Annotated in this window: 49 protein-coding genes and 1 tRNA gene (1 of these 50 cut by a window edge); 33 read left to right on the top strand and 17 right to left on the bottom strand. The window is 73.5% G+C overall.

From position 1 onward, the window contains the following. Positions 1–128 precede the first annotated feature (128 nt). Both ACFTWP_RS14725 and ACFTWP_RS14720 read left to right on the top strand, forming a co-directional pair. Positions 129–995 carry a helix-turn-helix domain-containing protein gene (locus tag ACFTWP_RS14725; RefSeq protein WP_380264883.1) on the top strand — a complete coding sequence of 289 codons (867 nt, stop codon included), beginning with the start codon at positions 129–131 and terminating at the stop codon, positions 993–995. 67 nt (positions 996–1,062) lie between these two features. Beyond that, on the top strand, positions 1,063–2,520 hold the full coding sequence (locus ACFTWP_RS14720; RefSeq protein ID WP_380264882.1) for an aldehyde dehydrogenase family protein: 1,458 nt from the start codon (positions 1,063–1,065) through the stop codon (positions 2,518–2,520). A 51-nt stretch (positions 2,521–2,571) separates the two neighbouring features. On the opposite strand, the gene ACFTWP_RS14715 is transcribed toward ACFTWP_RS14720, so the two are convergent. Continuing rightward, complete coding sequence (locus ACFTWP_RS14715; protein ID WP_380264881.1) at positions 2,572–3,552, bottom strand: ArsR/SmtB family transcription factor; 981 nt, start codon at positions 3,550–3,552, stop codon at positions 2,572–2,574. Between the two features lie 71 nt (positions 3,553–3,623). Between ACFTWP_RS14715 and ACFTWP_RS14710 the strand changes: the two genes are divergently transcribed. Next, positions 3,624–4,913, top strand: coding sequence for an MFS transporter (locus ACFTWP_RS14710; RefSeq protein WP_380264880.1), 1,290 nt, complete (start codon positions 3,624–3,626; stop codon positions 4,911–4,913). Positions 4,914–5,084: 171 nt separating this feature from the next. After that, positions 5,085–5,348, top strand: a complete 264-nt coding sequence (locus ACFTWP_RS14705) for a hypothetical protein (protein WP_380264879.1) — start codon at positions 5,085–5,087, stop codon at positions 5,346–5,348. Positions 5,349–5,362: 14 nt separating this feature from the next. On the opposite strand, the gene ACFTWP_RS14700 is transcribed toward ACFTWP_RS14705, so the two are convergent. From ACFTWP_RS14700 to ACFTWP_RS14690, 3 genes are all read right to left on the bottom strand, one after another. Continuing rightward, a complete protein-coding gene (locus ACFTWP_RS14700) occupies positions 5,363–6,358 on the bottom strand; it encodes an aminoglycoside phosphotransferase family protein (RefSeq protein WP_380264878.1) in 996 nt (331 codons plus the stop codon). A gap of 186 nt (positions 6,359–6,544) precedes the next feature. After that, positions 6,545–8,371 carry a bifunctional metallophosphatase/5'-nucleotidase gene (locus ACFTWP_RS14695; protein ID WP_380264877.1) on the bottom strand — a complete coding sequence of 609 codons (1,827 nt, stop codon included), beginning with the start codon at positions 8,369–8,371 and terminating at the stop codon, positions 6,545–6,547. Positions 8,372–8,593: 222 nt separating this feature from the next. Continuing rightward, positions 8,594–9,289, bottom strand: a complete 696-nt coding sequence (locus ACFTWP_RS14690; protein WP_380264876.1) for a LuxR C-terminal-related transcriptional regulator — start codon at positions 9,287–9,289, stop codon at positions 8,594–8,596. A 566-nt stretch (positions 9,290–9,855) separates the two neighbouring features. Here ACFTWP_RS14690 and ACFTWP_RS14685 point away from each other — a divergent pair. Further along, positions 9,856–12,927 (top strand): AAA family ATPase, encoded by a 3,072-nt coding sequence (locus tag ACFTWP_RS14685; protein WP_380264875.1) that lies wholly within the window; start codon positions 9,856–9,858, stop codon positions 12,925–12,927. A 633-nt stretch (positions 12,928–13,560) separates the two neighbouring features. On the opposite strand, the gene ACFTWP_RS14680 is transcribed toward ACFTWP_RS14685, so the two are convergent. Genes ACFTWP_RS14680 through ACFTWP_RS14670 form a run of 3 tightly spaced genes read right to left on the bottom strand, consistent with a single transcriptional unit; the run spans position 13,561 to position 17,040 of the window. After that, positions 13,561–14,328, bottom strand: a complete 768-nt coding sequence (locus ACFTWP_RS14680) for a hypothetical protein (protein WP_380264874.1) — start codon at positions 14,326–14,328, stop codon at positions 13,561–13,563. After that, the gene (locus tag ACFTWP_RS14675; protein ID WP_380264873.1) at positions 14,315–15,943 is read right to left on the bottom strand and encodes a VWA domain-containing protein; all 1,629 of its coding nucleotides are present in this window, start codon (positions 15,941–15,943) and stop codon (positions 14,315–14,317) included. Before ACFTWP_RS14675 ends, ACFTWP_RS14680 begins: the two co-directional genes overlap by 14 nt. A 14-nt stretch (positions 15,944–15,957) precedes the next feature. Next, the gene (locus ACFTWP_RS14670; protein ID WP_380264872.1) at positions 15,958–17,040 is read right to left on the bottom strand and encodes a substrate-binding domain-containing protein; all 1,083 of its coding nucleotides are present in this window, start codon (positions 17,038–17,040) and stop codon (positions 15,958–15,960) included. A gap of 273 nt (positions 17,041–17,313) precedes the next feature. On the opposite strand from ACFTWP_RS14670, the gene pyk reads away from it, so the two are divergent. Beyond that, entirely contained in the window at positions 17,314–18,741 is a 1,428-nt protein-coding gene (gene pyk / locus ACFTWP_RS14665; protein ID WP_380264871.1) for a pyruvate kinase, read from the top strand. Between the two features lie 72 nt (positions 18,742–18,813). On the opposite strand, the gene ACFTWP_RS14660 is transcribed toward pyk, so the two are convergent. After that, complete coding sequence (locus ACFTWP_RS14660) at positions 18,814–19,536, bottom strand: transcriptional regulator (protein WP_380264870.1); 723 nt, start codon at positions 19,534–19,536, stop codon at positions 18,814–18,816. Positions 19,537–19,705: 169 nt separating this feature from the next. Next, positions 19,706–19,779 (bottom strand) — tRNA-Leu (locus ACFTWP_RS14655). 68 nt (positions 19,780–19,847) lie between these two features. Between ACFTWP_RS14655 and ACFTWP_RS14650 the strand changes: the two genes are divergently transcribed. Next, positions 19,848–20,537 (top strand): ANTAR domain-containing response regulator, encoded by a 690-nt coding sequence (locus ACFTWP_RS14650; protein WP_380264869.1) that lies wholly within the window; start codon positions 19,848–19,850, stop codon positions 20,535–20,537. 93 nt (positions 20,538–20,630) lie between these two features. On the opposite strand, the gene ACFTWP_RS14645 is transcribed toward ACFTWP_RS14650, so the two are convergent. From ACFTWP_RS14645 to ACFTWP_RS14620, 6 genes are all read right to left on the bottom strand, one after another. Next, positions 20,631–21,347 (bottom strand): ABC transporter ATP-binding protein, encoded by a 717-nt coding sequence (locus ACFTWP_RS14645; RefSeq protein WP_380264868.1) that lies wholly within the window; start codon positions 21,345–21,347, stop codon positions 20,631–20,633. Then, entirely contained in the window at positions 21,344–22,174 is an 831-nt protein-coding gene (locus ACFTWP_RS14640) for an ABC transporter ATP-binding protein (RefSeq protein WP_380264974.1), read from the bottom strand. The genes ACFTWP_RS14645 and ACFTWP_RS14640 overlap by 4 nt, the downstream gene beginning before the upstream one ends. An 8-nt stretch (positions 22,175–22,182) precedes the next feature. Next, positions 22,183–24,000 (bottom strand): branched-chain amino acid ABC transporter permease, encoded by a 1,818-nt coding sequence (locus tag ACFTWP_RS14635; protein ID WP_380264867.1) that lies wholly within the window; start codon positions 23,998–24,000, stop codon positions 22,183–22,185. A gap of 5 nt (positions 24,001–24,005) precedes the next feature. Further along, the gene (locus ACFTWP_RS14630) at positions 24,006–24,935 is read right to left on the bottom strand and encodes a branched-chain amino acid ABC transporter permease (RefSeq protein ID WP_380264866.1); all 930 of its coding nucleotides are present in this window, start codon (positions 24,933–24,935) and stop codon (positions 24,006–24,008) included. Positions 24,936–25,047: 112 nt separating this feature from the next. Beyond that, the gene (locus tag ACFTWP_RS14625) at positions 25,048–26,277 is read right to left on the bottom strand and encodes a branched-chain amino acid ABC transporter substrate-binding protein (RefSeq protein ID WP_380264865.1); all 1,230 of its coding nucleotides are present in this window, start codon (positions 26,275–26,277) and stop codon (positions 25,048–25,050) included. A 1,127-nt stretch (positions 26,278–27,404) separates the two neighbouring features. Beyond that, complete coding sequence (locus ACFTWP_RS14620) at positions 27,405–27,872, bottom strand: PaaI family thioesterase (RefSeq protein WP_380251181.1); 468 nt, start codon at positions 27,870–27,872, stop codon at positions 27,405–27,407. Positions 27,873–28,127: 255 nt separating this feature from the next. On the opposite strand from ACFTWP_RS14620, the gene polA reads away from it, so the two are divergent. From polA to ACFTWP_RS14490, 26 genes are all read left to right on the top strand, one after another. Next, a complete protein-coding gene (gene polA / locus ACFTWP_RS14615) occupies positions 28,128–30,815 on the top strand; it encodes a DNA polymerase I (RefSeq protein WP_380264973.1) in 2,688 nt (895 codons plus the stop codon). 267 nt (positions 30,816–31,082) lie between these two features. After that, positions 31,083–31,670: a DinB family protein gene (locus ACFTWP_RS14610; protein ID WP_380264864.1), complete on the top strand. Its 588-nt coding sequence runs from the start codon at positions 31,083–31,085 to the stop codon at positions 31,668–31,670. A 727-nt stretch (positions 31,671–32,397) separates the two neighbouring features. Further along, on the top strand, positions 32,398–33,351 hold the full coding sequence (locus ACFTWP_RS14605; RefSeq protein ID WP_380264863.1) for a streptomycin biosynthesis protein: 954 nt from the start codon (positions 32,398–32,400) through the stop codon (positions 33,349–33,351). Continuing rightward, positions 33,344–34,204, top strand: a complete 861-nt coding sequence (locus ACFTWP_RS14600; RefSeq protein ID WP_380264862.1) for a thioesterase II family protein — start codon at positions 33,344–33,346, stop codon at positions 34,202–34,204. The genes ACFTWP_RS14605 and ACFTWP_RS14600 overlap by 8 nt, the downstream gene beginning before the upstream one ends. A gap of 338 nt (positions 34,205–34,542) precedes the next feature. Further along, positions 34,543–35,739 (top strand): pyruvate dehydrogenase (acetyl-transferring) E1 component subunit alpha, encoded by a 1,197-nt coding sequence (gene pdhA, locus ACFTWP_RS14595; protein ID WP_380264972.1) that lies wholly within the window; start codon positions 34,543–34,545, stop codon positions 35,737–35,739. A gap of 1 nt (position 35,740) precedes the next feature. Beyond that, entirely contained in the window at positions 35,741–36,757 is a 1,017-nt protein-coding gene (locus ACFTWP_RS14590; RefSeq protein ID WP_380264861.1) for an alpha-ketoacid dehydrogenase subunit beta, read from the top strand. A gap of 53 nt (positions 36,758–36,810) precedes the next feature. Then, positions 36,811–38,211: a dihydrolipoamide acetyltransferase family protein gene (locus ACFTWP_RS14585; RefSeq protein ID WP_380264971.1), complete on the top strand. Its 1,401-nt coding sequence runs from the start codon at positions 36,811–36,813 to the stop codon at positions 38,209–38,211. Between the two features lie 156 nt (positions 38,212–38,367). Next, positions 38,368–39,474: an LLM class flavin-dependent oxidoreductase gene (locus ACFTWP_RS14580; RefSeq protein ID WP_380264860.1), complete on the top strand. Its 1,107-nt coding sequence runs from the start codon at positions 38,368–38,370 to the stop codon at positions 39,472–39,474. 61 nt (positions 39,475–39,535) lie between these two features. Then, entirely contained in the window at positions 39,536–40,930 is a 1,395-nt protein-coding gene (locus tag ACFTWP_RS14575) for an MFS transporter (protein ID WP_380264859.1), read from the top strand. After that, positions 40,930–41,619 carry an HAD family hydrolase gene (locus ACFTWP_RS14570; RefSeq protein ID WP_380264858.1) on the top strand — a complete coding sequence of 230 codons (690 nt, stop codon included), beginning with the start codon at positions 40,930–40,932 and terminating at the stop codon, positions 41,617–41,619. The genes ACFTWP_RS14575 and ACFTWP_RS14570 overlap by 1 nt, the downstream gene beginning before the upstream one ends. Next, positions 41,616–42,347, top strand: a complete 732-nt coding sequence (locus ACFTWP_RS14565; protein WP_380264857.1) for an SDR family oxidoreductase — start codon at positions 41,616–41,618, stop codon at positions 42,345–42,347. The genes ACFTWP_RS14570 and ACFTWP_RS14565 overlap by 4 nt, the downstream gene beginning before the upstream one ends. Next, complete coding sequence (locus ACFTWP_RS14560) at positions 42,347–43,204, top strand: AfsA-related hotdog domain-containing protein (protein ID WP_380264856.1); 858 nt, start codon at positions 42,347–42,349, stop codon at positions 43,202–43,204. Before ACFTWP_RS14565 ends, ACFTWP_RS14560 begins: the two co-directional genes overlap by 1 nt. Before the next feature lie 70 nt (positions 43,205–43,274). After that, positions 43,275–43,886, top strand: coding sequence for a hypothetical protein (locus ACFTWP_RS14555; protein WP_380264855.1), 612 nt, complete (start codon positions 43,275–43,277; stop codon positions 43,884–43,886). After that, a complete protein-coding gene (locus ACFTWP_RS14550; protein ID WP_380264854.1) occupies positions 43,883–44,731 on the top strand; it encodes a hypothetical protein in 849 nt (282 codons plus the stop codon). Before ACFTWP_RS14555 ends, ACFTWP_RS14550 begins: the two co-directional genes overlap by 4 nt. 15 nt (positions 44,732–44,746) lie before the next feature. Beyond that, positions 44,747–45,232: a flavin reductase family protein gene (locus ACFTWP_RS14545; RefSeq protein ID WP_380264853.1), complete on the top strand. Its 486-nt coding sequence runs from the start codon at positions 44,747–44,749 to the stop codon at positions 45,230–45,232. 48 nt (positions 45,233–45,280) lie between these two features. Then, positions 45,281–45,937, top strand: a complete 657-nt coding sequence (locus tag ACFTWP_RS14540) for an MBL fold metallo-hydrolase (RefSeq protein WP_380264852.1) — start codon at positions 45,281–45,283, stop codon at positions 45,935–45,937. Between the two features lie 428 nt (positions 45,938–46,365). Next, on the top strand, positions 46,366–47,397 hold the full coding sequence (locus tag ACFTWP_RS14535; RefSeq protein ID WP_380264851.1) for a 3-oxoacyl-ACP synthase III family protein: 1,032 nt from the start codon (positions 46,366–46,368) through the stop codon (positions 47,395–47,397). Positions 47,398–47,400: 3 nt separating this feature from the next. Next, entirely contained in the window at positions 47,401–48,375 is a 975-nt protein-coding gene (locus ACFTWP_RS14530) for a zinc-binding dehydrogenase (RefSeq protein ID WP_380264850.1), read from the top strand. Next, positions 48,372–49,058, top strand: a complete 687-nt coding sequence (locus ACFTWP_RS14525) for a 4'-phosphopantetheinyl transferase (RefSeq protein ID WP_380264849.1) — start codon at positions 48,372–48,374, stop codon at positions 49,056–49,058. Before ACFTWP_RS14530 ends, ACFTWP_RS14525 begins: the two co-directional genes overlap by 4 nt. 105 nt (positions 49,059–49,163) lie before the next feature. Then, positions 49,164–49,418: an acyl carrier protein gene (locus tag ACFTWP_RS14520; protein WP_380264848.1), complete on the top strand. Its 255-nt coding sequence runs from the start codon at positions 49,164–49,166 to the stop codon at positions 49,416–49,418. A gap of 27 nt (positions 49,419–49,445) precedes the next feature. Next, positions 49,446–50,399, top strand: coding sequence for a beta-ketoacyl-ACP synthase III (locus ACFTWP_RS14515; RefSeq protein WP_380264847.1), 954 nt, complete (start codon positions 49,446–49,448; stop codon positions 50,397–50,399). Positions 50,400–50,581: 182 nt separating this feature from the next. Beyond that, a complete protein-coding gene (locus ACFTWP_RS14510) occupies positions 50,582–51,562 on the top strand; it encodes a JmjC domain-containing protein (RefSeq protein WP_380264845.1) in 981 nt (326 codons plus the stop codon). Then, on the top strand, positions 51,559–52,857 hold the full coding sequence (locus tag ACFTWP_RS14505; protein WP_380264844.1) for an MDR family MFS transporter: 1,299 nt from the start codon (positions 51,559–51,561) through the stop codon (positions 52,855–52,857). Before ACFTWP_RS14510 ends, ACFTWP_RS14505 begins: the two co-directional genes overlap by 4 nt. After that, a complete protein-coding gene (locus tag ACFTWP_RS14500; RefSeq protein ID WP_380264843.1) occupies positions 52,854–53,003 on the top strand; it encodes a hypothetical protein in 150 nt (49 codons plus the stop codon). The genes ACFTWP_RS14505 and ACFTWP_RS14500 overlap by 4 nt, the downstream gene beginning before the upstream one ends. Then, positions 53,003–54,406, top strand: a complete 1,404-nt coding sequence (locus ACFTWP_RS14495; RefSeq protein WP_380264842.1) for a YcaO-like family protein — start codon at positions 53,003–53,005, stop codon at positions 54,404–54,406. Before ACFTWP_RS14500 ends, ACFTWP_RS14495 begins: the two co-directional genes overlap by 1 nt. A 197-nt stretch (positions 54,407–54,603) precedes the next feature. Next, the gene (locus tag ACFTWP_RS14490; protein ID WP_380264841.1) at positions 54,604–55,248 is read left to right on the top strand and encodes a ScbR family autoregulator-binding transcription factor; all 645 of its coding nucleotides are present in this window, start codon (positions 54,604–54,606) and stop codon (positions 55,246–55,248) included. Between the two features lie 86 nt (positions 55,249–55,334). Here the strand turns inward: ACFTWP_RS14490 and ACFTWP_RS14485 are convergent, their stop codons facing one another. Together ACFTWP_RS14485 and hrpB are read right to left on the bottom strand one after the other, a co-directional pair. Beyond that, a complete protein-coding gene (locus tag ACFTWP_RS14485) occupies positions 55,335–56,096 on the bottom strand; it encodes an SDR family NAD(P)-dependent oxidoreductase (protein WP_380264840.1) in 762 nt (253 codons plus the stop codon). A 132-nt stretch (positions 56,097–56,228) separates the two neighbouring features. Next, positions 56,229–57,671, bottom strand: the 3' portion of a protein-coding gene (gene hrpB / locus ACFTWP_RS14480) for an ATP-dependent helicase HrpB (RefSeq protein ID WP_380264839.1). Its footprint extends 1,167 nt past the window's final position; the window shows 1,443 of its 2,610 coding nt (coding positions 1,168–2,610); its start codon lies off the right edge, out of view; it ends in the stop codon at positions 56,229–56,231.

Raw genomic sequence — 57,671 nt, 5'->3', positions numbered from 1 at the left:
TGGCCCCACGGGCCTTTCTGCGTACCACAGTTGTGTATCGTCCGTTGGTTTCGGCGCCGAATGTCAGTGCTAGGTGGCAGACTGCGGCGGTAGGCCTGGCGGGCGCGTGAGAGGCGGAGGATCGCGGGATGGGCACAACGCAGACCGGTGGCGGGACGACTGTGCGGCGGCTGATGCTGGGGTCCCAGCTGCGCCGGTTGCGTGAGGCCAGCGGCGTCTCGCGGGAGCAGGCGGGGTACTCGATCCGGGCGTCCGAGTCGAAGATCAGCCGGATGGAGCTGGGCCGGGTGAGCTTCAAGGAGCGGGACGTGGCCGACCTCCTCACCCTGTACGGGGTCCGCGCGGACGGGGAGCGGACGGCGGTGCTCGGGCTGGTCGGTGAGGCCAACGCGCCCTCCTGGTGGCACGGTTACGGCGACGTGCTGCCGATCTGGTTCCAGACGTACCTGGGCCTGGAGGAGGCCGCCTCCGAGATCCGCAGCTACGAGGTGCAGTTCATCCCCGGGCTGCTGCAGACGGCCGACTACGCGCGGGCCGTCTTCGCCCTCGGGAACCCCGGGGCGCGGCCGGAGGAGATCGAGCGCCGGGTCGAGGCCCGTACCAGGCGCCGGCGGCTGCTCACGGCCGAGCCGGGGCCGAGCCTGCTGGCCGTCATCGACGAGGCGGCGCTGCGCCGGCCCTGGGGCGGGGCGCAGGTGATGCGGGAGCAGATCGACCGGCTGGCCGAGTTCGCGGCCCTGCCGAGGGTGGACCTGCGGGTGATGCCGCTGGGCGTGGGCGGGGTGCGGGCGGAGGCGGGCGCCTTCTCGCTGCTGGGGTTCCCTGAGCCGGACCTGGCGGACGTGGTGTACCTGGAGCAGTTCACCAGTGCGCTGTACCTGGACAAGCCGGACCAGGTCGCCGAGTACGGTCGGGCGATGGACCGGCTGGCGGCCGACAGCCTGTCGCCCCGGGCGACGTTGGAGTTGTTGGCGTCGATCCGTCAGGAGATCTGACGTGCGCGCATGATGACGAAGAGTCAGATAATCTTCTGATTCCGGTGTCGTGGGTGAGAGGGATCAGATGTCCTACTTTTCGGAACTGTCGCGTCAGTACATCGACGGTGAATGGCGTACGGGCTCCGGCTCCTGGGACATCGTCGACATCGACCCGTTCAACGGCGAGAAGCTCGCCGCGATCACCGTCGCCACCACGGCCGAGATCGACGACGCCTACCGCGCCGCCGAGCGCACCCAGCAGGCCTGGAGCCGGGTCAACCCCTACACCCGGCGGCTGGTCTTCGAGCGGGCCCTGCGGGTGATCGAGGAGCGCGAGCAGGAGATCACCGAGGCGATCATCGCCGAACTCGGCGGCACCGCGCTGAAGGCCGCCTTCGAGCTCTCGCTCTCCAAGGACGTGCTGCGCGAGGCCATGCAGCTCTCGCTGCGCGCCGAGGGCCGGATCCTGCCCTCGCCGGTGGACGGCAAGGAGAACCGCCTCTACCGGCTGCCGGTCGGCGTGGTCGGCGTGATCAGCCCGTTCAACTTCCCGCTGTTCCTGTCACTGAAGGCCGTCGCGCCGGCGCTGGCGCTCGGCAACGGCGTCGTCCTCAAGCCGCACCAGAACACCCCGATCGTCGGCGGCACCCTGATCGCCCGGATCTTCGAGGAGGCCGGGCTGCCCGGCGGCCTGCTCAACGTGGTGGTCACCGACATCGCCGAGATCGGCGACGCCTTCATCGCCCACCCGGTGCCCAAGGTCATCTCCTTCACCGGCTCCGACAAGGTCGGCCGGCACGTCGCCACCGTCGCGGCGAGCCACTTCAAGCGGACCGTCCTGGAGCTGGGCGGCAACAGCGCGCTGATCGTGCTGGACGACGCCGACCTCGACTACGCCGTCGACGCCGCCGTGTTCAGCCGCTTCGCGCACCAGGGCCAGGTCTGCATGGCGGCCAACCGGGTTCTGGTGGACCGCAGCGTCGCCGAGGAGTTCACCGAGCGCTTCACCGCCAAGGTCGCCTCGCTGAAGGTCGGCGACCCCAAGGACCCGGCCACCCACATCGGTCCGCTGATCAACGCCAACCAGGCCGAGTCGCTGACCGCCGAGGTCGACCGGGCGCTCGCCGAGGGCGCCGTCGCCCTGCTGCGCGGGCAGACGGTCGGCACCCTGATGGATCCGGTGGTGCTGACCGGCCTCGCCGCCGACGCGCCGATCCTGCAGCGCGAACTCTTCGGCCCCGTCGTCCTGGTGGTGCCCTTCGACGGTGAGGACGAGGCCGTCCGGATCGCCAACGACACGCCGTTCGGCCTCAGCGGCGCGGTGCACACCGGCGATGTGGAGCGCGGGGTCCGGCTGGCGCAGCGGATCGAGACCGGCATGATCCACATCAACGACGGCACCATCCACGACGAGCCCGTCGTCCCGTTCGGCGGGGAGAAGAACTCGGGCGTGGGGCGCCTCAACGGCGAGGCCACGGTCGAGGCCTTCACCACCGTCAAGTGGATCTCCATCCAGCACGGGCGCAGCCGCTTCCCGTTCTGACACCCCGCTGCCCGCCGTCGCCGGACCGGTGGCGGCGGGCACCGCCGTGCCTCAGGGCGCGCCGCCCTCCAGCAGGGCCTGGCCGAGCGCCGTCCGCAGGTACAGCACCTCGCGGCCGGAGCGGTGCCGGGCCACCAGCCCCGCCGCGTGCAGGGCCGCCAGGTGGTGCGACACGTTGGGCGCGGAGAGCCCCGTGCGCCGGGCGAGCGCGGTGGTCGAGCCCGGGGACTCCAGCTCGGCCAGCAGCCGGGCCCGGGCCGGGCCCAGGACCCCCGCCAGCGCCCGCGGGGTCGCCGCGCCGCCCTCCCAGAGCGTGGCCACCCCGCGCGGGGCGTAGACCAACCCGGGCTGCGCCGCCGGACCGGTCTGCACGACCGCCCCCGGCCAGACGAACACCGAGGGCACCAGGACCAGCCCGCGCCCGCCGTCCAGCACCTGCTCGATGTCGTACCGGCGCTGGGCCACCGTCATCCGCCCGCCCTGCCAGCTCACCTTCGGATGCAGGCCCTCGAACAGCGCGGCCGGCCCGCCCGCCGCCATCCGCCGGGCCCGGTGCAGGATCTCGCCCTCCGCCAGCCGGGCGATCCGGGGCCAGTGCGGCTCGACCGCCGCCGCCCAGTAGGCCCGGACCTCGCCGGTCAGCCGAGCCAGGCCCGCCACCGGATCCGCGCGCAGCCCGGCCACCAGCGGCGGCAGCGGATCGGCGAGCGCCGCGAGATCCGCGCGGACGGTCTGCGGCGAGGTGGCGGCCAGCTCGGCCAGCTCCTCCTCGATGCCGGGCGCGGTCGCGGCCGGCACCGGGGTCAGGAAGTCGGGCAGGTGCCAGGCCGGCATCGGCACCAGCTGCGACAGCAGCCCGTACTCCACCCCCGCCTGCGCGAGCCGGGCCCGGGCCCGCCGCACCCAGGGCAGGTGCACGGCCCGCGCCCCGGGGTCCTTGAGCACCTGAACGCTCGTCACCACCTCCAGCAGCCGGGAGCAGGCGAACCGGGTGGCCGCCACGTCCTGAGCCGAGAACTCCAGCGTGAGCACGTCTTCCCTCCGAGGATTCGACCAGGACGAAATCTCTGGGCGCCACCGATCATCGCCGCGAGGCTCGGTCCATGACCAGTACGATCCCCGTCTCCGTCCAGGACCGCCTGGGCCTGCCGGCCACCGGCGGCCGGCGCCGGCTCGTCGGCGCCCACCTCGTCGACAGCCTCGGCACCGGACTCCTGCTCGCCTTCACCGTCCTCTACTTCACCCGCACGACCGGCCTCGGCGTGGCCGCCGTCGGAGCCGCCATCACCCTCGCCCGGCTGCTCGCCCTGCCCACCGCGATCCTCACCGGCCCGCTGATCGACCGCTACGGCGCCAAGGCGGTCGCCGCCTGCGGCAACGCGCTCTCCGCCGTCGCGTACGGCGGATTCCTGCTGGCCCACCAGGCCTGGCAGATCGTGCTGGTCTGCCTGCTCGCCCAGGCCGGCGCGGTCGCCTACTGGACGTCCAGCACCGGCCTGGTGGTGCTCGCCGCGGCCGGCGGCGAGCGCACCCGCTGGTTCGCGCTGGTCCAGACGCTGCGCAACGCCGGGCTCGGCATCGGCGGCGCCCTCGGCTCCCTGGTGGTGGCCGGCAGCGGCACCGGCGGGCTGCGGCTGCTGGTGCTGCTGAACGCGCTCAGTTACGCGGGCGCCACCGTCCTGCTGGCCCGCTGGCGCCCGGCCGCGGCGCCCGGCGGACCGGCGGCGCCCGCCCCGGCCGGTGCCCCGCCCGGTGCCCCCGCCGGAGCCGGCGGCTACCGCCGGGTGCTGCGCGACGGCCGTTACGTCCTGCTGGTCGGGATCAACCTCTGCTCCGTCTTCGGCTCGATGATCATCAGCATGCTGCTGGCCGTCTACCTCACCGAGGGCCTGCACCAGCCGGCCTGGGTGGCGGGCTCGCTGCTGGTGATGAACGGCGTCCAGGTGGTGCTCACCCAGAGCCTGGTCGCCCGCCGGCTGGAGAGGTTCCGGCCCACCCGGGTGCTGGCCGCCGCCTCGCTGGTCAACGCGGTGGCCTTCGCCCTCTTCGCCCTGATGGCCGGCGCGCCCGGCTGGGCCGTCCCGGCCGGCCTGTACGCCGCGATGTTCCTCTTCAACGCCGCCGAGACGATGGCCACCCCGTTCGCCGAGGACCTCAGCGTCAGCCTGGCCGACCCCGGCCTGCGCGGCCGCTACCTCGCCGTGTACCAGCTCTCCTGGAACACCGGCCAGGCGCTCGCCCCCGGCCTCCTCACCCTGCTGCTCGTCCACGGCCCGCTCTGGCCGTGGGCCTTCCTGGCGGCCCTCGCGGTCACCGCCGTGCCGGCCCTGCTGCTCCTGGAGCGCCTGGTCGCGCCGGTCGGGCGCTCCGCCGCTCCCGCCGGGGCGAGTTGACCTCCCGTCGGCGCAGCCGGCGGGGTTCGCCGCGGGGGGTGTCCGGTGGGATCGAAGGCCGGTTCCGGAACGATGCCGTCCGCATGAGAGGCTCAACTGCGATGATCACCTACGAACTACGCGGGATACGCCAAGCTCCTGCTCGCCACCGGGCCCTCCGCCCGCAAGGGCATGGAGAACCAGGGCGGGGCGCCCACCCAGCACCTCGCCGGGCACCTCGGCCTCGACCAGGTGGCCACCGTCGACCCGGGTGTCCTGCGTACGATGAAGGCGAAGGGCGTCACCGACTTCGACTGCGACCTGTGGATCGACGGCCAGGGTCGCACCGTTCGCTTCGAGCAGCGGATGGACGTCCAGGGGGTGCCGGCCGTCAACAAGGTCTTCTTCGGTGAGTTCGGGCCGGTCGAGACCTTCGCCGTACCCACCGGCGGCTGACCCGGACCGCCCGGTCACACCCGCCAACCGCGCCGTGCGGCCAGCCAGCGCAGGGTGACCTCGCCGCTCCAGGTCTGGTGGCGGCGCAGCATCCGCGAGCCGGACGGCGGGTCGGGCTGCCCGCCCGACCGCAGGAAGTAGCCGGTGAGGGCGGCGAGGGCGGCGTCGAGTTGTTCCGGGGCCGCGCCCCGGGCGGCCGGGTGCGCACCGAAGAGCCGGTCGGCGTCGTGGCCGTCGGCCCGTGCGGTGGCCAGCAGCAGCGTCAGGTCGAACCAGCTCGCGCCCAACCGGGGCCAGTTCCAGTCGCAGATCCAGGCCCGTCCGGCGCCGTCCAGGACGATGTTGTCGCGGCGCAGGTCCTCGTGCAGGACGGCTTCGCCCGCGGTCGCCTCCACCCAGCCGGCCTCCAGCGCGGCGAGCGGCTCGATCAGCCCGCGCGGGAACCAGTCGGGGAGCAGCTCCGCGCCGGGGCCGCCGCCCGCCAGCCGGCGCCAGTCGTCGAAGTCCTCCTCGCCCGGCTCCGGGCGCAGCGGTCTCAGGTCGAGCGCGAGCAGCTCCCGGGAGGGCCGGGCCAGGGCTTCGGCCACGGTGGCGCAGGCGTCCAGGGCGGCGGTCAGCTCCTCGGGCCGCCAGGGGTCGGCGGGCATCCGGGCGCCCGGCACCGGGTCGAAGCCCAGCACCACCCAGCCGGCGCTCTCCTCGACCCAGCGCAGTGCGGGCGCGGGCACGGCGGCCGGCAGCGCCCGGTTGATCGCGGCCTCCCGGCGGTAGCAGTCCGCGATGTACGGGTGCGCCACGGCGTCGACCGCCTTGACGAACTCCGTCCCGGCCGGCCCCCGCACCAGGGCCGCGAAGCCCGGGGTGAAGCCGCCGCCCGCGCTCGGCCGGGCCGCCGCCGGCCCGCCGAGCCGTCGGCCGACCAGCGCGCGGACCGACGGCGGCAGGTCCGTCCACCCCGGACGGACGGAGGTGCCGGCGTAGTGCGGTCGCGGGGTGAACGTCTCGGTCATCCGCCCATGCTGCCGGGCCGTCGCCGGCCCGCGCCACTGCGATTCGCCGGCTGCGGAGCCCGTGCCGTCGACGCGGTGCGGTGGGCACGACGCCGACGCGCGTGGGGCCCGGCCCCGGAGCGGCTGCTCCGGGGCCGGGCCCCACGGACGGGCGGGCGGACGGCCCCGCGGTCGGCGGGCCGGGGCCTAGAAGACCGGCACGCCGGCCCGGACCAGGCGCCAGGAGACCGAGGCGAAGTCCGCCGGGTCGATGACGCCCTTCTCCTTCACCCAGCCGATCATCGCGTTGCGGATCTCGTCCGAGTTCGCCCACACCTTCGTGGCGGCAGCCACGTGCGGGAAGTTGCCGCCGCCGTTGGCACGGTAGTTGTTGACGGCCAGGACGAACTGCGCGGCCGGGTCGATCGGCTTGCCGTCGAAGGACAGCCCGACGATCCGCGAACCGACCGGCTGGGCGACGTCGATGTCGTACGTGACGCCGTACACCGAGTCGTAGTTGTAGTCCGGGGTGTTCTGCGCGTTGGTCAGGGTGGCCTTGTCGACCGCCGCGCCCGGGGCGAGCTGGTTGTAGTACTTCGCCGAGAACTCCAGGTAGTCCTTGATCTGGGCGCCGGTCAGGATCCGCGCCTCCAGGGTGTTCTCGTAGATGTACAGGCCGGCGGCGTCGCGCAGCTTGACCTGCCCGGCCGGGATCCGCGCGGTGCGGTTGAACGGCGCCGCCTGCGCCAGCACCGGCAGGTTCGCGTACGAGGTGGAGGCCAGGGCGGCCTTGACCACGTCGGCCTGGACCCTGCCGATCAGGTCGATGATCGGGGTGTCCTGGTACGGGGCCTCGGCGATCGAGAGCTCGATCTTCGCGGTGCCGATGACCTGGTTGACGTACTCGACGACCTTCCGGTGCTGGGCGGTCATCAGGTCCACGATCTCCGGGTCCTCCGGCACCGTGTTGGAGTTCAGCACCCGGGAGGAGAGCGAGGTGACCTTCCACGCGCCCTTGTCCAGCTCGACCTCGAAGTCGAAGCAGGTCAGCCGCTGGCCCCAGCAGAGCGGCTCGGAGAGCACGACGGTCTTCCCGGTCTCCTTGTTGACGACCAGCCGCTGCGGGATCTCCTTGTGGGCGTGGCCCACCAGGACGGCGTCGATGCCGGCCACCTGCTCGGCCAGCGCGACCGAGACGTTCTCGCCCCACGGCAGCTGGTCGCCGTACGAGGTGGCCTCGTCCATGCCCGAGTGGCAGGCCACCACGACGACGTCGGCGCCGGCCGCCTTGAGCTTCGGCAGCCAGATCTTCGCGGTCTCCACGATGCCGGGGAAGGTCATCTTGCCGGCGACGTTCGCCTTGTCCCAGATCGCGATGCCGGGGTTGGTCAGCCCGAGGATGCCGACCTTGAGGGCCGGGCCGCCGGGCAGCTTGACCTTGCGGATGACGTACGGCGGGAAGGCCGGCTTGTCGTTCTTCGCGTGCAGCGCGTTGGCGCCCAGCAGCGGGAAGTCCAGCTGCTCCTCGTAAGCGCGCAGGGTGTCGATGCCGTAGTTGAACTCGTGGTTGCCGAGGGCGGCGGCGGTGTACTCCATGGTGTTCATGGCGAGCGCCATCGGGTGCTCGGGCGCGGTGTCCGCGTCGGTGGCGATCGGGTCGACCCGCGCGTAGTAGTAGGTCAGCTGGGTGCCCTGGATGGTGTCGCCGGCGTCGATGAGCAGGGTGCGGTCCCAGCCCTTCTCCTCGCGCACCTGCTTGGCCAGGGTGGAGATCTTGGCGAGGCCGACCTCGTTGTGCGCCTTGTCGGCGTAGACGGCGTCGGTGAAGTAGTCCCAGTTCAGCACCCGGCCGTGCAGGTCGGTGGTGCCCATGACCGTGAAGGCCTGCTTCTTCTGGTTCTTCTTCGCCTGCTCGCCCTCGGCGCCCTTGGCCGCGGCGGGGGAGGCGGCGGCGACCGAGACGCCGCCGGCCAGGGCGGCGCCGGCGGCGGTCGCGGCGGAGCGGGTGACGAAGTCACGGCGGTTCAGGGGCATCAACGACTCCAGGTGGGGCGGCAGAGGGACCGTCAGACAACAGTGACGCGCGTAGAGGGAACGCGCGTAGAAGTCTGCCCCGGCACGGCCCCGTACCGATAGCCCCCGGACGTTTCCAACAGGTGAGATCTTGGCGACCCCGGAATGACGCCGGGCACGGGCGCGGTACCCGCCCCGGACCCGGCCGCCCGCCCCGCCGGACACCGGGGGCCGGGCGAGCCGTCAGATGTAGCCCTCACGCAACGCGTACGCCACCGCGTGGGCCCGGTTGCGCAGGTGCAGGCGGGTCGTCAGCCCGTGCAGCACGTTCTTCACGGTCCGCTCCGAGTACGAGAGCTTGGCGGCGATCTCGGCCGTGTCCCAGCCCTCCGCCACCAGCCGCAGGATGTCCGCCTCCCGCTCCGTGACCCCCGGCGGCGTGAACCCCGGCAGGCCCTGGACGCTGCGCCGCAACCGCCCCATCTGCGTGATCAGCCGGCCCAGCAGATCGGCCGGCAGGTCGCCCTCGCCGCGGGAGGCCGCCAGCACCGCCTGCCCGAGCCGGGGCGCCGTGGCCTCGCGCCGCCACAGGATCGCGGCGACGCCGCACTCCACGGCCTCCAGCAGTTCCGCCTCGCGCATCCGCTCGACCACCAGGACGACCCGGGCCTCCCCGCCGCGCACCAGCCGGCGCAGGGTCGCCGCCACCGCCGCGTCCACGGTCTCGGTCAGCACCACGGCGACCGCTCCGGGGCCCGCCCCGGCGTGCGGGTGCGGCTCGTCCACGAGCTCCACCCCCGGGCACTGCTTGAGCTGGCTGACCGCGCCGGCCCGCGAGATCGGGTCCGCGGCGTGGACCACCACGGGAATCCGTCCGGTCGTGCGGACCCCCGGTCGAACGCCGGATCGGACGGCGCTCTCGGTCTGCAGGACAGTCATGGCTCCCCCTCCTGGATGCCGGGCCCGCCACTGGTCGGTGGTGAGGACGCTGCGAACATGGTCCGCAGGTGCCCGACAGCGGGAAGGGCCCACGATGTGGAACGGAGGACGAACGGCATCGCCTCGTCCCCCAGGTACCCATGGTCGTCGCAGGCGGGCCGGACCGGCCATCGTGGTGCACCACGAGATCGGGCCGCCCGGCACGCGGCGGTGCGACGAAACTCACACCGCCCCGTCGTGGAACTGATGCAGCGTCAGCCGCCCCGGCTGCGTGAACGGTGTAGCAGCCCGTTCGGCCCGGTGCGTCCGGGTCCTCGGCAGAGGGGACCACGATGACCAGCAGTACGACCGGCGGCACCGCCACCGGCGCCGCCGGCACCGGAACGGGCACGGCCACCGCGACCACGAGAACGGGCGAGGACACCAGGAGTACGGCGACCGGCCCGGTGGCGGGCACGAACGCCAGGGCCACGGGCCGGGGCGCACCCGCGGCCACGGGCACCGGGACGACCACGAGGTCGGGGACGGGAGGGACCACGAGGGTGGGAACGGGAAGGACCACGAGGGTGGGGACCGGCACCACGAGTACCACCCGCACCACGGGCACCGGCGGGGTCCCGGTGCCCCGGGAACCCGCGGACAGCCGACCCGCCGGCGACCCCTGGCCGGCCGAACGCGGCGAGGCCCTGACCCACGCCGCCGAGCTGGCGGAGCGGGCCCGGCAGGGCTCCGGCGGGGTCCTGCTGATCACCGGCCCCACCGGCACCGGCCGCACCGCCCTCCTGGACGCCGTCGCCGGCGGCCTCCCGGCCCTCGGCCTGACCGTGCTGCGGGCGCGCTGCTCGGCCGAGGAGTCGCAGAGCGCCTACGCCGCCGCCCGGCAGCTGTTCAACCCCGGCGCCCGCTCCCGGGGCCCGGCCGCCCGCACCCCCGGAGCGGCCGGCCGCGCCGGGCCGCCGAGCACCCCCGACCCGGAGGCCGACCTCTGGGACCTCCTGCTCCTGCACTCCTCGCACCGCCCGCTGCTGCTCGCCGTGGACGACGTCGAACTGGCCGACACCCCCTCCCGGCAGTGGCTGCAACAACTCGGCCGCCGGATCGACCGGCTGCCCGTCCTGCTCGCCGTCACCGAGCGGCACCGCCCCGAACCCGGCTCGCCGGCCGCCGGATTCGCCCGCACCCTGCCCGCCCCGCTCGTCCGGGCCTGCCGCCTCGGCCCGCTCGGCCGGGACGCCGTCGCCGCCTGGGCCGCCCGCCGCCTCCCCGACCTCCCCTACCGGGCCGACGCCCCCGACCGGGCCGACGTCCTGGTGGACGGCTGCCTACGGGCCACCGGCGGGAACCCCCTGCTGCTGGACGCCCTGCTCACCGACCTCGCCACCCTGCCCGGCGACCGCGCCCGGCTGACCGCGGCCGGCACCGGCACCGGCCCCGCACCCCCGGCCTTCACCGAGGCGGTCGACCACTGGCTGCACCGCGAGGGCCCCGAAGCCGCCACCGCCGCCCGCACCCTCGCCGAACTCGACGGCCTCCCCACCGACCCGAGCCGGCCGCAGGCCCCCGAGTCCGTCGCCGCCGACCTGGCCGAACTCACCGGCGGCGACCCCGTACGCCTGGCCCGCTGGCTCCGCGCCCTCACGGCCCAGGGCCTGCTCGACACCCCGGACGACGGCAGCAGGCCCCGCTACAGGCACCCGCTGCTGCGCGAAGCCGTCCTCGCCGGCTGGGACGCCGCCCGGCGCGGCCAGGCACACCGCGCCGCCGCCGCCCTGCTGCACCGGCGCGGCGACCCGGACGAGCGGATCGCCGAACACCTGCTGCTGATCCCCGGCCCGGGCGAGCGCTGGGCCTCCGACGTCCTGCACCGCGCGGCCCGCGCCGCCCAGCAGAACGGCAGCCCGAGCCGGGCCGCCGACCTGCTGCGCCGCGCCCTGGAGGAACCACTCTCCACCCGCCGCCGCGGCGCCACCCTCACCGAACTCGGCTGCCTGGAGGTCTCCCTGGGCCCCGCCGGCCACGCGGCCGGCGTGCGCCACCTCGCCGAGGCCGTCCACCTGCAACAGTCCGACGAAGGCGTCTTCACAGCGGCCAACGCCCTCGGCGCGGCGCTGGCCGCCCGCGGCGAGACGGCCGCCGCACTGGAGGTCATGGAGGAACTCGCCGAACGCTTCGCCGACCGGGAGGACCTGACCCGCGCCGTCCAGGCCGCCGCCGCGCTCATCTCCTCCCACGACGGGCACAGCTGGCTGCAGGTGGTCGAGGGACTGCGCCGCATCGCGGCCCGCACCCCGCGCCGGATCGCGCCGGCCGCCCGGGCCCTGCTCACCGAGTTCGACTCGACCAGCGGCCTGCTGTCCGCCGCCGAGGTGGCCGAACGCGTCCGCGAACTCACCGAGGCCCCCCAGGACCCCTTCTCGCAGTCCTACGTCACCGCCTCCGCCGCCACCCTCGCCCAGTGGGCCGACCTGCTCCCGGAGGCCGACCGGCTCGTGGAGCGGAGCATGACGGCCTACCGCGGCCCCCTGCTGCACCCCGGCTACCAGTGCCTGCTCAGCGTCCGCGCGGAGACCCGCGTGATGCGCGGCGAGTACCGGCAACTGCTCGACGAGTGCGAGGCGCTGGTCCGCGAGACCGGACTCGACGACGGCAGCGGCGGCCCCCGCGGAGTACCGCGCCTGGGCAACGCCCACCTGACGGCCCAGGCCGTCATCGCCCTCACCGAGACCGGCCGCCTGGAGCAGGCCCACGAACTCGCCCGGTCCGCCGAGGCGGTCGGCGCGCAGGGCTCCTGGGAGTGGAACGAGTACCTCTACGCCCGCGGACTGCTCCACCTCGCCGCCGGCCGGCCCGCCGTCGCCCTGACCGACCTGCTGGAGTGCGGCCGGCGCCAGCGCGAACGGCAGGTCGAGAGCCCGATCGTGACTCCCTGGCGCTCCGCCGCCGCCGACTGCCAGGTCCTGCTCGGACAGCCCGGACCGGCCGTGGAACTGGCCGCCGAGGAACTGCGCCTCGCCCGGATCTGGGGCACTCCCCGGACGGTCGGCCGGGCGATGCGGGCCCTCGCCGCGGCCACCGGCGGCCGGCAGGGCCTCGCGATGGCCGGCGAGGCGGTGGACCTGCTGGCACGGGCCGGGGTGGAGACCGAACTGATCCCGGCCCTGATCACCCACGGGCGGATGCTCGGCGAGGCCGGCCGCCGCGCCGCCGCCCGCCGGACCCTGCGCGAGGCGGCCGCCCGGGCCGAGCACCTCGGCGCCCTCCGGCTCCGGTCCGCGGCCGTCGACCTGCTCCAGGAGTCCGGGGCGCGCCTGACGACCGAGCGCCACACCGGCACGCTCGCCCTGACCGCCAGCGAGGAGCGGATCTGCCGGCTCGCGGCAGCCGGCCACGCCAACGCCGAGATCGCCGCCATGCTGCATCTCGCGATCCGCACCGTGGAGACCCATCTGACCAACAGCTTCCGCAAGCTGGGCATCCGGCGCCGGTCGGAGCTGGCGGCCGGGTTCGAAGCGGCCGACCCGGCCGCGGAGCGGGCGGCCGGCGGGTCCGGCGGTCTCGGACCGCCTGGCGACGGCAGGGTGGGCGACGGCGGGGTGGGCGACGGCAGGGTCGGCGACGGCGGGGTGGGCGGCGCCTGACGGGAGCCCGGGCCCGCGCCGACCGCCGCCCGGCCCGGGCGGCCGAGCCGGGGTGACCACCGGATCACACCGGCCGGACCGGCCCGCCGCCACCGCGCTCCGGCCGATCACCGGCACTGCCGCCCGCGATGCCGGTGCCCCACCAGGAGTTCCAGGTCCTGACGGTGGCGGGTTCGGGCCTGTGTCCCCGGTGCGGCCTCGACGCGGTGACCGTCACAGGATCGACCGGTCCCCGCTCGGCGAAATGGTCGTTCGCCGCCTGCACGGCCGGTCCGGTCCAGATCAGCCCGGCCGTCAGCACCAGCACCGCCAGCCCGGCCAGCAGCGCGAGCCGCGCCGTCCGTCCCGACCGGCTCCGCGGCCCGAACCGCCTGCGCGGCCGGGTGGTGAACCGCGCGCGGCGATCCGCACCGGCGCCCCGCGCCGGACGGGCCGGGGTCTCGCTCCCACTCACCGCGGTGCATCCTCTCCGGCGCGGCTGGAGCCGCCGCCGGGTCCCAGCATCCCCGCCCCCGCCCGCGCCCACCAGGGACGATCGGCCGCCGAAGGGGCCGCGGACGCTGCCCCTTCGGGCAGCCGGACGGCGGGCGGGGCCCCAGGACCGGAGGAGGCCTCGCCCGCCGTACCCGGCCGCTACCCGAGAGCGGCCCTGATCCGGGCCACCTCGCGCCCCAGGGTCACCGCCGGGTCGACCGCGCCCGCCGCCCAGCGCTCCCACGCCCGGGCCCGCAGGTACCCGTCCACCGCCAGCGGCAGCTGCTCGCCCACCGCCCGCTCGGCGGCCCGCAGCGCCGCCTCCTCCCGGACGGACCCGGCCCGCCGGGCCAGCTCCGCCAACAGCTCGTCCACCCCGGCCGACCAGGGCAGGTCCGCGTCCGCCAGGTACGCCTCCAGCTCCGCGATTCCGGTCCGCAGCGCCGTCGCGTCCGGCCGGCCGGAACCCCGGCCCGCGTCCGGCCCCGCCACGGGACGGGCACCCCTCCCGCCACCGGCACCCGACCCCGTACCCGACCCGGAACCGGCACCCGACGCAGGCCCGGCACCCGAACCGCCCGTGCCCGCCACCGGATCGCCGCCCAGCGCCGCCGCCAGCTCGGCCTCCAGCTCCGGCGACAGCACCGACCCCGCGGCCGGACCCGAAGCCGACCCCGGCCCGCCGGCCCGCCCGGCACCCGCCCCGGCCGACAGCTCGCCGCCCGACAGCTCCCCGCCCGACCCACCGCGAGGCCCGGGCCCCGGCGCCAGCAGCGCCCCCACGCCGTACAGGCCCGCGACCACCCCCGGCCACCACGGCCCCGCCACCCCCGTGAAGTGCAGCACCAGACCGACCGCACCCCCCGCGCAGCCCGCCAGGTTCCGCGCCGACTCCAGATACGCCAGCAGCCGGTTACTGGTAGCCACGGATCTCCTCGAACGCGCCCTCCAGCGACCCCGTCCCGTCGAACAGCTTCCCGCCGGTCAGCTCCGAGATCCCCTGCAACTGCCCCTTCGCCGCGTCCCCGAACAGGATCGGGAACACCGGTACCGCCCGTCCCGACGCCGGCAGGCCCTGGTAGAAGGACTTGAAGTCCTCCGCCGACGCCCCCTCGTTGCTCTCCCCGTCCGTCATCAGCACGATCGAGGTGAACCGGTCGTCCTTCGCCGTCGACTGCTGGCGCTCGATCACCCGGTACGCCTCCTCCAGCGAGCTGTAGACCGCCGTACCGCCGTCCGCCGTCAGCGACCGCACGTCCCGTTCGATCGAGGCCAGCTCCGCCCCGGAGTTCTGCGGCGGTACCGAATGCGTCTTCGTCGACTTCACCTTCGACGCGAACGAGATCAGCGTGACCTCCTCCCGGTCCCGGAACCGCCGGGTGCCCAGGGTGTCGTCCGCCCCCGTCAACCGCGCCATCGCCGCCTTCAGCGAATCCAGCCGGCCCCCCGACATCGACCCCGAGGTGTCCAGCACGTACACCGTCCGCGACGGCCGCCGCAGCTCGTTCTGGTACGAGGCCAGCAACCCGTCCGCCACCGCCTTGCTCCCCGGGAACGGCAGCTCACGCCGCCGGTCCGCCGGCAACCCCGCCGCCGGAGCCACCCCGGGCGTCACCGGCCGGCGCGACGTCGTCTCCGAGATCCGCCGCTGCACGTCCTCCTGCAACAGGTACGCCGACAGCCGCTGGAACGACTCCCGCTCCCGCTGCCCCGCCGAGGCCAGCAACGCCAGCGGATAGTCCGCCGACACCACACCGTCCGCCGGACGGACCACGGTCAGCTGCGCCTCCGCCGGCAGCGTCCGGTTCAACGACAGCAGCACCGACTCGTAGTTCACCAGCGCCCCGATCCGGCCCGGCTCCGCCCGCCCGTACGCCTGCGCCAGCCACCCCGACGAGCCCGAGGTCAGCTTCTGCCCGGTGAAGAACTGCTTCAGCCCGGGCGTCGCCTTCTGCACGTCCGCATCGGTCAGCGCCGAACCGGCCCCCGACAACGCCGACGCCACCGCCACCAGCGTCGAGAAGCCCGAGTTCGACCTCGACGGATCCGACATCCCGTACGCCAGCCGGCCGGCCGAGGCCGCCTCCCCGATCTGCGCCCAGGTCACCTTCGAACCGTCGCCCCAGCCCAACTCGGCCAGCACCGAGGCCCGCACCCCCACCGCCACCGGCGAGACCATCACCGGCGTCTCGGTGGCGAGCCTCGCCTTCCCGCCGTCGTCCAGCCGCAGGTAGTGGTCCGAGGGGAACCACACCGCGTCGTACTTGCCGTCCGCCCGGCCCGAGGACACCGCGTCGGCGCCGTCCAACGACCCCGTCCAGGCGAACTGCACGCTCACGCCCGTCGCCTTCCTCGCCTCCTCCAGCACCGGCGCCATGTCCTGCAGCTCACTGCCGGCCAGCACCCGCAGCACACCCGCCTGCGCCGTCGGCGCCACCGGATCCCCCGACCGCGGCGCCGGCCCCGGCCCCGCCGAGGTGCAACCCGCCACCAGCACCGCCAGCCCCGCCAGCAGCACCCGCCCCGCCAACGACCTCTTCAACACCGCCACCCCCCTCACTTGCCCTTCGCCGTGTCGACCAACTGGTTCAGCACCTTCACCGCGGGCACCGGCGCCTGCTGGATGCCCGCCGCCGACAGGTCCGGGGCGAACACCGGTCCGGCCTTCGCGTTCAACGCCGCCCCGAACGCCGCGGGATCACCCTGCGGACGGAACCCGTACCGCACCGCCAGCGCCCGCAGCTTCGGATCGTCACGCAACAAGTCGGCCAGTTTCTTGCCGTTGCCGGTCAACCCCACCAGCGTGTGGTCACTCGAAACGGTGGTGTCCGGATACAGCACCACCAGATCCCCCGTCGGACGCCCCTGCGCCGTCAACGCCGCCACCTGCGACTCGTAGACCAGCACCAGCGGACTCCCCACGTTCGACAGGAAGTCCTTGAACGGCCCGTCGCTACTGGTCTTCTGGTCCCCCTGCATCGCGGTCACCTTGCGGACCACGTCCTTCACCCGGCCCACACCCGCGTCGTCCGACACCACCCGGCGCTCGTTCGCCAGGTACGACACCGCCGCCAGGTGCAGCGCACCCGAGGAGGACGTCCCCGGATCCGTCGTCGTGATGTACACCGCCCCGGCGAGCTCCGCGTGACCCGCCACGTCCTTCAGGTCCGACCAGTTCCGGTCCCGGCGCACCGCATCCAGATACTGATCCATCTTGAACGTCCACACACCGGACTCCGCCCTCGCCGCAAGCCCGTTGCTGCGCAGCACCTCGGCCACCGGCGCGTGCGCGATCACCACCAGCGGCGAGTAGAACGGACGCACCGGCTCACCCGCCACCTGGCGCTTCGCCCGGATCTCCTCCGCCGGCGACAGGCTGGCCGGGAACGCGAAGTCGTCGCCGGTCAGATCGGCGTCCGCCATCTGCCAGGACCCGGTGGTGATCGCGTCCACCCGCAGGTGCTGCGCCTTCAGCGCGGCGACCACCTCGGGGTCGGCGAAGAACTCCCGCTTCTCGGAGCCGATCACGCCCTTCACCACGGTGATCTGCCCGTCGTCCGTCGACGGTCGGTGCAGCACCGCGAACAGCACACCGCCCAGCAGTACCAGCGCGGCGAGCACGCCGCCCACACGTCTCATGGCGAACGCTTCCCCCTAGACCTCGCTGTGCGCGACCTTTCGGATCCGAAGCGTCCCGCCGGGCCGGAAGCACCGGCTGACGCGGGGGTGAACCGGGGGTGAACAAGCCTTCACGGAACGGCACCAGTCGCCCCCGATTCCGGCCGGCAACTCACCCTCACAGCAGCGGAAGTCACGTTGTGTCAGATTGTTCAACGAACCTTTCGACAACGGTCATAAGGGCGTCCGATGGAACGTCGTTGTTACGCACCGGTAATGCCTACGCTCAGCAGTATGCGCCGAGCAAAAATCGTCTGTACCCTCGGGCCCGCCACCGACTCGTACGACCAGATCAAGGCCCTGGTCGACGCCGGCATGGACATCGCCCGACTCAACCTGAGCCACGGCTCCCAGATCGAGCACGAGGAGCGCTACCGCCGGGTGCGCAAGGCCGCCGACGAGAGCGGCCGCAGCGTCGGCGTCCTCGCCGACCTTCAAGGCCCGAAGATCAGACTCGACACCTTCGCCGACGGTCCCGTACTTCTCGAACGCGGCGACGAGTTCACCATCACCACCGAGGACGTCGCCGGTGGCCGCGACATCTGCGGCACCACCTACAAGGGCCTCGCCGCCGACGTCTCCCGCGGCGAACGCATCCTCGTCGACGACGGCCGGGTCTGCCTCGAAGTCACCCGCGTCGACGGCCCCAGGGTCCACTGCACCGTCATCGAGGGCGGCCTGGTCTCCGACCACAAGGGCCTCAACCTCCCCGGCGTCGCCGTCTCCGTGCCCGCGCTCAGCGACAAGGACGTCGACGACCTGCGCTGGGCCCTGCGGACCGGCGCCGACCTCATCGCCCTCTCCTTCGTCCGCAGCGGCAGCGACATCGAGGAGGTCCACCGGGTGATGGAGGAGGAGGGCCGCTACCTCCCCGTCATCGCCAAGATCGAGAAGCCGCAGGCCGTCGAGAACCTCGCCGGCATCGTCGACGCCTTCGACGGCATCATGGTGGCGCGCGGAGACCTGGGCGTGGAGATGCCCCTCGAACAGGTCCCGCTCGTCCAGAAGCGCGCCGTCAAGCTCGCCAAGCGCAACGCCAAGCCGGTCATCGTCGCCACCCAGATGCTCGACTCGATGATCAACGCCTCCCGGCCCACCCGTGCCGAGGCCTCCGACGTCGCCAACGCCGTCCTCGACGGCACCGACGCGGTGATGCTCTCCGGCGAGACCTCGGTCGGCAAGTACCCCGTCGAGACCGTCCGCACCATGGCCCGCATCATCGAAGCCTCCGAGGAGGAGGGCATCGCCGCCGGCCTCCCGCCGCTGACCGCGAGCAACAAGCCGCGTACCCAGGGCGGCGCCGTCGCCCGCGCGGCCGCCGAGATCGGCGACTTCCTGAACGCCAAGTACCTGGTGGCGTTCACCCAGAGCGGCGACACCGCCCGCCGGCTCTCCCGCTACCGCTCGCCCATCCCCGTGCTCGCCTTCACCTACGAGCCGGCCGTCCGCAGCCAACTCGCCCTCACCTGGGGCATCGAGACCTTCCTCGGCCCCTTCGCCCCCACCACGGACGAGATGGTCGAGCAGGTCGACGCCGCCCTGATCGGCCTCGGCCGCTGCCAGAAGGGCGACATCGTCGTCATCACCGCCGGCTCCCCGCCCGGGCTCACCGGCTCCACCAACCTCGTCCGGGTCCACCACGTCGGGGAACTCGACAACTGAACGTCCGACCGGCCGTAACGGCGGCGCGGCCCCCGAGATGCCCGGGGGCCGCGCCGCCGTCGTCGTCCGGGGTCAGTGCTTGGGCCCGATGTGCTCGTCCATCAGGGCGACGGAGGCCCTGCGGGCGACGGAGACGTTGACGGCGCCGGCTGCCCGCTTCGTCGCCTTCCACTCGACGCCGACGGCGTCCAGCGTGTCGGTGAAGACGCGGATGATGTCGGTCGAGGTGTTGGTGAAGAAGTAGCGCGGGTACTCGTAGCGCTTCCGGGACCCCGCCACCGTCCTGGTGGTCCAGTTGGTGATCCGGCAGCCGTCGGAGTGGACCAGGCCGCGGAGCAGCTCCCACGGGTGCTCGTCGGCGATCCGCTGCTGCCAGGGTGCCAGGGCGATCCGGCGCAGGTGCTTCGGGCCGGGGCCGTGCTGGGGGAAGAGACAGGGCCAGTGCTTGCTCGTGCTCACCACGCTCGTGTAGCCACCGGCCCGGACCCGTTGCACCTTGTTCTGCGGCATCACGGCGGCGACGGCCCGTGCGCAGGCCTCGATCAGGCCGGGCCAGGCGTCGCCGCAGGCTATCCGGAGGGCGTGCACGCCGCGCCGGCCCTCGCTGATGCAGCCGTCGCCGAGGTAGAGGCCGAGCAGGTAGGCGTAGTCGGGTCGCGACAGGGTCGGGACCGGCTGGCCGTCGCGGACCGGGCATTGGGCGGTCTTCGACGGGCTCGGCGTGATGTCCGTCGTCCAGGCGCGGACGGAGAAGCGGGAGATGCCGGTGGCGCGGCTCACCTGGCTGAAGGTCATCCCGGAGTCGTGCAGGCTGACTGCTCGCCGCCGTGCGGCCATGTCGTACTTGGCGCCGAGCCTGCATGTCGCGGGGCCGTCGGACGGCCGAACACCGCGATCTCCATCCGAAGTGATGAAGATCGCCAACTGTTGGCCCGCTTGGCCTTCCTTCGAATCGAAGGAAAAGTACCCCGAGTGGGATTCGAACCCACGCTGGATGGTGTTTGAGACCATTGCCTCTAACCGCTGGGCTACCGGGGCATCGCTGAATCAAAGGTGTCCTTCGATCCCGCGGGTCTCAAACATACCGCGTCTAGGTAGGCTCATGCATGCAGCACCCCGCCGGACCGAGGAGCCCCGTGAGCACCGCCGACGAGCAGCCTGAGCCGCTTGAGACCTATTCGTCCCAGATCACCCGGATTGTCATCGCCGAGGACGAGGCGCTGATCCGCCTCGACCTGAAGGAGATGCTCGAAGAAGAGGGTTACGTCGTCGTCGGCGAGGCCGGGGACGGCGCGACGGCGCTGAAGCTGGTCGAGGAGCTCCGTCCCGACCTGGCGATCCTGGACGTCAAGATGCCCGTGCTGGACGGCCTGTCGGCCGCCGAGCAGATCCACGCCGCGCACCTGGCGCCCGTTCTGATGCTGACGGCGTTCTCGCAGCGCGAGCTGGTGGACCGGGCGCGGGACGCCGGCGCGATGGCGTACATCGTGAAGCCGTTCAGCAAGAGCGACCTGGTGCCCGCGATCGAGATGGCGGTCTCCCGCTACACCGAGATGCGGACGCTGGAGGAGGAGATCGCCGACCTCACCCAGCGCCTGGAGACCCGCAAGCTGGTGGACCGCGCGAAGAGCGTGCTGCAGACGAAGTTCGGGCTGACCGAGCCGGCTGCCTTCCGCTGGATCCAGAAGACCTCGATGGACCGCCGGATGACCATGGCCGCCGTTGCGGAGGCCGTGATCGAGGAGGGCGTCGCGCAGGACAAGAAGAAGGCCGAGGAGGCCGCCCCCGAGGCGTGATCCCGGTGTGCGCGGCGCGAGGATCCCGGCGCACGCGACGCGAAGGAGGCCCGGTCCGTCTGGACCGGGCCTCCTTCGCGTGCCGCCGGGGTGCTAGTCCTCGCCGAGGTAGGACTTGCGGACGGATTCGTCGTTCAGCAGGTCGGCGCCCGTGCCGGTGAGCACGATCTGGCCGGTCTGCATCACGTAGCCCTGGTCGGAGAGCGAGAGCGCCGCCTGGGCGTTCTGCTCGACGAGCAGGATGGTGGTGCCGGAGGCCTTGAGCTCGACGATGGTCGCCATGATCTTCTGCATCATCAGCGGGGAGAGGCCCATCGAGGGCTCGTCGAGCATCAGCAGCTTCGGCTGGGACATCAGGGCCCGGCCCATGGCGAGCATCTGCTGCTCGCCGCCGGACAGGGTGCCGGCGGCCTGCTTGCGGCGCTCGCCCAGGATCGGGAAGAGGCCGTAGGCGCGCTCGACGTCCGCCGTGATGCCCGCCTGGTCCTTGCGGAGGAAGGCGCCGAGGAGCAGGTTCTCCTCGATGGTCATCCGGGGGAAGATGTGCCGGCCCTCGGGGGAGTGGGCCAGGCCGAGCGAGACGATCTTGTGCGCCGGGACGGTGTTCAGCGGCTGCCCGTCGAACGTGACCGTGCCCGCGGTCGGCCGCAGCAGGCCGGACAGCGTGCGCAGCGTGGTCGTCTTGCCGGCGCCGTTGGTGCCGATGAGGGTGGTGACCTCACCCTGGTTGACGGTGAAGCTGATGCCCTTGACGGCTTCGATCTTGCCGTAGGAGACGCGGAGGTTCTGGACCTCGAGGAGCGCGGTCACTGGTCGGCCTCCGTGCTTGTCGCCGCGCCGGTGCCTTCGAGCGGTGCTCCGAGGTAGGCGGTGATGACGCGTTCGTCGTTCTGGACGGTCTCGCGGTCGCCTTCGACGATCTTCTGTCCCTGGACGAGGACGGCGGTGCGGTCGCAGAGGTTGAAGATGAACCGCATGTCGTGCTCGATGACCAGGATGGCGATGCCGCGGTCGCGGATGGCGAAGACGAGCTCCTCGGCGGCGCGGGTCTCCTGGGGGTTCATGCCGGCGGTGGGCTCGTCGAGGAGGAGCAGGCCCGGGTCGCTGGCGAGGGCGCGGGCGATCTCCAGCTTGCGCTGTTCGCCGTAGGGGAGGTTGCGGGCGAGGTGGTCGGCCTTGTTGGCGAGGCCGGTGAACTCCAGGAGTTCCATGGCCCGCTCGTGGCTCTCGGCCTCGGCGCGGCGGTAGCCGGGGCCGCGGAGGATGGCGGAGAAGAGGCCTTCCTTGGTGCGGCTGTGGCGGCCGACGAGGACGTTCTCCAGGACGGTCATGTTGGCGAAGAGCCGGATGTTCTGGAAGGTGCGGGCGATGCCGGCCTGGGTGACGCGGTGGGGCTTGGGGGGCAGTTGGGTGCCCTTGTAGCTGACGGTTCCCTCGGTGGGGACGTACAGCCCGGTGAGGCAGTTGAAGAAGGTGGTCTTGCCGGCGCCGTTGGGGCCGATGAGACCGATGATCTCGCCTTCGGAGACCGTGAGGTCGACGTTGTTGACGGCGGTGAGGCCGCCGAAGCGCATGGTGACGCCGCGGACGTCGAGGAGGGTGGTCCCGGTGGGGGCCGGGGCGGTGGTGGTGGTCATCTCGGTGTTCACGCCCCTGCCTTGGTGAGAGGTACGGCGTCCTCGGGTGCGGACTGCGCGGGGATCAGCGGCTCGTGGAACTCCAGCTTGTTGCGCCGGTTGGCGATCAGGCCCTCGGGGCGGATGCGCATCAGGATGATGAGCGCGACGCCGAAGGCGAGCAGCTGGTAGTTGGAGAGGAATTCGAGCTTCTTGGGGATGAGGAAGAGCAGGGTGGCGCCGACCAGGGGTCCGCTGATGGTGCCCATGCCGCCGAGGATGACGGCGGCGAGCAGGAAGGCGGAGTTGGGGGGCAGGGCCTCGGCGAAGGTGTACTGGTCGGGGGTGACCGTGTAGCTGACGTGGGCCTGGACGGTGCCGGCGAGGCCGGCGAGGCAGGCGCCGAGGGCGAAGGCGAGCAGCTTGAGGCGGAAGCCGTTGATGCCCATGGCCTCGGCGGCGGTCTCGTCCTCGCGGATGGCGACCCAGGCGCGTCCGATGCGGGAGTTGCCGACGCGGGCGAAGACCAGCACGACGAAGGCGGTGATGATGAGCATCAGCAGGTAGTAGTTGGAGAACCGGCCGAGCTCGATGCCGCCGACGAGGTGCTTCTTGCCGAGGTCGAAGCCCAGGATCTGCAGGTCGGGGATGCGGGGGATGCCGTTGGAGCCATTGGTGACGTTCGGTCCGGTGGTCCCGTTGAGGTTGTTCATGGTGATGCGGAAGATCTCGCCGAACCCGAGCGTGACGATGGCGAGGTAGTCGCCGCGCAGCCGCAGGGTGGGGGCGCCGATCAGGACGCCGAAGACCATGGCCGCCGCGGCGCCGGTGAGGGCGGCCGCCCAGAATGGGAAGGCGACGTGGATGGGCGAGGCGGGGGAGCCGGAGACCAGGGCGGCGGCGTAGGCGCCGACGCCGAGGAAGGCGACGTAGCCGAGGTCGAGCAGGCCGGCGAGGCCGACGACGATGTTCAGGCCCAGGGCGACGGTGGCGAAGATGAGGATGTTCGCCGCGACGGAGGTGTACTGGTCGCTGGTCTGGGTGAACGGGAAGCCGGCTGCGGCGGCGAAGGCGGCGCCGGTGGCGACCGGGCGGTGCTTGACGGTGAGGGCGCGCAGCCGGTCGAGCAGGCCGGACTTGGCGAGGGCCGTGACGGTGAAGCCGGCCAGGATGAGGTAGCCGGTGAAGAGCTCGCCGTACTCGGTGTCGATGCCGAAGGTGATCGCGAACAGGCCGACGGCGAAGGCGGCGATGATCAGCAGCACCTCGACCCAGGAGGGCAGTTCGCGGGCCGGGGCGAGCTTGCGCTCCACCTTGGCGAGGCGCAGGGTGCGGGTGGTGAGGTGGTAGACGGCGTAGCCGACGACGCCGGCGAGCAGCCACCAGTAGTTGGGCTTGTCGAGGCTGTCGGCGGTCCTGCGGTCGAGCGGGAGGCCGAGGGCGCCGGTGACGGCGAGCAGGGAGGTGAGGGCGGCGAGCCAGCCGCCGGGTTCGAGGTTGGCGAGGCCGCCGAGGTGGGCGGCGATGGCGATGACGGAGAACCAGCTGACGGCGGCGGTGCCGAGGGCGGCGAACAGGATGGCGTTGTTGCCGCCGGCGGGACTGGTCCAGCGCAGGCCGGGGATGCCGTACCGGGCGAGGGTGAGGACGAGGGTGACGAGGCCGCCGGTGAGGGTGAGCCACTGGAGGCCGGCGGGAGAGCCGTAGTACGTCAGGTCGCCGGGGAAGTCGGCGGTCCAGGTCCAGGCGGTGAGGGCGGTGCCGGCGGTGGCGAGGGCGGCGAGGGCGGTGAAGACCCGGGCGGCGCGCTCCGGTACGGGGATGACCGGGGTGGTTTCGGTGGTCATGGTGGTCACGCCCTGTCCGCGACGCGCTCGCCGAGCAGCCCTTGGGGCCTGACGAGGAGGACGACGATGAGGAGTACGAAGGCCCAGACGTCCTTCCAGGCGCCGCCACCGAAGAGGTGCATGCCGGGGATGTGCTGGATGTAGGCGGTGGCGAGGCCTTCGGCGAGGCCGAGGGCGAGGCCGCCGAGCATGGCGCCGTAGATGTTGCCGATGCCGCCGAGGACGGCCGCGGTGAAGGCCTTGAGGCCGAGGATGAAGCCCATCCGGAAGTCGACCTGGCCGGTGCGCAGGCCGTAGGCGACGGCGCCGACGGCGGCGAAGGCGGCGCCGATGGCGAAGGCCATGGTGATGACGCGGTCGGTGTCGATGCCCATGAGCTTGGCGGTGTCGGGGTCCTGGCTGGTGGCCTGCATGGCGCGCCCGGAGCGGGTGCGGGCGACGAACCAGCCGAGGATGAGCATGCAGATGGGGGCGGCGATGATCAGGAAGAGGTCGCTGCGCTGCACGGTGACGCCGAGGACGTCGAAGGGGTCGCCGGGGATCTTCGGGAAGACCCGGGCCTTCTTGGCGTCGGGGTAGAACGAGAAGACGAGCTGCTGGAGGACGATCGAGAGGCCGATCGCGGTGATCAGCGGTGCGAGGCGGGGCGCGTTGCGCAGTGGCCGGTAGGCGAAGCGCTCGGCGCCGACGGCGACCAGGGTGGAGACCAGGATGCCGGCGATCAGCATGAGGGGTACGGCAAGCCAGAGGGTGGTGCCGCCGGGCAGGGCGAGGTAGGCGGTCAGGGCGCCGAAGCCGCCGACCATGAAGATCTCGCCGTGGGCGAAGTTGATGAGCTGGACGATGCCGTAGACCATCGTGTAGCCGATCGCGACGAGTCCGTAGAGGGCGCCGAGGATCAGGCCGTTGGCCAGCTGTTGCGGTAGATCGTGCACCGCTGGGCCTCCGTTGTGCGTTGTCCGCGTGGGTGGTGGATGTGGGCGCGCGCGGGGGCACTCGTGGCGCCCCCGCGCGGGTGGTTCAGTTGGTACTGGCGGCTGGTGTGGGTCAGCCGCTGAAGGTGCCGGACTTCTCCACGGCCCACTTGCCGTCCTTGACGGCGTAGACGGTGAGCTGCTTGTTGGTGGTGTCGCCGTACTCGTCGAAGGAGACCTTGCCGGTCACGCCGTCGAAGGAGATCTTCTGGACGGCCTCGACGACCTTCTCGCGGGGCTTCTCCGGGAGCTTGCCGCCGTTGGCCGAGACGACGGCCTTGACGCCCTGGATGATGGCCCAGGCGCTGTCGTAGGAGTAGCCGCCGTAGGTCTCGTAGGCGTCCTTGTAGCCGGCTGCCTTGTAGTCGGCGATGAACTTCGCGGCGGTCGGGAGCGCCTCGACGGGCAGGCCGACGGCGGTGGCGAGGTCGCCCTGGCTCTTCGGGTTGAGCTTGATGAAGTCGCCGCTCTGGATGCCGTCGCCGCCCATGAGCGGGATGTTGGCGCCGGCGTCCTTCAGCTGGAGGGAGAGCGGGCCGGCGGCGGGGTACTCGCCGCCGTAGTAGACGGCCTCGGCGCCGGAGGCCTTGACCTTGGTGGCGATGGCGCTGAAGTCGCGGTCGTCGGGGTTGACGTGCTCCTCGCCGACGATGGTGCCGCCGAGCTTGGTGTACTCGCCCTTGAAGGTGGCGGCGAGGCCGGCGCCGTAGGTCTTCTGGTCGTCGATGAGGAAGACCTTGGTCTTCTTCGCGTCCTTGAAGAGGTACTGGGCGGCGAACGGGCCCTGCACGGCGTCGGTGGTGGCGGTGCGGAAGTAGGACTTGAAGGGGCGGGCCTTGGTGCCGGTGGCCCACTTCTCGCCCTGGGTGAGGGCGACGCCGGTGTTGGCGGGGGAGATCTCGACGAGGTTGGCGTCGTTGAAGATCTGCTGCATCGACTGGGCGACGCTGGAGTTGAGCGGGCCGACGACGCCGATCACCGAGTTGTCGGCGACGAGCTGGGTGGCGTTCTGCTGGCCGGGGGCCGGCTTGGCCGTGTCGTCGAGGGCCTTGATCTGGAACTTGACGCCGGGGACCTCGTTCTTGTCGTTGGCCTGCTTGATGGCGAGGTCGACGGAGTTCTTGATCCCGAGGCCGAGGGCGGAGAGGTCGCCGGTGAGCGGGGCGTCCACGCCGATGGTGACGGTGACGGAGCCACCGCCGGCGGTGTCGCCGGCCTTCTTCTCGTCGCGGGAGCCGCAGGCGGAGAGGCTGAGCGCTCCGATGACGGCGATGCTCACGACAAGCGCTGAACGATGACGCACGAGGGTCCCCTTCTGTCAGGAAGCACGGCGCCAGAGGTGGCGGGTGCCGGGTCGCGCGCTGGGGCTCAGGCCCAATCAGGTGGCGCGGTGACTGGCCGTGACTCTAGATGCCCGTGGGCGCCTCGTGGAGGGGTGTGGGCAGGCTGTGATTCTCTTGTTATGAGCCCTGCCGGTTCCTGTCTCAGGATGTGGCAGTTGTTGCCGGGTCGAGCCGGTGCTACCCGGGGGTATCTCGGACCGCGGTCGGATGTAAGGCCCAGAAGTGCAGGTGACTGCTGGTGTGTTCGTTTACCGGACATCACCGTCCGGGATTATCGGCCCGGGCGCTGATGTCCGGATATCGGACAGCGGGTGGCTCGGGCGCAGGTTTTCGCTAGGGTCGGCGGTACGCCGGGGGGCGAGCTCCCGTCGAGACGTCTGCATTGCTCCCGTGTTACGCAGCGTTACATCAAACGGCGGAATCCCCGCGTCCGCAGGTGCTGCGGGGCCGTCGGCGTCCACCCGGCGGACCTCCCGGCCCCGGGCGCCCTCCCGCGGTGGGGTCGAATCCGGCCGGATCGCCGCCGGCCGCGCCGGCGGGGCGCCGGCGGGAGTCGGCGGGTGCCCCGGATCCGGCCGCCGGACGTCGGTGATCTCGTACGCAGGCGCGCCGACGGCCGCGGCCGGTTGCCGCGGGGCGAGGGTGCGCGGCGTCCGTATCGGCCCGGTCTCCCCGTCCGCAGCGGTCGGTGCGGGCCGCCGCGGGGTGTGGCCGGTCGCCGTGGGCGCCGGTCGGCCCGGCGCGGCGGCCGCGCCCGGCCGCGCGGCGGGTGACCCGCGGGAGTGACGCTTCGTCAGGGTGTGGCGCGGTCGCGGCGATCCGCTGGGCGGACGCGCCGGTGTCCGGGTGTCCGGATGCCGGTGCGGGCGGCCCGGTGCGGATCCGTCGGCGGGCCCGGTGCCCGCCTCGCGCGGACCCGCGGGGCCGGCCGCCGGGCGGCCCGGGGCACGTCGGCGCGCCGCACCGTGCTCGGGCCCTGTGCCGGACATGCCGCCGCCCCCCTGTCTGGACCAAGGGCCTGCCCAGGCGGGGCAGTTGTCAAACACCTCGGTCGAACAGGAGGGCGGATGATCCCGGTGGTACCGGTCTACAGGTCGCGCAGCATGCAGGTCAGCCGGCAGCTGGTGATCCGCCGGCCGGTGTCGTCGGTGATCGCGATCTCGTAGGTCGCGGCCGTCCGCCCCTTGAAGACCGCCGTGGCCACGCCGGTGACCAGCCCGGAGGTGGCCGAGCGGTGGTGGGTGGCGTTCAGGTCCACGCCGACCGCGTAGCGGCCCGGCCCGGCGTGCAGCATCGCGCCGATCGAACCCAGCGTCTCGGCCAGCGCGGCCGAGGCGCCGCCGTGCAGCAGCCCGTACGGCTGCTGGTTGCCCTCGACCGGCATGGTGCCGACCACGCGGTCCCCGGAGGCCTCGACGACCTTGATGCCGAGCCGGTCGCCGAGGTGGCCGCCGGAGAAGGTGGAGGGGTCGACGCCGAGCTTGGCGAAGTGGTCCAGGACGTCCTGCGGGACGTCCAGGACGGGGGCCGCGTCGGTGGGGGCCGCGTCGGTCATGGGAGCTCCTGCCGGTCAGGGGTCACGTCATCGTGCTGCTGTGATCGTACGACCGCGCTACCCGGGAGTAGTGGTCGCGTCGGCGGGTGGCGCGGCGCCCCGCGGCCGCCCTCGCCCTCGCGTCCGATGTCGGCGCCGGGCCATAGGATCGGTGACCGGCAGTGGAATCGGCAGGAACGGGACGTTGACGTGGCTACGCAGAGTACGGGTAAGGGCGCGACGGGTGGCGGCGAGGCCGGCCGGCGGCCCCGGCTGATGCTGCTCGACGGGCATTCGATGGCCTACCGGGCCTTCTACGCGCTGCCCGTGGAGAACTTCAACACCTCCACCGGCCAGCCCACGAACGCGGTGTACGGCTTCGCCTCGATGCTCGCCAACACCGTGCGCGACGAGCGGCCGACCCACCTCGCGGTGGCCTTCGACCTCTCCCGGCAGACCTTCCGCTCGGCCGAGTTCCCCGACTACAAGGCGAACCGGGCCAAGACGCCGGACGAGTTCAAGGGCCAGGTCGGCCTGATCGGCGAGCTGCTCGACGCGATGAACGTCCCCCGGATGACGGTCGAGAACTTCGAGGCCGACGACATCATCGCCACCCTCGCCACCGCCGCCGCGGCCGAGGGCTTCGACGTCGACATCGTCACCGGCGACCGCGACTCGCTCCAGCTGGTCAGCGAGCGCGTCACCGTGCTCTACCCGACCAAGGGCGTCTCCGAGCTCACCCGCTACACCCCCGAGAAGGTCGCCGAGAAGTACGGCGTCACGCCCACCCAGTACCCGGACCTCGCCGCCCTGCGCGGGGACCCGTCGGACAACCTGCCCGGCATCCCCGGCGTCGGCGAGAAGACGGCCGCGAAGTGGGTCAACCAGTTCGGCTCCTTCGACGAGTTGATCGCCAACGCCGACCAGGTCAAGGGCAAGATCGGCGAGAAGCTGCGCGAGCACCTCGACTCGGTCAAGCGCAACCGCGTGCTCACCGAGCTGGTCCGCGACGTCGAACTCCCGCTCACCGTCGCCGACCTGCAGCGCACCGCCTTCGACCGCGAGGCCGTCGGCCAGCTGATGGAGTCGCTGGAGTTCCGCAACAGCAACTTCCGCGACCGGATCTTCGGCATCGACCCCGGCGCGGAGCAGGAGGCCGCCGAGGCCGAGGTCGCCCCGGGCATCGAGGTGGACGGCGACCTGCTCACCGGGCCCGGCGAGCTGGCCGGCTGGCTCGCCGAGCACGCCGCGGGCACCGCGGACCCGGTCGCGCTGGCCGCCGTCTACCGGTGGGGCCTGGGCGAGGGCAGCGTCCAGGAGGTCGCGCTCGCCGCCGGCGAGGCCGCCGCCTGGTTCGACCCGGCGACGCTCGGCGAGGAGGACGACCGGGCGTTCGCCGCCTGGCTGGCCGACCCGCGGCGCCCCAAGGCCCTGCACATCGCCAAGCAGGTGATGCGGGCCTTCGCCGAACAGGGCTGGGAGGTCGCCGGCGTGGTCGCCGACACCGCCCTGGCCGCCTACCTGGAGAAGCCGGGCCGGCGCACCTTCACCCTGGAGGTGCTGGCCGAGGAGTACCTCTCCCGCTCGCTGGCCCCGGCCGCCGCCGCCGAGTCCGGCCAGCTCAGCTTCGACGCGCCGGAGGAGGACGCCACGGCCGGCGCCCGCGCGCTGATGGTCCAGGCCCGTACCGTCCTCGACCTCGCCGCCCTGTTCGGCCCGCGCCTCGCCGAGGCCGGCGCGACCGAGCTGCTGCGGGACATGGAGCTCCCGATCGCGGCCCTGCTGGCCCGGATGGAGCGCACCGGCATCGCCGCCGACCGGGCCTGGCTGACCGGCCTGGAGTCGCAGTTCGCCGCCGAGATCCAGCGGGTGGTGGAGGAGGCGCACGCCGCCGCCGGGCACGAGTTCAACCTCGGTTCGCCCAAGCAGCTCCAGGAGATCCTCTTCGGCGAACTGGCGCTGCCCAAGACCAAGAAGATCAAGACCGGCTACACCACCGACGCCGACGCCCTCGGCTGGCTCGCCACCCAGACGGACAACGAGCTGCCGGTCATCCTGCTCCGCCACCGCGACCAGGCCAAGTTGCGCACCACCGTCGAGGGCCTGCTCAAGACGGTCTCGCCGCAGGGCCGGATCCACACCACCTTCAACCAGATGGTCGCCGCCACCGGCCGGCTCTCCTCGCAGGACCCGAACCTGCAGAACATCCCCGTCCGCACCGAGGAGGGCCGCGCGATCCGCCGCGCCTTCGTGGTCGGCGAGGGGTACGAGTCGCTGCTGACGGCCGACTACTCCCAGATCGAGCTGCGCATCATGGCGCACCTCTCCGAGGACGAGGCCCTGCTGGAGGCGTTCGCCGGCGGCGAGGACCTGCACACCACGGTCGCCTCCCAGGTCTTCTCGGTGGAGCCGGCCGCGGTCGACGCCGAGATGCGGCGCAAGATCAAGGCGATGTCGTACGGCCTCGCCTACGGGCTCTCCGCCTACGGCCTGTCCCAGCAGCTCGGGATCAAGCCCGGCGAGGCGCAGGGTCTGATGGACACCTACTTCGAGCGCTTCGGCGGCGTCCGCGACTACCTGCAGCGGGTGGTGGAGGAGGCCCGCGCCACCGGTTACACCCAGACGCTGCTCGGCCGCCGCCGGCACCTGCCCGACCTCAACAGCGACAACCGCCAGCGCCGCGAGATGGCCGAGCGGATGGCCCTCAACGCCCCGATCCAGGGGTCGGCCGCCGACATCGTCAAGATCGCCATGCTGAAGGTGGACGACGCGCTGAGGGCGGCGGGGCTGACCTCCCGGATGCTGCTCCAGGTGCACGACGAAATCGTCCTGGAGCTGGCGCCCGGCGAGCGCGGGCAGGTCGAGGCGATCGTCCGCGAGCAGATGGCCGGCGCCTACCCGCTGCGGGCCCCGCTGGACGTCTCGGTCGGCGTCGGCCCCAACTGGGAGAGCGCCGCGCACTGACGCGTCGCGGGGCGGCGGGCCGTTCGCCGCCCCGCCGGCCGGCCCCGGGGCGTCCGTCGCCGCCGGGGCCCGGCCCGGCCGGGCATGCCGCGCGTGCGTTCCCGCGGGCGTGCGGGCCGGCGACGGCCGACACCCGTGCGCCAGTCTGCCCAGTATCTGAAAAAACTTGCAGCAAGTTTCTGAAATTCATTGCCGTCACCATTGACCCGCAGGTCGCCGCCACGGGAGAGTCTCGTCACCACCCCTCGTACGGAAGGTGCCACCCCCATGCCCGGACTCGCTCCGCCGGTCGCCGACGAGCGCACCGCCCTGCTCGCCTTCCTCGCCCAGCAGCGGCAGTTGCTGCGCGTCCCCGCGCACGGCCTGACCGAGGAGCAGGGATGGGCGACGCCGTCCGCCAGCGAGCTCAGCATCGCCGGCCTGCTCAAGCACGCCGCCCGCTGCGAACGCGGGTGGATGGACCTCGTCCTGCGGCGCGCCGAGGCGCCACGGCGGACGGCCGAGGAGTCGGACGCCCCCGAGTTCCTGCCCGAGCCGGGCGAGACCCTGGCCGGACTGCTCGCCGACTACGAGCGGGCCTGCGCCGAGACCGACGCGACCGTCGCCGGGGTCGCCGACCTCGGTCAGGGCGTTCCCGTCCCCCGGGGGGTGCCGTGGTTCCCCGCCGAGATCGAGGAGTGGTCGGTGCGCTGGGTGCTGCTGCACCTGATCGAGGAGACCGCCCGGCACGGCGGGCACGCCGACATCATCCGCGAGACGCTCGACGGCGCCACCCTCTACCCGCTGCTCGCCGCGGCCGAGCAGTGGCCCGACCCCTGGTTCCAGCCCTGGGAGCCGGCCGCCGCGCCGGTCTGAGCGGGCGCGGTCCGGCCCGGTCCGGGAGGGTGGGGATCCCCCTCCCGGGCCGACGGTCGGTCAGATGCCCCGGGCGCGGCGGCCGGTGGCCGCAGGCGCCCCCGCTGCGCGGTCGCCTCCCGACCGTGCGCCCTCCGGCCCGCCGCGTGTCCGTGCGGCCCGCGGTACGCCCTTCCTGCTCGCCGTGCGCCCCTTCGGTCCGCCGTGTCGTCCCCCGCCGGCCGTCCGCACCCTCGGGCCCGCCGTGGCGCCCTCCCGGGGCCGCCCTGCCCTCCGCCGGCCCCTCGTGCCCCGCGTCCAACCCCCGCGTCCAACCCCCGCGTCCGCCTGGTCCGGGCCGTGCGGACCCCCGCGCCGGGTTCGGCCGGCCGCCTTCGCCCGCCCCTGCGCCGCCGCTCCGCTGCCCCCGTGCCCTCCCGGGGACGCCCCGGGGCTTCGCCCGTGGCCGCGTCCTGCCTGCTCAGCGAGGCCGGGGAGTCTTCTGGCATATGCGGGCCAATGTAACGTTCCGGCCATAAATAAACCTTCGCGAAGGTATGAATAGTGGGATACGATCGATCTGCTTGGTCCGGCCGGCCATCCGCGCGCACGCCCCTGCCTGCGGAGGAACCGGAGACTGCATCTTGGGGGAAAGATGAGCGTTCAGACCGAATCCGCCGCCCCGGCGGCCCCACCATGGCCCGCGGAGGAGGCCTTAGGCGAAGGCCACTGGCCCAGTCTGTCGGCGGTGGAGATCGTCCCGGTGGGATCGCTGCTCCCCGCCGACTCACCCCGGAGCGAGGGCGAGGACGTCTCGTACGCGCAGCTCCTCGCGCACTCCGGGGCGACCCTGCCGCCGATCATCGTCCACCGGCCCACCATGCGGGTGGTGGACGGCATGCACCGCCTGCGGGCGGCCGTCGCCCGCGGGGAGGAGGTGATCCGGGCCCGCTACTTCGAAGGGGCCGCGCGGGACGCCTTCCTGATCGCGGTACGGGAGAACACCGCGCACGGCCTGCCGCTGTCGCTGAGCGACCGAAGAGCGGCCGCGGTACGCATCATCGGCTCACACGGACACTGGTCGGATCGGGCGATCGCGGGGGTCGTCGGACTGTCTGCCAGGACGGTGAGCGAGATCCGCCGGGTCACCCCGGACGAAACCACCCAACCTACCGCCCGACTGGGGCGGGACGGAAAGCTCCGCCCGGTGAACAGTTCCCAGGGGCGGATCCTGGCGGGCCGGCTGATCGCCGAGATGCCCGGTGCCTCGCTGCGGCAGATCGCGCAGATCGCCAAGATCTCCCCGGGGACGGTGCGGGACGTACGGGCCCGGCTGAGCCGGGGCGAGGACCCGGTGCCGGACGCCGTCCGGCGCACCATGGACAGCGTGGAGGTGCGCCCGCAGTCGGTCCAGCGGTCCGCCTCGGTGCCGCGCCCGGTGGCGGAGGCCAAGGAGCCGCCGGAGCCCGCGGGCAACCCGCTGGTGATGCTGGGCGCCCTGCTGAAGGACCCGTCGCTCAAGTACGTGGAACACGGCCGCTTCCTGCTGCGCCTGCTCGGCGCCAACGCCCTTCCGCCGGACCGCTGGGAGGAGATGATCGAGGTCGTCCCGGAGCACTCCGCCGCACTGGTCAGCCAGGTGGCACGAGGGTACGCGGGGGCCTGGCTGCGGTTCGCCGAGGGGCTGGAGCGCAATGGCTGACCGGACCGGCGCCCGCCCGGCGGCGGTCGGGTCCGTCACGGTCGGGTCCGTGGTGGTCGGGGGCGAGGTGGCCGGACCGGACGGCGAGCGGCCCGCCACCAAGTTGCGCCTGTTCGGATTCCACCACGCCGGCGGCGCTCCCGCCGCGTTCACCGGCTGGCAGCGCGCGCTGGGCCCGGCGGTCGAGGTGGTGCCGGTCACCCTCCCGGGGCGTGGCGCCCGGGGCTGGTCCCGCCGCCACGAGGACCTGCCGGCGCTCGCCGAGGCGGTGGCCCGCGAACTCGGCCCGCGACTGGCCGCACCGCACGTCTTCTACGGTCACAGCATGGGGGCGCTGGTCGCCCACCGGCTCGCCCTGCTGCGGGCCGCGCGCGGCCTGCGCCTTCCCGAGCGGCTGCTGGTGGGCGCCGCCGCCGCACCCCACCTGGGGCGCGGGACGGCCCGGGCGCACGGGCTAGCCGATGCCGAACTGGCCGACTGGCTGGTCGGGTTGTCCGCGCGGCCGGGTGCGGTCGCGGCCCACTTCGAGGACACCGACCGGCTGCCCGGCGTCCTCGCCCTGCTCAGGGAGGACCTGCGACTGTGCACCACGGCGGGCCCGGGCGGGCCCGCCCGGCCCGTGCCCCTGCCGTGTCCGATCGACGTGTTCGCCGGCGAGCGCGACCCGCTGGTGCCGGTGCGGGACGCGGCACGGTGGAGTTCGTACTCCAGCTCCGAGGACTGCACGCTCCGGGTGATAGCGGGCGGGCACTTCTTTCCCCGGGAGTCCCGGGAGCCCTTCTTCCGGGCGCTCCGGTCCGCTCTCCCGGATCTGCGTTCAACCGCCGAATCCGAGCAGTTGCACGGGCATTGAACAGACTGGATATTGGCGACGACGTGCGGTGATACTGCCGGTGTGGGGCCGGGCCGACTTCCGCTTCGCGTGTTCTCCGACGACGAACAGAACTCCTCGGCGGGAATGTCCGGCCCGCCGCGCGGCACCGCGCGGCGGCATTCCGGTCCGCCGCATCCCATCGGGCGCACCCACATCGCCGTGGCCGCGCCGCCGCATTCACGTCACCGCGTCCACGACACCGCATTCACGACATCGCATTCACATCACCGCGTCCACATCACTGCATTCACATCACCGCGCCCACGTCGCCGTCACCGCCTCTCGCCGGCCTCGTTCGCGCCGCGGCACGCGCAGTGCTGAACCGCAGCACCACGCCGCAGATCACAGCGCCGGGCCACGGCGCAGAAGGGGGATGTGCGTTGTCCGCACAGAGCCGGAAGAGAGCGAAGGGCGGCGGAGCCGGGCACCGGTGCGAGCCGGCGCCGACGGAGTTCGTGCAACTGCTGACGCCGGACGGCGAGCGGGTGCCGCACCCGGACTACGACATCGAGCTGACACCGGAGGAACTCCGCGGGCTCTACCGGGACATGGTCCTGGCGCGCCGGGCGGACGGCGAGGGCGTCACCCTCCAGCGTCAGGGCGAACTGGGCCTGTGGCCCTCGCTGTTGGGGCAGGAGGCCGCCCAGGTCGGCTCGGCCCGCGCGCTGCGCGCCGACGACCACGTCTTCCCGAGCTACCGCGACCACGGGGTCGCGCTCTGCCGCGGCGTCGACCTGCTGGACATCCTGCGGATGTTCCGGGGCGCCACCAACGGCGGTTGGGATCCCGCGGAGCACAACTTCCACCTCTACACGCTGGTGATCGGCTCCCAGGTGCTGCACGCCACCGGCTACGCGATGGGGGTGGCGTACGACGGCGCCGAGACCGCCGTCATCGCGTACTTCGGCGACGGCGCGACCAGCCAGGGGGACGTCAGCGAGGCGTTCAACTTCGCGGCGGTCTACAACGCGCCGGTGGTCTTCTTCTGCCAGAACAACCAGTGGGCGATCTCGGAGCCGACCGAACGCCAGAGCCGGGTACCGCTCTACCGGCGCGCGGCCGGCTTCGGCTTCCCCGGCGTACGCGTGGACGGCAACGACGTGCTGGCCTGCCTGGCGGTCACCCGGGAGGCGCTGGACCGTGCCCGCCGCGGCCAGGGGCCGATGCTGGTCGAGGCGTTCACCTACCGGATGGGCGCCCACACCACGTCCGACGACCCGACCCGCTACCGCGAGTCGGCCGAGGTCGAGGAGTGGGCGGGCCGGGACCCGATCGCGCGGGTCCGCCGGTACCTGGCCGGGAACGGCTGGGCCGACGACGCCTGGTTCGCCGAGGTGGACGCGGAGGGCGAACGGCTCGCCCGCGGCCTGCGCGACAGCGTGCGCGCCATGCCGGACCCGGACCTCGGTGAGTTCTTCGACGCCACCTACGCGGGCGAGCACGCCCTCGCGGCCGAGGAACGCGACTGGTACCGGGCCCACCAGGCCTCGTTCGCCGATGCGGAGGTGCACTGAGATGACGGCCCTGCCCGTACCGGCCGACGGCCCGGCCCCCTCCGTACGGACCCTCACCGTCGCCAAGGCGATCAACGAATCGCTGCGCGGCGCGATGGCCGCCGACCCCCGGGTCGTCCTGATGGGTGAGGACATCGGCAGGCTCGGCGGCGTCTTCCGGGTGACCGACGGCCTGCAGAAGGACTTCGGCGAGCACCGGGTGCTGGACACCCCGCTCGCCGAGTCCGGGATCGTCGGCACCGCGATCGGCCTCGCGCTGCGCGGCTACCGCCCGGTGGTGGAGATCCAGTTCGACGGCTTCGTCTTCCCCGCGTACGACCAGATCGTCACCCAGCTGGCGAAGATGCGGGCCCGGGCCGGCGGCCGGTTCGGCCTGCCGGTGGTCCTCCGGATCCCCTACGGCGGCGGCATCGGCGCGGTCGAGCACCACAGCGAGTCGCCGGAGGCCCTGTTCGCCCACGTCGCCGGCCTGCGGGTGGTGACCCCGTCCAACGCCCGTGACGCGTACGGGATGCTGCGCGCGGCGATCGACTGCCCCGACCCGGTGATCTTCCTGGAGCCCAAGCGGCGCTACTACGACAAGGGCGAGGTCGACACCGGCGCGGCCGCCGAACCGCTGCACGCCGCGCGGGTGGTGCGCCCCGGCCGGGACGCCACCCTCGTCGGCTACGGCCCGACCGTGCGCTCCTGCCTGGAGGCAGCGGCCGTCGCGGCGGAGGAGGGCACCAGCCTGGAGGTCGTCGACCTGCGTTCGGTCTCCCCGATCGACTTCGACACCGTGGAGGCCTCGGTGGCCCGGACCGGGCGGCTCGTGGTGGTGCACGAGGCGCCGGTCTTCTTCGGTGCCGGCGCCGAGATCGCCGCCCGGATCACCGAGCGCTGCTTCCACCGGCTCGAAGCGCCCGTCCTGCGGGTCGGCGGCTACCACATGCCGTACCCGCCGTCGCGCACCGAGCGCGACTACCTGCCCGACCTCGACCGCATCCTGGACGCCGCCGAGCGCGCCCTGGCCTTCTGAGACAAGGAATCGGACAACACGCCGTGACCATCCAGCGCTTCCGTGACTTCAAGATGCCCGACGTGGGAGAGGGGCTCGACGAGGCGGAGATCCTCAAGTGGTACGTCCGGCCGGGCGACCGGGTGCACGACGGCATGCCGGTCTGCGAGGTGGAGACCGCCAAGTCGGTGGTCGAACTCCCCGTCCCGTACGACGGGGTGGTGCACGAGCTCCGCTTCGGCGAGGGAGTGACGGTGGCCGTCGGGGCGGTCATCATCACCGTGGACACCGCGCCGGACACGGCCGAACTCCCGGCGCCCGCCGGGCCCTCGGACCTGCCGGCCCGGCAGCCGGCGGCGCCGTCGGCCCAGGCGCAGGCGGCGGCGGAGGAGCCGAGGGAGGCCCTGCTGGTCGGCTACGGCGTGATGAACGGATCGAGCCGGCGCCGCCCCCGCAGGCAGCCGCCGACGGCGACCGCCGGGGGAGCCGGGGCCGGGTCGGACGGCGCGGGGCCGACCGGCGCCGGGGGCGCTGAGGCGCCGGTGCTGGCGAAGCCGCCGGTCCGCAGGCTCGCCCGGGACCTCGGCGTCGACCTGGGGCTGCTGGTGCCCACCGGGCCCGGCGGGGTCGTCACCCGCGAGGACGTGCACGCGGCCGCCCGCCCGTTCCCGCCCCCCGTGGCTGCCGGCCCTGTCGGGTCCGTCGGCTCCGCCGCCGGGGCCCGCCCGGCCCCGGTGGCGCAGGACGCGGACCCGGCCGGCCCGCAGGCGGTCCCCGGTGAGCGCCGGGTACCGGTCAAGGGGGTGCGGCGGGCCACCGCCGCGGCGGTGACGGCGAGCGCGTTCACCGCCCCGCACGTCACCGAGTTCGTCGACGTCGACGTCACCCGGACGATGAAGCTCGTCCGCCGGCTCAGGCAGGACGAGGAGTTCGAGGGGCTGCGGGTCACCCCGCTGCTGCTGGTGGCGAAGGCGCTGCTGACCGCCGTGCGCAGGTACCCGGAGATCAACGCCCGGTGGGACGAGGCACAGCAGGAGATCGTCGTCAAGGACGTCGTCAACCTGGGCATCGCCGCGGCCACCCCGCGCGGTCTGATCGTCCCCAACATCAAGCGGGCCGGCTCCCGGACGCTCCCGGAACTCGCCCGTGAGCTCCAGGCGTTGACGGAGACCGCCCGCGCGGGCCGGACCACCCCGGCGGACCAGGCCGGGGGCACCGTGACCATCACCAACATCGGGGTCTTCGGGGTGGACACCGGCACGCCGATCCTCAATCCCGGTGAGGCGGCGATCCTCGCGGTCGGCGCGATCCGGGAGCGGCCGTGGATCCACCGCGGCGAGGTGAGGGCGCGTCAGGTGACGACTCTCGCACTCTCCTTCGACCACCGTCTGGTGGACGGCGAACTCGGCTCCCGGGTGCTCGCCACGGTCGCGGCCGTGCTGGAGCGCCCCAGGCGTCTGATCAGCTGGAGCTGACCGGGCGTCGTGCCCGGTTAAGTGTTCATTCGCCGCAGTTGGACAGAGTTCCGCTCCCCGGCCGCGGCGGTTATGGTCCTTGCATCCCCCACCATTCTTCTTCCTTTCCGCGGTGAGTCGTACCCGCGCTTTTTCGAAATTCGCTGGAGGAAAGCTGTGTACAGTCGCATCGGGGTATTCCTGTCCCCCGTCCACGAGACCGGGCAGGATCCACACCTGGCGCTGCGCCGGAATCTCGACCTGGTCGAGCAGCTGGACGAACTGAACTTCGACGAGGCGTGGTTCGGCGAGCACCACTCGCTCGGCTGGGGCCTGGTGGGCGCCCCCGAGACCATGATCGCCGCGGCGTCCCAGCGCACCCAGCAGATCAAGCTCGCCCACGGCGTGGCCCCGCTCTCCTGGCACCACCCCTTCCACGTCGCCAGCCGCGCCGTGCACCTGGACCAGCTGACCCGGGGCCGCTACATCCTCGGTGTCGGCCCCGGCGTGCCGACCGACGCCCGGATGCTCGGACTCGAACCGGCCGACCAGCGCACCCGGCTGATCGAGGCCCTGCCGTCCGTCATCGAGCTGGTCAACGGCGAGGAGCGGGTCACCGACAAGACCGACTGGTACGGCCTCAACGACGCCCGGCTGCAGCTGCCCCGCTACACCCCGGGCGGCATCGAGATCGCCATCGCCAGCGGCGGGACGTCGCTGACCGCCCCCGAGCTGGCCGGCCGGTACGGGCTCAGCATGGTGTCGTTCGCGCTGGTGCAGCCCGGCTCGGCGACCAGCTTCGGCCTGGCCGAGCAGTGGCGCACCGCCGAGGAGAGCGCCGAGCGACACGGCCGTACCGTGCGCCGCGAGGACTGGCGGGTCGCGCTCCCGGTCCATGTCGCCGAGACCCGCGAGGAGGCCTTCGCGGACGTCCGGGACGGCTTCGACCGCTGGCTGTACAACTACTTCGGCGCCGCCCGCGGCAGCGCCGAGTCCGTGTCCACCCCCGGCCGCCCGCGGTCGCAGGAGCTGGACGCGCGGATCGAGGCCGGCGGTGCGCTGGTCGGGTCGGTCGAGGACGTCGTCGAGGGCATCCGCACGCTCCAGGAGCGCACCGGCGGCTTCGGCAACCTGCTCGTCTACGTGCCGGACTGGTGCTCGTGGGAGAAGACCAACCGGAGCATGGAGCTGCTCGCCCGGTACGTGGCACCGCAGTTCACCGGCACCGCGGTCCGCCCGCAGGAGTCGTTCGACCGCCACGTCGCGAAGCTTCCCAAGCGCTAGGGCCTGTCCGGCAGCAGCGCCCGGCCCGCAGCAGTCCGAGAAACACCACATTGGAGTACTGATGACAATCGCTGGGGACAAGGCCCAGATCGCGCAGAGCGGCCCGGATCCGGCGTCCCGCCGACGGAGGGCGACCCTCTTCGGCGGTCTGGTGGTCGGAAACTTCCTGGTCATCCTGGACGTGTCGATCCTCAACGTCGCCCTCAGCGACGTGCGGACGGATCTGCACGCGTCCGAGGCGCAGCTGCCCTGGACGGCGGACGCCTACACGGTGATCTTCGCGGGCCTGCTGATGGCCTCGGGCGCGGTCGCCGACCGCTTCGGCCCGCGCCGGGTGTACCGCTTCGCGCTCGCGGCGTTCGCGCTGCTCTCGCTGGCCTGCGCCGCCGCGCCCAACGCGGGCGCGCTGATCGGCGGCCGGGCGCTGCTCGGGGCCGCGGCGGCCGGGCTGGTGCCGGCCTCGCTGGCACTGCTGGCCCGGGTCTACCCGGAGCCGGCCGAGCGTTCCCGGGCGATCGGCTCCTGGGCCGCCCTGAGCAGTTGCGGGTTCATCGCCGGGCCGGTGCTCGGCGGCGCCCTGGTGGATCTCGGCGGTTGGCGCTGGGTGTTCCTGATCAACCCGCTGATCGTGCTCATCGCGCTGCTGCCCACCCGTGGTCTCAGCGCCCACCGGCCGGAGACGCACAAGAAGGTCGACGTCACCGGCCTGGTGCTGACCATCGTCGGCCTGGGCGCTGTGGTGTTCGGTCTGATCGAGGCCGGAGCCAACGGCTGGGGCCGGCCGACGGCGCTGATCGCGCTGGCGGCCGGTCTCGGCGCCTTCGTCCTGCTGGCGATCGTCGAGCGCCGGGTGGCGGCTCCGCTGCTGCCGCCGGGCATGATGAAGCTGGCCCGGGTGCAGGCGGACCTGTTCGCGGGGGCGATGGCGAGCTTCGTCTTCTACGGCACCTTCTTCGGTCTGACCCTGTGGATGATCCACGTGCGGGGCTACTCCCCGCTGGAGACCGGCCTGGCGTTCCTGCCGATGACGCTGCCGGCCTGCTTCCTGCCGTGGCTGTCGGGCCGTGCGGTGGCCAAGTACGGCTCCCGGCCGGTGATCCTGACGGGCTTCGCGTTCAGCCTGGCCTCGGGGATCGGGCTGGTCCTGGCCGGGTCCAACCCGCCGCTGGCGCTGCTGATCATCCTGATGCTGGGCCTGACGGTCTCGGGGACGACGGTCATCCCGGCGGTCACCGCGGACATGTCCGGCGCCGCGCCGGCGGAGTACGCCGCGACCGCGATGGGTGCGCTGAGCGCCTCCCGGCAGGCCGGTGTGGCCTTCGGCGTGGCGGTGCTGGGAACCGTGTCCACCCTGAACGCGACCGCCGTGGTGATCACGATCGGCTCGGCGGTGGCGCTGCTGGTGGTCGCCGCGGTGCTGCGCAGGCCGCGGGCCGCCGTCGCGGGCGGCGCGTAGTGTCCGGCGTCCGGCGGGCGGCCTTCTTCGACGTCGACGAGACGCTCATCACGGCGAAGAGCATGTTCGAGTTCCTGCGCCACTGGCTGGCGCTGAACGGGGACGACGGCTCGGAGTACCGGGAGCGGGCCGCGGAGCTGCGGGGCATCGCCGCGCGCGGCCTGCCCCGGGAGGTCGGCAACCGCCTGTACTACCGCGCCTTCGCCGGGGCTCCGGTGGCCGCGGTGCTGGCGGCGGGCCGGGCCTGGTACGGGGACTACCGGCGCCGTCCGGACGCCTTCGTCACGGCGGGCGTGGCCGCCCTCGCCCGCCACCGGGCGGCGGGCGACGAGGTGGTGCTGGTCTCCGGCTCGTTCGAGGCCTGCCTGCGGCCGCTCGCGCTGGACCTCGGTGCGGACCGGGTGCTGTGCAGCGAGCCGCTGGTGGGTGAGGACGGCCGGTACACCGGGATGACCGGCACCTCGATGATCGGCGAGGCCAAGTCGCTCGCGGTGGCCCGGACGATCGGCGAGCTCGGCCTGCGGGCCGGGGACTGTTACGGATACGGGGATCACTCCAGTGATCTCGACATGCTCGACGCGGTGGGGCACCCGGTGGTCATCGGGGCCGATCCCGTCCTCAACGAGCGTGCTCAGGAACGAGGTTGGCCGGTTCTGTCGGCGGCCGGGGGAGGAAGGGAACAGATATGACCGGGCTTCAGGAGAAGGTCGCCCTGATCACGGGCGCGGACGGCGGCATCGGGCGGGCGCTGGCCCGGCGGCTGGCGGCGGAGGGCTGCCGGCTCGTCCTGCACTCGCACGACGAGCAGGGGCTGGCCAAGGCCGTCGCCGACGAGGGCCTGCCCGCCGAGCGGGTCCTCACCTCGGTCCACGACGTGGCCGACTCGGAGGCGGTGGCCGCCTCCGTCGCAGTGGCGCTGGAGCGCTTCGGCCGGATCGACCACCTGCTGAACGTGGCCGGCGTCGCCTACCCGGGCGGCATTCTCACCACCAGCCGCGAGGTGTGGGACCGGACCGTCGCCACCAACCTCACCGGGTACTTCGTGGCGGCCGCCGCGGTGCTGCCGCACATGAAGGAGGCCGGCTCCGGCCACATCGTCAACATGTCCTCGATCTGGGGCCGGCGGGCGGCCGCTCCCGGCGGCGGGTTGGCCTACTCGGCCTCGAAGTGGGGCGTCGAGGGGCTCACCCGGGGGCTGGCCGAGGAGGCCAGGCCCTGGGGGGTGCGGGTCACCGGGATCGTCCTGGACAAGGTCGACACCAACTTCAGCGAGAACATGCCCGTCACCCTGACCGCGGAGCAGCGCGCGCGGATGCTGGCGGCCGAGGACGTCGCCGAGGCGACGTACGCCGTGCTGGCGAGCTCGTCCCGGGCCCAGATCTCCACCGTCGAGCTCGACGCCTGGCTGTGGCGCTGATGGCGGCCACGGTCTTCGTGGTCGGTGACCGGTTCGCCGCCTTCGCGGAGCAGACCGGGGCGAGGACGGTGTCCGGGCTGGTCGCCGAGCTGCGCGCGGGCGTCCACGACGCCCCGGGCGGGGGCGAGGGCGGGCGGCCCGGCGAGGGCGTCGCCCTGGTGCTCGCCGAGGGCCAGGGCGTCAGCGCCTACGACTGGGCCCTCGTCCGCGACGAGCTGGAGCGCCGGGGGCTGTCCGGGCGCACCAGGATCGTGGCGGACGGGCGGGGGGAGCCGGCCGGCCGGAGCGAGACGCACAAGCACCGCGAGCAGAACGTGCTGGTCGCCGGTCTGACCCGGACCGGGGAGCGCACCTTCCGGGCCGAGCTGCGGATCCACAACGACCAGGAGCTGCAGCTCGACCACCAGGCGAGCCACGTCCAGGGCATGGTGGTGCTGGAGGCCGCCCGCCAGATGTACCTGGCGGTCTGCGAGCGCCACTACGGCCCGGACCTGCCCGGACGCGACTACGCCTACGTGTACGACAAGTTGGAGACCACGTTCCGGAACTTCCTGTTCCCCCTGGACGCCACGATCGAGTGCGAGGTGCTCGCGGCGGATCTGAGCGATCCCGAGCTGCTCACCTTCGACATCGCGATCGACTTCCGGCAGGCGGGCCTGCGGATCGCGGCCGTCCGGATCGCGGGCAGCGGCTTCGACCGCGCCCTGATGGCGCGCAAGGAGGTCCGCGCCGCCCAGCGGGCCCTGCGGTACGCGCTCAAGCACGCCCCGGCGGCCGCCGGATCCGAGGCCCCGCCCGCCGACCCGGGCGCGCTGCCGCCCGCCACCGGGCCGGCCGAGCTGGTCGGCGCCGGATGACCGGGCCCCGGCCCGGCCCCGCACGTCCCTTGTTCACACCCGATGTCCACTTCCCGAGGAAGACCACACGATGACTTCTCCGCTGTTGCTCGTGACCGAGGTTCCCGTCGACCCCGCCGCCGTCGACCAGGCGATCGCCGTCTGGCGCGAGCAGACCCCGGTGGTGGCCGGCGCCGTGCTGTACCGCGGCGTCGAGGCGTCGACCCTGCTGGAGCTCACCCCGATCGCCGACCTGGGCCGGCTGGACGGCCTCACCGCGCGGTGGCGCGACCTGCTGAAGGCGCTGGCGCCGCTGTCGACCGGTGACGCCCGCCGCCAGGTGCTGGAGTTCGTGGAGGCCCCCAAGCCGGTGGAGGGCGAGCTGCCCGCGACCGAGTACGTGCAGCTGCGCCACGTCGAGGTGAAGCCTCCGGTGAAGGAGGAGTACCTGGACTGGCGGGTCGACACGATCTTCGCCGAGGTGCACAAGTCCGAGAAGATCGAGGCGTTCCTGGCCTACCACTCGCTGCTGAGCACCGAGCCGGGCGTGATGTTCGTGTCCGGCTTCTCCTGCGAGCCGGCCGAGTACCTGCCGACCTTCGCCTCGGAGCGCTACGCCGAGATCGCGAAGCAGGCGCACCCCCACTTCGTCACCGACCAGGGCCTCTACACCCGCATCTACCGCCGGGTGGAGGCACGATGACCGAGTCGCGCACCTACGACCTGGCGATGACCACCCAGGGTCCGCTGTACCCGCCGAGCGAGGTGATGAACGCCGACGGCGACTTCGTGGTGATCGGCGCCGTCAACCGGCCCGGGCCCGACGGCGGTGTGGTCACCGAGTGGGGCAGCGTGGTCGTCTCGGCCGACAGCCCGCTGCCGCCGTTCGGGCAGAACCTGCCCTACACCGTGGTCCGCGAGCTGGGGCCGGAACTCTCCGAGGCGGACCGGGAGATGGTGCTGTGCACGCTGCCCCTTCCGCTGCCCTGCTCGAACTACACCAAGGTCTTCGCCCCGGACCAGGAGCCCGCGCCGTTCGCCGTCGAACGCCCGAGCCACCCGTTCCACCAGGTGCCGATCCCGGACCTCCAGCCGGAGGACGGGCCGAAGCTCACCGGACCGGTGACGCTCGGTCAGTGGGTGGAGGCGCAGGGGACGTTGACGGTGTCGCTGGCCGGCGGTGGCACGGCGGCGGACTTCCGGGGCGAGTTCTCCGGGCTGATCCCCGACAGCCTCTACACCGTGATGTCGGTCCGGGTGCGCGACCTCGACCCGGACGGCCCCGCGCACCCCAGCCCGCTGGGCGTGCCCAACGTCTTCGTGACCGACGCCAAGGGCGTGGGCCACTACGACGCCACGCTGCCCAACCCCTTCCCGGCGCCGGGTACGCCCGAGGCGGCGAACCGCATCGTCAACGTGATCGTGCTGTGGATGAGCCACCAGCGCAGCTACGGCGGGGCGATCGGCCACCATGGACTCGGCGGCGACGTGCACGCCCAACTCCGGATGCCCGGGCCGAGCTTCACCGAGTTCGTGACCCACGCCTGAGAGGGAGCCGCAGAGATGGAGAGCGCCCTGCGGACCGAGCGTTCCTTCCGGGACGTGCTCGGCCGCTTCACCACCGGGATCGTGCTCGTCGCCGCGCAGACCGCGGACGGTCCGGCCGGGATGGCGGCCAACTCCTTCACCTCGGTGTCGCTGGACCCGCCGCTGATCGCGCTGTGCGCCGCGTACTCCTCGACCACGTGGCCCGCGGTCCGCAGGGCGGGCGGGTTCGCGATCACCATCCTGGGGGAGCAGCACGAGGAGGTGTGCCGCACCTTCGCCACCCGGGGTGCCGACCGGTTCGCCGGCCGGGACTGGCACCGGAGCCCGGCGGGGCACCCGGTGCTGGCCGACGGGCTGGGCTGGCTGGACTGCGCGATCGAGACGATCCACCCGGCGGGCGACCACGAGCTGGTGGTGGCCCGGGCGGTCGAGTGGTCCAGCACCTCGCCGGGGAGTCCGTTGATCTTCCACTCCGGCCGGTACGCCCGACTGGCATCCTGACGTGACCGCGGGGCACCGCGGTTGCCGCACCACAGAGAGGACCAAGGCATGACCTACACCGGTGAGGTGACGGCCGGCGGCCCGGCGGACGTCCGCGAGACGTCCGGGCTGACGATCAGCAAGGCGTCCGTCGGCACCATCGACAACAACGTCTACCTGCTGCGCTGCCGGGCCACCGGCGAGCAACTGCTGATCGACGCCGCGGACGAGCCGCAGACCCTGCTCGCGCTGATCGGTGACGGCGGGCTCGCCTCGGTGCTCACCACGCACCAGCACTGGGACCACCACCGGGCCCTGCCGCAGGTGGTCGAGGCGACCGGCGCGAAGGTCCTGGTGGGGCGCGAGGACGCCGAGGGCCTGCCGCTGCCGGCGGACGTGCTGCTGGCGGACGGCGACGTCGTGCGGGTCGGCGAGGTGGAGTTGACGGCGCGGCACCTGGTGGGCCACTCGCCGGGCAGCATCGCGCTGGTGTACCGGGATCCGGCCGGCCACGCCCACGTCTTCACCGGGGACAGCCTGTTCCCGGGCGGTGTGGGGAACACCCAGAAGGACCCGGCCCGGTTCGCCTCGCTGTTCCGGGACGTCAGGACGAGGATCTTCGACGAACTCCCGGACGACACCTGGGTCTACCCCGGGCACGGGAAGGACACCACGCTCGGCGCGGAGCGCCCGAAGCTGCCCGAGTGGCTGGCCCGCGGCTGGTAGCGCCGCCGGGAGACGTACCGAGGGGGAGCCCCCGGCCTGCGGGCCGGGGGCTCCGGCCGTTCCCCGCGCGGGTGGGTTCGGTGCGTTCCGTCAGCCAACCGTGCTGCGGCTGAACGGCGTTGACGCTCTCTCGGTCGGTGGATTACTTTTCAGGTGCATGGACGTTCGAATTCGTTCGGGGATTCGGCGGACCGGAGCGCATCGCCCGGTCCCGGCCGGACATCGGCCCGTGAACGATTCAGGATCTCGTCCACTCCTCTCTGGTGCGGGCCGCAGCGTCGCGGTCGGCGGCGGCAGTCGAACGCCGTCCGGAGCAATGCGCCGGAGCCCTTTCTGCAATTCGCACGTCTGTTGTCGAACCAACCGAACGGGGACAGCGAAAAATGACCCATGAGCCGCTCGGCGCGATACGGGGAACCGGAACGGCAGTGCTCGAAGCCGAAACGGTGAACGCCGCGGCCGGACTCACACACCCGGTGGGAATTCTCGGCACCGGTCTCTACGTGCCCCAGCGCGTCGTGACCAACGAGGAACTCACCCGCGACCTCGACACCACCGACGAGTGGATCACCGCTCGCACCGGAATCCGCGAACGGCGCTTCCTGGAGGAGGGCAGAGCCACCTCCGACATGTGCGTGGCGGCGGCCCGCCAGGCCATGCTGCGCAGCGGTGTGGAGGCGTCCGACCTGGACGCCGTGATCGTCACCACCTTCACCCCCGACCAGCCGCTGCCGTCCACCGCGCTGATCGTCAAGGAGGCCCTGGGCGCGCACCGCGCGATCCCCCTCGACCTCACCCAGGCGGCCTGCGCCGGCGGCATCTACGCCCTGGTCACGGCGGCCCACCTGCTGCAGAACTCCTCCTTCCGCAACGTCCTGGTGATCGGTGCCGACGCCGGCTCCCGGGCCACCGACCCGCAGGACCGCACCACCCGGGTCTTCCTCGGTGACGCCGCGGGCGCGGCCGTGCTCGGTCGCACCGCCACCGGCTTCGGCCTGCTCGCCTGGGACACCGACTCGGAGCTCAGCTACGAGGTGGAGATCCCGGCGGGCGGCTCGCGCCGGCCCACCAGCCCGGCGACCGCCGAGGCCCGCGACCAGTACCTCAAGATGAACGGCAAGGCCGTCTGGAACATGGCCACCGGCAAGCTCCCGCAGAGCATCCGGCTGGCCGTCCGCCGGGCCGGGCTCGAACTCGACGACGTGCAGCACTTCCTGCTGCACCAGGCGAACCTCAACATCATCAACGAGGCGATCAAGGCCCTGGGCGTGCCGGCGGACCGCGCGCCCACCACCGTCACCCGGTACGGGAACACCGCCGCGGCCAGCATGTTCACCGTGCTCCACGAGGCCCTGGAGAACCGCGCCCGGCACGGGGACGTCCTGGTCATGGCCGGCATCGGGGCCGGGTTCCTCTGGGGCTCGCTCTGCTTCCGGCACTTCGCCCGGAGCGGGGTGTAGCCGTTGCTCGCGGTAGCCGCCAAGGGCGCGGACCTCGCCGACCCGCTCAGCTGCCTGTCCGTCGGCCCCTGGCCGGAGCCGGCCGTCCCGGACGGCTGGACCACGGTGACGGTACGCGCCGCGGCGCTCAACCAGCACGATCTGTGGACCCTGCGCGGGGTCGGCCCGCCGCACCAGCGGCTGCCGGTCGTCCTCGGCTCCGACGCGGCCGGCCTGGACGAGGACGGCAACGAGGTGATCGTCCACGCGGTCGTCGGGGACCCGGCCGCCGGGCGCGGGGACGAGACCCTCGACCCCCGCCGGACCGTCCTCGGCGAGGAGCACGACGGCACCCTCGCGCAACGGGTCGCCGTCCCGCGCCGCAACCTGGTGCCCAAACCGCCGGGGATGTCCTTCGAGGAGGCCGCCTGCCTGCCCGGAGCCTGGCTGACGGCGTACCGGATGCTGTTCGACCGGGCCGCGCTGGAGCCGGGCGACACGGTGCTGGTCCAGGGGGCGGGCGGCGGGGTCTCGACCGCGCTGACCGTCCTCGGGTCGGCCGCCGGGTTCCGGGTCTGGGTGACGGGACGCACCGAGGAGCGCCGCCGCCGCGCCCTGCGGCTCGGGGCGCACGCCGTCTTCGAGCCCGGCGCGCGGCTGCCCGAGCGGGTGGACGCGGTGATGGAGACGGTCGGCGAGGCGACCTGGGCGCACTCGCTGCGCAGCGCCCGGCCCGGCGGGCGGATCGTGGTGAGCGGCGCGACCACCGGCGCGATGCCGCCGGCGGACCTCGCGCACGTCTTCTTCCGGCAGTTGACCATCGTCGGCTCCACGCTCGGCACCCGGGAGCAGCTGGTGGAGCTCTCGCGCTTCTGCGCCGCGCACGCGATCGCGCCGCTGATCGACCGGGTGCTGCCGCTGGCCGAGGCCCGGGAGGGCTTCGGGGCGCTGCTCGACGGGTCGGTGTTCGGCAAGGTCGTCCTCGTCCCGCCGGCATGATCGAGCGGATCCTGCCGGTCACGGTGGCCACGGCCGACACCCGGGGCGACACGGTGGACGGCCGGCTCTTCCCCGCGGAGGAGGCGGTCGTCCGGCGGGCCACGGCCCGCCGCCGGCGGGAGTTCGGGACGGTCCGGGCCTGCGCGCGCGCCGCGCTGGCGGGGCTCGGCCACCCGCCGGTGCCGATCCTGCCCGGCGAGCGCGGGGCGCCCCGCTGGCCCGCGGGCACGGTGGGGAGCATGACGCACTGCCGCGGCTACCGGGGTGCCGCCGTGGCGCGGTCCACCGACCTGGCCGCGCTCGGCATCGACGCCTCGCCCGATCTCCCGCTGCCCGAAGGGGTGTTGGAGTTCGTCGCGGCAGCGGAGGAGGCCGGGCGGGTGGCCGCCCTGCTGGCGGCCCGGCCCTCGGTGCACTGGGACCGGCTGCTGTTCAGCGCCAAGGAGTCGGCCTACAAGGCCTGGTACCCGCTGGTCGGCGGCCCCGCCGACCCCAGCGGGTTCGACGTCACCTTCTCCGCCGCCGGGCGGGCCTTCCGGGCCCGCCCGCCGGACGGGGGGCCGGCGCTCCTGCACGGGCGCTGGCTCGCCCGGGACGGCCTGGTGCTGACCGCCGTGGTGGCGCCGCGGTATTCACCCGGGAACGGCGCCGCAATCGCAGCCGACCGGTGCGCAACCGCGTAACCGATCAATTGACCACACTTGACTGCCATTTGACGGTCACCTAGTTTCCGGTACGGCCGATGAGCACGACGGCCGCCGAACGGAGCACGAAGGAGTTGCAGTTTCATGACCGGTTCCACCCTCACCCGTGAGGCCGTCGAGAAGTTCGTCGTCGACACCCTGGAGGAGCTCGGCGCGGAGCGCTCGGAAATCGTTCCGAGCGCCTCCTTCGAGGACCTCGGTGTGGACTCCCTCGACGTGACCGATCTGGGGGCCTCGGTCAAGCGCGAGTTCGCCATCGAACTGCGGGCCCGGGATTTCGAGGAGGCCCTGCTCGTCCAGGACGCGCTGGCCGTCATATACGCGAAGGCCGGCCTCTAAGGCCGCCGTCCGAGAGAGAGGCACCTGGTGACCGTCACCCTGGCCGGCTCCGGCGCGGCACTGCCCGAACGAGTCGTCACGAACGCCGACTTCGCCCATCTCGACTCCTCCGACGAGTGGATCGTCAAGCGCACCGGAATCCGCGAGCGCCGCTGGCTGGACGAGCACACGCCGCTCGCCGACCTCGCGGTCGCCGCCTGCGAGCGGGCGCTGGCGGACGCCCGCCTCGACGCCAAGGAGCTCCAGCAGGTCGTGGTGGCCACCTCCACCGCCGACCGGGTCAGCCCGGGCCTGGCCGTCGAGGTCGCCACCCGGCTCGGCGCCGACCGCCCGGCGGCCTTCGACGTGTCGGCCGGCTGCTCGGGCTTCCTGTACGCCCTGGACCACGCGATCGCCGTGGTGGAGTCCGGCCGCGCCGAGAACGTCCTGGTCTGCGGCGCGGAGGCGCTGTCCCGGATCACCGACAAGACCGACCGCTCCACCGCGGTGCTGCTCGGCGACGGCGCCGGCGCGGTGGTGGTCAGGGCCGCGACCGGCGCGCTGCGGCCCGCCTTCGCGCTCGGCTCCGACGGCGAGCGGATCGACCTGCTGTACGTCGGCAAGCCGGACCACCTGCTGCGGATGCGCGGCCGGGAGATCTACGAGCACGCGGTGGACGCCATGGTCGGCAGCACCGAACAGGTGCTGGCCGCCCGCGGCCTCCGCACCGACGACCTGGACCTGCTGGTCGCCCACCAGGCGAACGCCCGGATCGTGCGGGCGGTCGCCCGCCGGCTCGCGGTGCCGGACGAGAAGGTCTTCCTCAACATCGAACGGGTCGCCAACACCTCGGCCGCCTCCATCCCGATCGCGCTCACCCACGCCCGGGAGTCCGGCGTCCTGCGGCCCGGAGCCCTGCTCGGCCTGGCCACCTTCGGCGCGGGCCTCACCTGGGGCGCCGGAGTGATCAGCTGGAAGCACCCCGGAGTCCGGACGACCTGACGGCGGGCGCCCCGCGGGCCGGCGCCCCGGGGCGCGCGCCGCGGGCCCGTCCAACTGCGCAGAACCGGCGGTTGCCCGGTCCGGCCCTACCCGGCCCGCCGCCCCCACCGCACCGCCGCCCCCACCGCGGCGGCGCCCGGCCCGCCGGCCGCCCGACACCGAACGCGAACGAAGGAGCCGCCGTGGACGAGCTGACATCCGACGAAGGGGAGTGTCCCCCGGCCGGCGGCCTCGCCGGCCTGCTGCACCCGCTCACCGAGCCGGAGTTCCTCCGCCACCGCCTCGGTACCGAGCCCGTCCTGATCCGGGGCGAGGACGAGCGGTTCCGAGGCCTCTTCGGCTGGGACGATCTCAACGAGATCCTCGCCGCCCACCGCGCCGACGCCACCCGGACCCACCTGGTGCGCTCGGCCGGCGGCATCGCCCTGGCCACCTGCTCGCGGCCGGTGCCGCAACTCGCCCCGCGCGGGCGCCCCTCCCGGCTCGACCCGGAGCTGCTCCAGCAGGCCCTCGCCGCCGGCGCCACCCTGGTGGTCGACGGCATCGAGGAGATGCACGCCCCGCTGCGGACCCTGGTCGCCGGCGTGGAGCGGTCGCTGGGCGCCCTCGTCCAGGCCAACCTCTACGCCAATCTCGGCGGCGCCGCCCAGGGCTTCCACACCCACTGGGACGACCACGACGTCCTCGTCCTGCAGACCGAGGGCGCCAAGCACTGGGACCTCCACCCGCCGACTCTGGACCACCCGGTCGGCGTGCTCAGCGACCCGCCCCGCCCGGCCGAGGGCGTCACCTCCTGGTCCGGCGAGCTGACCCGCGGCGACGTGCTGTACCTGCCCCGCGGCTGGTGGCACACCGTCAGGGCGGTGCCGGGACGCCCCAGCGCCCACCTCACCCTCGGCAGCCGGCTGCCGTCGGCGGGCGACCTGCTGCGCCGCCTGCTCGTCCGGCTGGCCGTCGAACAGCCCGCCGTCCGCCGGGACCTGCCGCGGTTCGCCGACGAGCGGACCGCCGCCGACTGGTACGCGCAGTTGCGCGGGGCGCTGACCGACGCGGTGGCCGAACCCGGCCTGCTGGAGAAGCTGGCCGCCGAACTGGACGAGGGCGCGCCCGCCAGAGCCCGCTTCACCCTGCCGCACGGGATTCCGGGTGAGGCCCCCCGGTGATCCCGGGGAAACCGGGCCGCCCGGCCCTGCCCGGCGCGGTGCGCGGACTGCCACCGGTGTTCTGGTGGATCTGGTCGACCCTCCTGGTGAACTGGCTGGGCGCGTTCGCCGGCCCCATGCTGGCCTTCTCGCTCACCACCGGCCGCGGCTACTCCGCCTCGACCACCGGGTTCGTGATCTCGATGCTCGGGCTCGGGTCGATGGCCGGCAGCTTCGCCGGCGGGATCCTCGCCGACCGGCGCGGACGGCGCGCCACGATGGCCGCCGGGCACTGCTGGGCCGCGGCGAGCACCGCGCTGCTGGGCCTGGCCGAGCAGCAGTGGCTGGTCACCGCGGCGGCCTTCGCGGTGGGGCTGGGCACCGGCGCGGTCCGCCCGGCCGCCGGGGCGACCATCGCCGACGTGGTGCCGGCCGGGGACCGGCAGCGGGCCTTCGCACTCAACTACTGGGCGGTGAACGCCGGACTGGCGGTCTCCGCCGTACTCGCCGGCCTGATGGTCGGCCACGGCTACCTCCTGCTGTTCCTCGCCGACGCCGCCACCACCCTGGTGTGCGCCGTGGTCGTCCTGGTGAAGATCCCGGAGACCCGGCCGGCCCCGACCGCCCGGCCCACCGGGCCCGGCGCCGAGCCCTCACCGCTGCGCCGGGACCGCGCCTTCCTGCTGTTCGTCCTGCTCACCCTGGCGTTCGGTGCGGTCTTCGAGCAGCACGGCGCCGCGCTGCCCGTCACGATGGCCCGGCAGGGGCAGTCACCGACCCTGTTCAGCCTGCTCAACGGGCTGAACGCGGCGCTGGTGGTGACCCTGCAGATCCCGCTGACCCGGCTGGTGGCCGGCCGCTCGCGGGCGCCGGTGCTGCTGGCCGCCGGAGTGCTGCTCGGCGGCGGCCTGGGCCTGACCGCCTTCGCGGGCTCCGCCGCCGGCTACGCCCTGTCCGTCACGGTCTGGACCCTCGGCGAGATGCTGCAGGCCCCGGCGGGCAGCGCGGTCGTCGCCGAACGGGCTCCGGCCCACCAACGCGGCCGCTACCAGGGCGCGTACGGGACGGCCTGGTCCGCCGCCGCGTTCCTCGGGCCGGCCGGCGGCGGCTGGGTCCTCGACCGCTGGGGCGCCGGGTGGTTGTGGACGCTGTGCGCCGTCCTCGGCACCGCGGCCGGTGCGGGCTGCGCACTGGTGGTCGGCCGCGACCGGAGTTTCCGCACGGCACCCGCCGTGCGGGAGGGGAGCGCGGAACCGCTCCCCGACTGCCCGTCCGAATCCGGGCGGGGAGCCGTCAGTGAAAGGAACCCGACATGACCCAGCTCGTCGTCAACAACTGCGTTTCGGCCTTCCTCGACGAGGAGAACGAGGAGTTCATCGCCGACAACTGCGTCGCCGCCTACCTCGGTGCCGAACCCGAGCAGTTCATCGCGAACAACTGTGTCGCGGCGTACGTGGGTTGATGAACCTCACACCGCGACCGGAGTCCGGCCCGGACGGCACCCGCCGTCCGGCGCCGGGCTCCGGCCCTCAGCCGGGCGCCGTCCACCCGCGCATTGTCGCCGGGACCCGCGCCTTCGCCGGGGTCGCCGGCACGCCCCCCGCCCTGCACCTCGCGGTGAGCGACCTGGCCGACCTCACCGCCGAGCGGCCCTGGCAGGCCGACCGGCAGGCCTTCGGCACGTCCTGGCAGGGGCCCGAGGAGGCCCGGCGGGCCGCCCTGGGCGAGGCCGTCGAGCGCTTCTGCAATGCCACCGCGCCCGACATCGACCGTGTGACGTACGGGAGTTACCGGGAGCTCCGGCGGCGCGGCAGGCCCGCGCTGGACCCGCGGGAGCTGATCCTCTACTCCGAGCGGCAGTACGCGACCCCGGGCTTCCCGTTCCTGCCGTTCGGGCCGGACTCCCCGGCGCACTGGGTCGAGGGCCGCGTCGCCGGCACCGGGGAGCCGGTGCAGGTGCCCGCCTTCCTGGTGTACACCGCCTGGTGCCGGATGCCCCGCCGGCATCCCGAACCGCTGTACGCCTTCCCCGCGATCGGCGGCATCGCGGCCGGTCCGGACCTCGAACTCGCCCTGCTCTCAGGGCTGGAGGAGGTCATCGAGCGTGACGCGGTGGCCGTCTGGTGGGCGAACGCGCACCCGGTGCCGGCACTGCAGCCGACCGAGCGGCTGAGCGCCCTGCTCGGCCCGGCGGCGCGCGACTACGAGATCCGACTGGCCCATCTGGACAACGAGTTCGCGGTTCCGGTGCTCGCCGCCGGGGTGCGCAGCCGGGCCGAGGGCTGGCTGGCCTACGGGTTCGCCGCCCGCGCCGACCCGGCCGAGGCCGCGGCCAAGGCGCTGGCCGAGGCGTTCACCCTGCAGATCACCAGCCGGACCCTGGACCGCCGGGCGGCGGCGCCGGCCCCCCGCGGCCGGCCGTCGCCGCTGAAGTCCTGGCGCGCGGACCGCCGTTACCTGGACGACTACCGCGCGGACTCCTCGGACGTGGTCGAACTGCTCTGCCACCAGCAGCTGTACCTGGACCGCCGGGCCGGCGACCGGGTCGCCGGGTGGGCCTGGGACCTGCCGCCGGGCGACTGGTCACAGGTGCCCGCACTGCCCCGGCGCGGCGCCGATATCCTGCTCTCCCAAGCCGGTTCGGCCGGCCGACGGGTCATCGTGGTCGACCTGACCACGCCGGAGGCGCGCGCCTCGGGGATGTCGGCGGTCCGGGTCCTGGTACCGGGTACGGTCGGTGCCGCACCCGCCGCCTATCCGGCTCTGGGAGGTCGCCGGCTGCAGGACACGGCCGTCCGACTGGGGTGGCGTGAGCGACCCTTGCACGAACACCTGTTGAACAACTTTCCGCTGCCGCACTCATAGCCCGACAGGCGGGCGACAAGGGCAGATCGCCGGCGACCGGCACGAATTCACCGCACGAGGTTTACCGGTTCTTGGGAAAGCGGCCGGGCCGGGGAGTACGATATGTCCACCGATGATCCACGAAAGGTGGCGTTGTCGCGATCCGAGCCTTCGACTGCGGCTGGGGAGGGCGCGCAGTGCACCGTAGGAGCCGCGACATGTCCACCCAGAAGGAACAGACCGACCCCCTCGGAAAGCGAACCGAGCGGCGGCGGGGGGGTTTCAAACAGGAACGCGCCGTACGGACGGAGGCGCAGATCCTGAGCGCCGCGGCCGATGAGTTCGCACACAAGGGTTTCTACGACGTCACCCTCGCGGATATCGCGGAACAGGCCGGTGTCACCAAGGGCGCGGTGTACTTCCACTACGCCAACAAGGAGGCCATCGCCCTCGCGGTCTCCAAGGAGTACTACGTCCGGCTGGAGGTGCTCTTCGGCGAGGTGAAGGAGCTCGGGCTGCCACCGCTGCAGAGCACGGCCGAACTGCTGACCCGGACGGCGGCCGCGCTGCTCCAGGACCGCACCTTCCAGGCCGCGGTCAGGCTGCAGATCGACCTCTTCCTGGTCGACAGCCGGCTGCCCACCCCCTTCGTCAGCTTCATCGAGGCCGTCACCGACCTGCTGGCCGAGGCCAAGGCACTGGGCCAGCTCGCCGAGGGCAGTGATCCGGCCGTGCTGGCGCGTGTCCTGGTCGCGGCCCTCTACGGGGCCCAGCACATCTCCTGGGTGCTGCACGGCCGGACGGACGTCACCGACCGGGTCCGCGAGGTCATCGAGGTGGTCATCCCCGGCGGCGCCCGGTAGGCCCGACCGACGAGCCGACGGACCGACCAGGCCCGCCGGGCCGGACCCGCCCCGCGGTCCGGCCCGGCGGCGCGTGACGGCGGCCCTCAGCGCGGCGGCATCCGGACGGCGCCGTCCAGCCGGATGGTCTCGCCGTTGAGCATCGGGTTCTCCACGATGTGCGCGGCCAGTGCGGCGAACTCGTCCGGGTCGCCCAGGCGGGCCGGGTGCGGCACCTGGGCCCCGAGGGCGGCGGCGGTCGCCGCGGGCACCGCGTCCAGCATCGGGGTGCGGAACAGGCCCGGCGCGATGGTGACCACCCGGATCCGCAGCGGCGCGAGGTCGCGGGCCACCGGCAGGGTGAGCCCGACGATCCCGCTCTTGGAGGCGGCGTACGCGGCCTGGCCGCTCTGCCCGTCGAAGGCGGCGATGGACGCGGTGTTGACGATCACACCGCGCTCGCCGTCGACCTCCTCGGCACCGGCGATCCGATCCGCGGCCAGCCGGATCACGTTGAAGGTCCCGACCAGGTTGACCTGGACGACCTCGGCGAAGCCGGCCAGCGAGGCCGGGCCGCGCCGGCCGACCGTCCTGGCGGCGGCGCTGACCCCGGCGCAGTTCACCGCGATCCGCAGGGTGCCCAACTCCGCCGCGAGGTCCAGCGCCGCCGCGACGTCCGCCTCGGAGGTGACGTCGCAGGGCGCGAAGACGGCCCCCGGGCCCAGCCCCGCCGCCTCGTACTTGGCCCTGGAGGCCGGTCTGCCGGCCACCACCACCCGGGCACCGCCCGCCAGCAGCCTTCCGGCGGTGGCCAGGCCGAGCCCGGAGGCACCACCGGTGACCAGGGCGACGCTGTCCGCGATCTTCACGCTGCTCCCCTTTCCGGGAACGTGTCAGGGCGCCTTCCCGGCGCTGCCCGATGCTAGTTGCGTGCGGCGCGGACCGTCCCCCTTGCACAGAATCCCCCGTTCACGGGCCGGCCCGCGGCGGCCGGCGGATCGTCAGGTGCGGCGGCTGGTGCGGCGGGTGGGCTCGGCGGTGGTCGGGTCCTCCGGCCAGGGGTGGCGCGGGTAGCGCCCGCGCAGCTCGGCGCGGACGGCGCGGTAGCCCTCGCGCCAGAAGGAGGCGAGGTCCCCGGTGACGGCGGCGGGCCGCCCGGCGGGGGAGAGCAGGTGGACGGTCAGCGGCGCCCGGCCGCCGGCCAGTGCCGGTGCGGCGGACCAGCCGAACAACTCCTGGACCTTGACCGCGAGGACGGGCCGGTCCCCGGTGTAGTCGACCCGGATCCGGGAGCCGGAGGGCACCGTGATCCGCTCGGGGGCGAGCTCGTCGAGGCGGCCGGCCTCGCCGGTGGTCCAGGGCAGCAGCCGCTGCAGGGCGGCCGTGGTGTCGATCCGCTGCAGCGCCGAGCGGCGCCGGGCCCGGGAGAGTTCGGGTTCCAGCCACTGCTCCGCCGCCGCGAGCAGGGCCTGGTCGCCGACGTCGGGCCAGGGGTCGCCCAGGGTGCGGTGCAGGAACGCGAGCCGCTCGCGCAGCGCGACGGCCGCCGGCGGCCAGCCGAGCAGTTCCCCGACGCCCTCCCGGGCGAGCCCGTCCAGCAGGGCGGCCCGGACCAGCGCGGGATCGGGGGAGGGCAGTGGCGCGGAGGAGAGCTCCAGGGCGCCGAGGGACTCGACCCGGCGGGCCGTCAGGTCGCCGTGCCGCGCGCCGGCGGGCGTCGCCCAGCGGACCTCCTCGCGGCCGGTCAGCAGGGGTGCGCCGGCCAGCCGGGCGGTCTCCTCGTCCAGCGCGGCGGCGTGCAGGATCCGGGCGGAGGGCGATCCGGCGGGCCGGTCGGCGACGGCGACGGCCAGCCACGGCAGGCCGGTCAGCGCGGTGCCGGGCGAGGTCTCGGCGGCCGTGCCGGAGGCCATCAGGTAGGGGCTGCGGGTGCCGGGTTCGGGCTTCTCGACGCGGGCCCGGGCGATCCGCTCGGGGAAGGCCAGGGCGACGACCAGTCCGGCGGCGAGGGAGTCCGGCAGGGCGGTCGCGGGGGCCTCGTCCAGGCCGCGCCGCAGCCGGCGGACCTCCTCGCGCCAGCGCGCCGCGTAGCCGTCCCGGCCGTCGCGGACGGCCCGGTGGACGGCGCCGAGGTCGTCGCCGAGCGCGCGCGGCGGCTCCTCGGAGAGCAGGGCGACGATCTCGGCGGCCCGCCGGGAGCCGACCCGCGGGGCGCCGTCGAGCAGCGCCCGGGCGAGCCGCGGGTGCAGGCCGCTGCGGGCGATCCGGGTGCCGCGGGCGGTGGCCCGGCCGTCCTCGTCGACGGCGCCCAGGGCCCGCAGGGTCTGCCGGGCGGCGGCCATCGCCCCGGCCGGGGGCGGGTCGGGCAGGGCGAGTCCGCGGGCGTCCGGGTCGCCCCAGCAGGCGGCCTGCAGGGCGAAGGCGGTGAGGTCGGCGAGGGCGAT

This window comes from Kitasatospora sp. NPDC057015, from assembly GCF_042673745.1.
Lineage (GTDB): Bacteria > Actinomycetota > Actinomycetes > Streptomycetales > Streptomycetaceae > Kitasatospora.
Note: the sequence above shows the minus strand (reverse complement) of the source record. Positions and strands in the feature narration are given on the sequence as shown.

Coding starts and splice junctions, on each gene's coding strand:
- ACFTWP_RS14725 (WP_380264883.1), top strand. CDS start 129: ATGGGCACAACGCAGACCGGTGGCGGGACGACTGTGCGGCGGCTGATG.
- ACFTWP_RS14720 (WP_380264882.1), top strand. CDS start 1,063: ATGTCCTACTTTTCGGAACTGTCGCGTCAGTACATCGACGGTGAATGG.
- ACFTWP_RS14710 (WP_380264880.1), top strand. CDS start 3,624: ATGACCAGTACGATCCCCGTCTCCGTCCAGGACCGCCTGGGCCTGCCG.
- ACFTWP_RS14705 (WP_380264879.1), top strand. CDS start 5,085: ATGGAGAACCAGGGCGGGGCGCCCACCCAGCACCTCGCCGGGCACCTC.
- ACFTWP_RS14700 (WP_380264878.1), bottom strand. CDS start 6,358: ATGACCGAGACGTTCACCCCGCGACCGCACTACGCCGGCACCTCCGTC.
- ACFTWP_RS14695 (WP_380264877.1), bottom strand. CDS start 8,371: ATGCCCCTGAACCGCCGTGACTTCGTCACCCGCTCCGCCGCGACCGCC.
- ACFTWP_RS14690 (WP_380264876.1), bottom strand. CDS start 9,289: ATGACTGTCCTGCAGACCGAGAGCGCCGTCCGATCCGGCGTTCGACCG.
- ACFTWP_RS14670 (WP_380264872.1), bottom strand. CDS start 17,040: ATGAGACGTGTGGGCGGCGTGCTCGCCGCGCTGGTACTGCTGGGCGGT.
- pyk (WP_380264871.1), top strand. CDS start 17,314: ATGCGCCGAGCAAAAATCGTCTGTACCCTCGGGCCCGCCACCGACTCG.
- ACFTWP_RS14660 (WP_380264870.1), bottom strand. CDS start 19,536: ATGACCTTCAGCCAGGTGAGCCGCGCCACCGGCATCTCCCGCTTCTCC.
- ACFTWP_RS14650 (WP_380264869.1), top strand. CDS start 19,848: ATGCAGCACCCCGCCGGACCGAGGAGCCCCGTGAGCACCGCCGACGAG.
- ACFTWP_RS14640 (WP_380264974.1), bottom strand. CDS start 22,174: ATGACCACCACCACCGCCCCGGCCCCCACCGGGACCACCCTCCTCGAC.
- ACFTWP_RS14635 (WP_380264867.1), bottom strand. CDS start 24,000: ATGACCACCGAAACCACCCCGGTCATCCCCGTACCGGAGCGCGCCGCC.
- ACFTWP_RS14620 (WP_380251181.1), bottom strand. CDS start 27,872: ATGACCGACGCGGCCCCCACCGACGCGGCCCCCGTCCTGGACGTCCCG.
- polA (WP_380264973.1), top strand. CDS start 28,128: ATGCTGCTCGACGGGCATTCGATGGCCTACCGGGCCTTCTACGCGCTG.
- ACFTWP_RS14610 (WP_380264864.1), top strand. CDS start 31,083: ATGCCCGGACTCGCTCCGCCGGTCGCCGACGAGCGCACCGCCCTGCTC.
- ACFTWP_RS14600 (WP_380264862.1), top strand. CDS start 33,344: ATGGCTGACCGGACCGGCGCCCGCCCGGCGGCGGTCGGGTCCGTCACG.
- ACFTWP_RS14590 (WP_380264861.1), top strand. CDS start 35,741: ATGACGGCCCTGCCCGTACCGGCCGACGGCCCGGCCCCCTCCGTACGG.
- ACFTWP_RS14585 (WP_380264971.1), top strand. CDS start 36,811: ATGCCCGACGTGGGAGAGGGGCTCGACGAGGCGGAGATCCTCAAGTGG.
- ACFTWP_RS14575 (WP_380264859.1), top strand. CDS start 39,536: ATGACAATCGCTGGGGACAAGGCCCAGATCGCGCAGAGCGGCCCGGAT.
- ACFTWP_RS14565 (WP_380264857.1), top strand. CDS start 41,616: ATGACCGGGCTTCAGGAGAAGGTCGCCCTGATCACGGGCGCGGACGGC.
- ACFTWP_RS14560 (WP_380264856.1), top strand. CDS start 42,347: ATGGCGGCCACGGTCTTCGTGGTCGGTGACCGGTTCGCCGCCTTCGCG.
- ACFTWP_RS14555 (WP_380264855.1), top strand. CDS start 43,275: ATGACTTCTCCGCTGTTGCTCGTGACCGAGGTTCCCGTCGACCCCGCC.
- ACFTWP_RS14550 (WP_380264854.1), top strand. CDS start 43,883: ATGACCGAGTCGCGCACCTACGACCTGGCGATGACCACCCAGGGTCCG.
- ACFTWP_RS14545 (WP_380264853.1), top strand. CDS start 44,747: ATGGAGAGCGCCCTGCGGACCGAGCGTTCCTTCCGGGACGTGCTCGGC.
- ACFTWP_RS14540 (WP_380264852.1), top strand. CDS start 45,281: ATGACCTACACCGGTGAGGTGACGGCCGGCGGCCCGGCGGACGTCCGC.
- ACFTWP_RS14525 (WP_380264849.1), top strand. CDS start 48,372: ATGATCGAGCGGATCCTGCCGGTCACGGTGGCCACGGCCGACACCCGG.
- ACFTWP_RS14520 (WP_380264848.1), top strand. CDS start 49,164: ATGACCGGTTCCACCCTCACCCGTGAGGCCGTCGAGAAGTTCGTCGTC.
- ACFTWP_RS14500 (WP_380264843.1), top strand. CDS start 52,854: ATGACCCAGCTCGTCGTCAACAACTGCGTTTCGGCCTTCCTCGACGAG.
- ACFTWP_RS14495 (WP_380264842.1), top strand. CDS start 53,003: ATGAACCTCACACCGCGACCGGAGTCCGGCCCGGACGGCACCCGCCGT.
- ACFTWP_RS14490 (WP_380264841.1), top strand. CDS start 54,604: ATGTCCACCCAGAAGGAACAGACCGACCCCCTCGGAAAGCGAACCGAG.